Raw genomic sequence first — 57671 nt, forward strand, 5'->3', positions numbered from 1 at the left:
AAAGTTTCTTCGTCAAGTTTCCTATTTTCACTTTGACTTTTGACGCCCTAGTATCTTATAACTGAATCCGGACGGAGGACTGTGAAAAAAAGATAGATTTCCTTGTGTTCATCGAACACAGCGTCAATCTCCTATTTTTTCTTTGTCCTCTACGTCCTTGATATCTTAGATTAGAGCACGGGTTAAAAGCTCGGAAAAAAGATAAATCTCCTTGACTTCATCGAAGTCTGCGTTGATTTCCTATTTTTCGGTCGCTTTTAAACGCCCTTTGCATCATAAAATTGAACTCGGGCTAAAGTCTGGGTGAAAAAGATAAACTTTCCTAGAAACTAAAGTTTCTTCGTCAAGTTTCCTATTTTCACTGAGACTTTTGACGCCCTTAGTATCTTATAATAGAATAGGAGAGGTCATGGCTGATGATAAGCTAAGAGCGACTCCTGCGGCTAGAAAATTAGCGGATGATCTAGGGATCAACCTCTATGATGTTTCTGGTTCAGGCGCAAACGGTCGTGTCCACAAAGAAGACGTGGAAACCTATAAAGACACAAATGTGGTTCGCATTTCACCACTTGCAAAACGAATTGCTTTAGAACACAATATTGCTTGGCAAGAGATTCAAGGAACTGGTCATCGTGGCAAGATCATGAAGAAGGACGTCCTTGCTTTCCTTCCTGAAAATATTGAGAATGAGACCATTAAGTCACCTGCTGAAATCGAGAAGGTGGAGGAAGCTCCAGATAATGTGACACCTTATGGTGAGATCGAGCGGATTCCGATGACACCAATGCGCAAGGTGATCGCTCAACGGATGGTGGAATCTTACTTGACAGCACCAACCTTTACTTTGAACTATGACGTTGATATGTCTCAAATGTTGGCCCTTCGTAAGAAGGTATTGGATCCAATCATGGAAGCCACTGGCAAGAAAGTCACTGTAACAGATTTGCTTTCTCTAGCAGTGGTTAAGACCTTGATGAAACACCCATACATCAATGCGTCATTGACAGAAGATGGCAAAACCATCATCACTCACAACTATGTCAACTTGGCGATGGCAGTTGGGATGGATAATGGGCTGATGACACCGGTTGTCTATAACGCAGAAAAGATGACTTTATCAGAGTTGGTGGTAGCCTTCAAGGACGTTATCGGACGTACCTTGGATGGTAAGCTTGCTCCAAGTGAATTGCAAAACTCAACCTTTACCATTAGTAACTTAGGAATGTTTGGCGTTCAATCATTTGGACCGATTATCAACCAACCAAACTCTGCCATCCTTGGAGTTAGTGCAACGGTTGAAAAACCAGTTGTTTTAAATGGTGAAATTGTCATTCGTCCAATCATGAGCTTGGGCTTGACCGTTGACCACCGCGTTGTCGATGGTATGGCTGGTGCCAAATTCATGAAAGACTTGAAAGCCTTGATTGAAGACCCGATTTCAATGTTGGTCTAATCAACGAGAGAGAATAGAAACAAGAAAAAGAGGGAAATAAAATGGCCTTAGAAGTAATTATGCCAAAAGCCGGCGTAGATATGACCGAAGGACAAATCGTCCAGTGGAATAAAAAAGTCGGCGAATTTGTAAAAGAAGGAGAAGTGCTCCTTGAAATCATGACAGACAAAGTCAGCATGGAGTTGGAAGCGGAAGAAGACGGTTACTTGATTGCTATCCTGAAAGGGGATGGAGAAACTGTTCCTGTAACAGAAGTAATCGGTTATCTTGGTGAAGAAGGGGAAAACATCCCAACCGCTGGAGCAGCAGCACCAGAAACGAGTCCAGCACCAACTGCAGCAAGTGCTTCAAACGATGACAATAAGAGCGATGACGCTTATGATATCGTAGTAATCGGTGGTGGTCCTGCTGGTTACGTATCTGCTATTAAGGCAGCTCAATTAGGTGGTAAGGTTGCTCTTGTTGAGAAATCTGAACTTGGTGGAACATGCTTGAACCGCGGATGTATCCCAACTAAGACTTACCTCCACAACGCTGAAATCATTGAAAATATTGGTCATGCGGCAAACCGTGGTATTATCATTGAAAATCCAAGTTTCTCAGTAGATATGGATAAGGTTCTTGAAACCAAGAACAAGGTCGTAAATACCTTGGTTGGTGGTGTTGCTGGACTTCTTCGTAGCTACGGAGTGGATGTTCATAAGGGTATCGGTACCATTACGAAAGATAAGAATGTCTTGGTAAATGGCTCAGAATTGCTTGAAACGAAGAAAATCATCCTTGCTGGTGGTTCTAAAGTCAGCAAGATTAACGTTCCAGGTATGGAATCTTCACTTGTGATGACTAGTGATGACATTCTTGAAATGAACGAAGTACCAGAAAGCCTTGTTATCATTGGTGGTGGGGTTGTCGGTATCGAACTTGGACAAGCCTTCATGACCTTCGGTTCAAAAGTTACTGTTATCGAAATGATGGACCGCATTGTTCCAGCTATGGATGTGGAAGTATCTAAGAACCTTCGCTTGATCCTTGAACGTAAGGGTATGACCATCTTGACGGATACGAAATTGCAAGAAATCATTGAAGAAGATGGCAAACTTCGCATCAAGGTTGAAGGAAAAGACGATATTATCGCCAACAAAGCTCTTCTATCAATCGGACGTGTTCCAGACCTTGAAGGTATCGGAGATGTTGAATTTGAATTGGATCGTGGACGGATCAAGGTCAATGAATACATGGAAACATCTGTTCCAGGTATCTATGCGCCAGGTGACATCAACGGTACTAAGATGTTGGCCCACGCTGCCTTCCGTATGGGTGAAGTTGCCGCTGAAAATGCCCTTAAGGGAAATCATGCTGTTGCCAAATTGAATTTGACACCTGCAGCTATCTACACCCTTCCAGAAGTTGCGGCTGTTGGTTTGACCGAAGAACAAGCTCGTGAGAAATACGATGTTCAAATCGGTAAGTTTAACTTTGCGGCTAATGGTCGTGCCATTGCATCAGATGCGGCTCAAGGATTCGTTAAAGTCATTGCAGACAAGAAATACGGTGAAGTTCTTGGAGTGCATATCATTGGTCCAGCTGCTGCTGAATTGATCAACGAAGCTTCTACTATCATTGAGATGGAAATCACTGTGGAAGAAATGCTCAAGACTATTCATGGTCACCCAACCTTCTCAGAAGTGATGTACGAAGCCTTTGCGGATGTACTCGGCTTGGCTGTTCACTCACCTAAGAAGAAATAATATTTGAAATGATAGAATGGCTGGACAGCAAATGCTGGACCAGTCTCTATCGTATATAAAGGAATCTTATGAAATACATTATTAATTATTCAAATGATACTGCTTTTAATATTGCTTTAGAAGAGTATGCTTTTAAGCATCTGTTAGATGAGGATCAAATCTTCCTTCTTTGGATTAACAAACCTTCGATTATCGTTGGTCGTCACCAAAATACCATCGAAGAAATCAACCGTGACTATGTTCGGGAGCATGGGATTGAAGTGGTTCGCCGGATCAGTGGTGGTGGGGCTGTTTATCATGATTTGAACAACCTCAACTACACCATCATTTCAAAAGAAGATGAAAACAAAGCCTTTGACTTCAAGAGTTTTTCTACTCCTGTGATCAACACCTTGGCTCAGCTTGGAGTGAAGGCTGAATTCACGGGTCGTAACGATTTGGAAATTGATGGTAAGAAATTCTGTGGAAATGCCCAAGCTTACATTAATGGTCGGATCATGCACCATGGTTGTCTTCTTTTTGATGTTGATTTGTCTGTCCTTGCCAACGCTCTCAAGGTATCAAAAGACAAGTTTGAGTCTAAAGGGGTTAAATCGGTTCGTGCTCGTGTCACTAATATCATCGATGAATTGCCAGAAAAAATCACGGTTGAAGAGTTCCGTGACTTGCTTTTGGACTACATGAAGAAAGAATACCCTGAGATGACAGAATATGTCTTCTCGGATGAAGAATTGGCTGAAATCAATCGTATCAAGGAAACCAAGTTCGGTACCTGGGATTGGAACTATGGAAAGTCTCCTGAATACAATGTCCGTCGTGGCACCAAATTCCCAAGCGGTAAGGTTGAAATCTTCGCTAACGTCATTGAATCAAAAATTCAAGATATCAAGATTTACGGTGACTTCTTTGGTATCGAAGATGTTGCAGCAGTAGAAGACGTTCTTCGTGGTGTCAAATACGAACGTGAAGACGTCCTCAAAGCCCTTCAAACCATTAACCTAGGTCGTTACTTCGCAGGTATCACTGCAGAAGAAATTGCTGAAGCAGTGGTGGAATAAAGTAAAAGATATCCATTTAACATGGATATCTTTTATCTTAAACTTGATATTTAAATACTATGAGAGTACAATATAGAGGAAATCTGAACACAAAAGGGGATTATATTCGATGATGAAAATTCCAGTTGAAAATCTTGGTCTATTTGAACAGTTAGATCGTATAGTAGTGGCTTTTTTTAGCAAACAACAATCTTCAAGTCCTTATGATTTGTATGTCAGTATTACACAAGAACATGTTGACCAGAAAAAACAGGAGCTAGAACCATTAGGCTATCAAGCTGTCCAACTACCATTAGGAATGGCTTTAGATAACGTCATCCAGCAACCTCATTATGAAAACTTAATCATTGGAGGTCTTGCTCCTGAGGAAATAATCGTTAGCAAAGAAGAATTAATGCATTTGAAAGATATCGTGGACAGCTTTTGTATTATGTACGCTGCAGCGAATAACAGATTGGAAAATAGTAAAGCTTATGAATTAATGAAAGATAAGACGGTTTATTTTATTGGTAAACTATTTACAGATTTTCCGAAGGCCGGTGATGAAATTGCTTATTTAGGGATTGATCGAATAGCGAGCGATGGTACGCCATATGAAGCTGTTAAATGCTTTTTAACAGAAGAGAGTGCAGAGAAGTACAATGGTGAAAAAAGACCGGTCACCCCTGCAAATCTGGCCTATCTAAAATCATTTTGGGGAAAACCAGTCATTATTGAGCCACACCGTAATTATTGGATCGAATTTTTATAGAAAGTATAAAAGAGCGGTAGACATTCAAAAAATCTATCGCTCTTTTTAAAACTAATATATTACATAATTTACGTTATGTAGTTTTATAAACTATCCAAGGCATTTTTTTGCTCATCATTAACGATATGCGTATATAAGTCTGTAACTTGGGTGCTAGCATGTCCCAGCTGGTGGCTGACCAAAACCTGTGATTTGGTAGCATCATAGAGACGAGTTGCTAATGTATGGCGAAGCTTGTGGGGTGTCACGCGGACTTTGAAGTCTTCTGAATACTTGGCGACCATCTTTTCAACGCTAGAAGCATCGATCCGGTTTGGAACACCTCGATACAAAGTTAAGAATAGAGCTGTATCAGTCTTTTCTGTCTTGTAACGTTTGTCTCGAATAGCGAGATATTGTTCTAGATAAGGCTTAGCAAAGGCAGCAACATTAACAGAGTCTCGTTTTCCACCTTTTCGAGTGACGTCAATGACCATCATCTTAAGATTGAGGTCACGAAGGTCCAAGTTGACTGCCTCAGATAAACGGACACCAGAGGCAAGAAGAAGTGCTATAATGGCTAAATCTCGCTCTTTATTCTTATTAAAGGAGGATAAGGCGCGATTAGAGAGTGTTTGAGGGTACTCCTGGTCGATATAGTTAAGAAAACCTTCTGTTTCATCCCCTAAAAAGAGTTTTTGCTTGATATTTTCAGCTCGAGCCGCCAGGGTTTCTTTCTTTTTCTTGGTAGCAACCTTCTTCATGACATTGCGGTAGAAATACGGTTCCCCTTGCTCGTTTTCAACTTCCTCAGTCAAATACTTATAGAGACTAGACAGTGCAGAAAGGGTGCGGTTAATGGTTGTTTGGGAAACTCCGTTTTTTGTCGTATTGGCATTGAGCAGAGGACGTTCACGTAAGTAAAGAATAAAGGATTCCATGTCTTTCTTGGTCATGTGCTCCAGAACGTCTAAAGGGATCTCGGCCATGGTGTCAGCATCCGATATACCAGATTCCAAAACCCAGGTGAAAAATCGATCGTATTCCTTTAAGTATTCGTACAAGGTCGTAAAACTGTAGGGAACGGCCAATTTTGATTGATAATATTCCAATACATACCAGGGCATGACTTGTTTGAGTTTATCAATCCGTTCTAATAAGATCTCGCGTTTCATATTTTTCTCCAAATCTTTCTATACTAGTAGTATAGCATAGCCAGATATATTTTTCAAGAAAATTATAGTTTTTCGGAAAGATGTTATAGGGTTTATATAGGACTGTTTTGTATCTCTTTCTATATATAATATAACCAAAAAAATTTTTTAAGCCAATTATACTCAATTATGTACTTTATTTAAGTGAACACTGGAAATTTTTAAAGCTGCTCATCATCTGTAAAATGTACTTTATTTGAGTGAAAACTAAAAATTTTTCAAATGTACATTTTGGCAATAAAAAACACTCCAATATCAATTTAATGATCTTTAGAGTTGTTTTTATCTTGTTTGATTTTAATATTTTCTATTACATCTTTAATCTAACAAAATGCTCCTGTTTTCTTCTCAAACCTTTGCAAATTGGGCAGCTTATGAATGAGCGCTTTTCATACTTAATTTTTTCATTAATTTTAAGTTTATACCGATGATTTGAGTTTTCTTTACATATCCACCATACAGTTTGACTACATTTTTCATTGATTTCAGTTGGATCTGCTAAAAGAATATTATTAAGATAGTCCCATTCGTTCATTAAATGTTTATGAGTTGTCTCTAGGTCGTTAAATCCTTTTAATACCTCATTGTTTTGACAATATGGACAAGATTCTTTCATCAGAATCTTTTTCTTAACAGTTTGTTGATATTCTCCTTTACAAACTGAGCATTTCCACCATGCTTTATAACCTGAATTACTCATTAGAGAACTAAAGTCCATATCATTTGAAGTTGACCATTCATTAATCAACCAAGGGTGTGTGGTTGCTAGATCGTTAAGCCCCTTTAACACCTTATGATTTGTGCAATAAGGGCATGGTTTTTTTATTATGACCTTACTTTGTACTTCTTGTTGATATTCTCCTTTACATACTGGACATTTCCACCATGCTCTATAATTTGAATTGCACATAACTGAGCATGATTCCCTATCATTTAAAGCTGACCATTCCTTAATCACCAATGGGTGTGTAGTCGCAAGATCGTTATATCCAACTGCTAATTCTCTCTTAGAACAATAAGGACAACAATTATCGTTTTCCTTTCTTTCAGAGATTCTTGCTTTAAAATTCCTATGGCATCTTCTGCACACCCATTCAACTGTATCACTTGAATTACAAAAGATTTTATTGATATCACCATTAAGATTTTCTAGCCATTCAGATCTCAAAAATGATTTTTGCCCTCCCAATGATTCACTAGGTTTTGGAATTTTTTCAGTACAGTAAGGACAAACTCTAATAAGTTCCTTACCTTGAATTATTGAGAATTTATCTATTATAACCTCTAGTTTTTCTTCAAATTCTAAATTACAACAACTACAAATCCATAAGAATTTATTATTTTTTGCTCCAGATATTGTCATTTGGGTTGGATCTTGTGAGTTGTTTTTACTCCAAAAATCAGAAAACTCAGGATAATCATCAAATAATGTATTAAACCCCTTTAGAGGTAGTTCATCATTACAGTATGGACACGTATTTTTTACCTCTCTCCTAATTGGGATAGAACAGAGATAATCCTGCTTACAAGAAGAACAATGCCACCAATATTTCTTCGTTTCGATGTGACTTAATGCCAAATGTACAGGTATACCGTTTTTAGAACTCCATTCCTCGCGTAATTTCGGTGAATCGTGTAGGATATCATTATTAAAAACTAATGTATCCCAATCACAATTATTGGGACACGTTTCAAAGTTACTATTTTCTATGTTAGTTCTAGAAATCATTTCAATAGGACTACATTGAAAATGAATTCCACAACAAGGGCAACTCCAATTAATAGCCTCAGTGGACTTAGACCAGTAATCAGAAAGTTTTGTGGAGTTTCCTTCATCCCAAAATTTTTCGAGATAGGAATGTGTTTCCTGCAAGGTATTAAAACCTTTTAACATTTGTTTGTTACTACAATATGGGCAACCTTCTTGGTGTCTTTTAACTACTGAACAGTCATATTTGCCACTGCATTTTGAACATTTCCAAGTTGCTACTATATTTGATAAACTATCAATCATATTCTTTTTAATATGCTTTGAAACTAATTCATCTACTAGATTGCTGTCTGTATAACCCAAGGGGGAATTTTTTGCCTGTATTGGCGTATCAAATGTTGCTTTACATTCTGTACAGTAATATCCATCTCTCTTAATTCTAGAAATTAACCTATCGAGGGACATCTTGAATGAGTGTCCGCATTTATCACATCTCCATTTTTTAGGAAGTGTTACATTTTCATCAAGTCGTAGTTTTTCAAATTCAACTTTATTTTCACCCCCTGCAAGATAAATCCTTCCGAGGTTTGGATATGCTTTAGTATAAGGGACAAAATGATTGTATTTATTACAATCTGTATGGACGATTGTATTTTTACTTTTTTTCATTAACCTAGAAGAGTCTGCGACATCTATCCAACTAGTGAAACATGTTGGACATTTAAAGTGAAACAACCTCTTTGAAGAAAAAGATAAATTCAAAATTTCTTCTCGGATAGTTTCAAAATTTTCGTGATGAAAATTGATGTATTTGATAAAATTAGGAAATCTTTTATAAATTGAATTCCTCTCTTTCACAAGGACATCACCTAGATCACACACAGGGCATATTCTTGACATATTTTTGAATTGCTTATAAGCTTTTGAAACACTTGCCCGCCATTCATAAGAACAAGATGGACATTTCCAATTGATAATATTCTTACTGGTAACAGTTAAAGTTTCAATGTTTAGTTTACTGTTTTTGTTGTAATCCCAATAATTTATTAAATCGGGAAGTTCAGTGATTAGTTCAGTCATAGAATTCTCCTAGTAATTCGTTTTACTATCGAGTAAGTTTTTAATATTCAATATCTTACTTTTAGAAGGTTTGTTCTCATTTTGTTCTGTTGTTTTGTTTTTGATAAATGAAATTTCAGAATCTGCAGTAATTACCTGTTCTTTTAAGTATTGTTCAGTAACTGTCTGATGGTCAAATTCCAATAATCCCTCTTCTTTTAGTAATTCATTAGCTATTTCAGGATATAAACTTGTTTTAAGAAGATTTCTTAATTTTTTATTTTCCTCTGCCAACTCTTTATTCTTTCTCGCTTGCTCATTAAATGCGTATTTGCCTTCTTTTAGCTGCGCTATTTCACTTTTTAATTCCTCCATTCTCTTTTTAAGACTTTCAACTTCATCCTTATAGGCTATTGCAGCATCAACAATTCTTTTATAATGGCCATTAAGCTCAACCAATGCTGATCTGATTGCTTTTGGGGTTCTATTGGTCATTAAGAAACGTTCCACATCTAGAGTTTTATACGTTATTACTGTTTGATAAGTATCGTCCTCAAAAAGTTCCAATTTATCATTAAGGGCTTGTCTAAATTGTCTAAATTCTTTATTTCTTCTAATTGTTGTATCTGCAACCTGCGGAAATCCGTTGTTTCTTAGGTAACTCCCAAATTGTGGGATTTTGAATGTTTTAGGATCATTTGAACATTGTTCTTGTAAATATTGCTCAAATAACAACACCAATTCTTCATCATCGATGTACTTCTTTCTCGCCATTTGGAAACTCCTGTAACACTAGTTGTTTTTCAGTTAGGTATTCTTGATAAGAATGAGTAATAGTTTTAAGTTTTAAAAGTGCCTCACCAATATCTTCCATATTTCCCTTACCTGCTCGTACTCGTTTAATAGCTTCATCTACAATCAAAGCCTCTTCGTTAATTGATTTCTTAAAGGTTTTATCCATAGAAAAATAATCTTTCCCATCTTTTCTATAAAAGGGACAGCTAGTGCAAGCGCCTAATTCTGCATGAGAACTGATAACTTTTAGACAATCTGAATAATCGCCTTTAGCAAAGCGTAGTGAATAACATCTGCCTTTATTATCTAGAGAAACGTAGTCTTTGTTAACAGTGTATTTGTTCTGAGTTTTGCTGATAGCATAAGATGTTTGGGAGTTCGTTAATTTGCGATAAAGCTGATAGCTTCTACATTCAATAAACTGACTTAGATTTGAAAAATAATGTGAGGATGTTGTGACACTATCATGTCCAGCTAAAAGCATTGCTGTTACAGGGCTGGCCCCTTCTGCTATCAGATTGATCATTGCAATGTGTCTCGTATCTCCAATATGAATGAAATTAATCTCATGGTCGTCTAATTTCTCTGGAAAATTGATATGATGGACAAAATACCCATACTGTTGAGATACAATCTCATTAAAGAAATATTTTAAAATTGTATTTAAGTTACGATATGTTAAAAAACGATTTTTAGCACCAGTAACACGTTTCCATTTTCGATAATGGGAGTCTGTCACAAATAGAGTATCCAGTTGAGTAGATGACAAATCTTTTGTTAGATCTAAGTAATTTAAAATCTCACTAGCAAGCTTAAATGGTACTTCGTAAGTGGTTAAATAATAATCATCCGAAATTTTATGTGATACACTCTTATCTTTCCCTTTTAAATTATTACGTCTAAGAGTTAAGTAATATTTTCCGTCTTTTTCAGTGAGGCAATTTCTCTGAGTGAGCAAAAATTCCCTTGCCCTCAGTGGTACTACTGCTGTTATTTGCCACCATAAGTAAAGAGGGTAATAAAACAGTCTCTCTTCATCTGATAAAGACTTAGCCCAGTAATCGCTTAAAATATCATTAAAAAGAAAATAGGACTGAAATTGGGCTAACTTTCGTTGTTTTTTTGTGTTCAGTTGATAACTGGCATTCAAAAGTTCATCCATCTGCTCTATCAATTGACTTAATTCCTTATTTTCTAAACATGGTAGTGTAGAAAGAAAATCAATACACGTTGCTGGATTATTAATCTTAATATTTTCCATATTGAAATCTATGTCCCAGCTTACTTCTTTGATCAAGCGTTTTATGTCTCTTAAAAATATTTGGAGTGAAATCAAAACATGATGCTCCATAGATAACACTATAAAACTTTTTAGATAAACAATAAATTCATCATATGATAATAGAAATGCTGGTTCATAAAACCTTTTATAGCGGAATTTATTCAAGTTAAAAAAGAAGCTAACATTAGAATACTCATCAGTTGTTGCCCATTTATCTTCTTCAAATTTTTCTGTTAGAATTATTCCTTTTTCAACATAATCTTTAAAACATTCTTTTGCAGTTTCGATCATAGCTTCATCAAACAAGATAACTTCATTTACCTTGCGGAAAAGTTTAGACTGACTATTCAATTGACTAACTCCTTGATAATATCTTCATAATCTGATAAAACATCTTCACCATATTGTTCTGATAAAGCTTGCAGCATTTCAGTAAGACATGGCTTAATCTGTTTTTCTAAAATTGCTCTAACTTTACCTCTCTCAAGGTCATTTTTTAGTTTAGAGTATTGCTTGTTAAGTCGATTAAACTCACCAATTAACAAAAGTAAAGTAGATTTTGTTTGTAATTCAAACTGACAGCCAACACAGTGTTGACGGTCATCATAGGGACATAGTTTCCCTAACGCAGATAAGAGACACATACTTTCTCCTTGTTTTGAAAAAGCTTCACCGTTGCCAATTCGATGACATACAGTTAATAATTGGTCGGCTCCAACATTATTTTCAATTAATGTTTTTAATGCTTGTTGGGAACGTAAATCTGCACGAATACTCAACTCTAGTGTCTTTTCAATTTCTGCTGGCGTTAAATCTAAACTCTTAATCATCTGGGTTTGTTGGTTTGGACTTAATTCTTTATATTTCCCTCTAGTTACAATGGTCAAAAGCATAGATGGAATCATGGATAATACACCTCGTTCAAATAATTCTTTTGCTACCATCTCAGGTTTTAATTGCCCAAGTTGGGCATCTTTTAGATAAGTCGTTGTAGTTTGCGCAAATTCATTAAAATCACCTTTATGACTACGTGCTAATGCAGCTAAAAAATATCCCTTTATGTTTAGTTCTGATTTTTCTTCCAGAATATCATCTGCTAACATCGCTACCGATTGGAGATAAGATTTATTTGCGGAGCGGCTACTAAAGTTGCGTTCTAAAAAGAGATTCCCGATTTCATCTCCCATGTAATTTGAGATTTGTTCATAGGTGCTGATTCTACGGATCAATGCACTTGAAGTTTTTGAACTGTATGGTGAACTAATTTGATAATGCGCTTCACAGATAGCTAACAACGTTCCAATCAATACTTGACAGCTTTCAGGAACTTGAAATTTTAATTGAGTAACGTTTGAAGCTCTACTGGTTTTATTAGGAGTGATATTTAAATAAGTTAATCTTGTGGTAATACTTAATAGTGTTCTTCTAGCCTCACTGCTACTCCAACTCCCACTAGCTACTGCTTCTAGCACTTCTTTAGGTTTCCTATTCAATTTAGGATGACCCAATCTCATTAAATCAGTGGTTCTAAGAGCGCAAATAAAATGCAAAGCAAGATATAGCCATGCATCCGCATAGTTTTTCGAATCTGCTGCTTTGGAGTACATATTGTTTCTTGTTATGTATTCTTCATTGAATAGATAATACATCAATTGCAGATACTCATCTAATTCATACGCCCCATTTGTACTCTCAATCGTGTAACGTTTTGTCATTTCAAAACTTACTCTGTAACGAGTGACCCCTTTATCAAGCAACCATTTAATAAACTGAATGAGATTATCACCTAGATATTTTGTGAGAACTTCTGTCGCTACTTCTACTAGTTTCTCCACTTCAGCATTGCTATATAGGAATAAATCTTTTGTTAAGTAATATGCTAGAAAATCAAGTAGATAAAAACGATTTGTTTTTGTTAGTTTTTGTTCTTTAGAAAACTGGATAAACAAGTCGCTTGTAGAAGGGAACTTTTTAGCAAAGATTGCTCCCATGCTCTCAACTCCTGGTGGTGTCATAAAATAGTCTTTAATGTGATTTTTAAGAACCTTTGCGTCTTCATCTGTGGTAGTATAATTTTCAAGATTTATTGAAACCCCAAACCAATCATTGTCTAGTAAAAATCCACTGACTTTCTCACGGTTCTTTAGTGTATCGACACCTAGCTCAATTAGAATTTTTTCAAGGTAACTTTTTAAATCTACTACCAACAGCTTCTCCTTCTAATGTTCTCCAAATAATTTTTCTGCTTGCCAATTCATATAATCAAAAACGCCATTGTTAACTTGACCATATTGTTTTGCAATTTCACCTTTATTTTGCAGGTAAACCCAAGCACTCTCAGGCGATTTATCACCTCTCGCAGACATGAGTTCGCTAATCTCAGAAACCCCAGATAAGACTAACTGTGTCGTGTACCAGTGTCTGAAAATATGTGGGGAAATATTATGTTCCTGTAAAAGTTGACCGAAGAAAACAACCTCTGCATCGTCAGCATTGAGATAAAGAGGAATCATCTCTTCACGAATGATTTTACGGAATCGTTGGTAGTACACGTCATAGGTTAACGCCTTGCCTTGTTTATTCAGATTGAGTGGCCCATAGTCCTTCTCATACTTCTTACCTTCCAGATAACTCATATAGTCATTGTAGGTGTCTAAAAAGACCTCTAAGAAGATATAAGGTACTGCTTGAAGTCTTTCCTTTTTAATCCGTCCAGTCGGCTTTAAATCGCTTCTTAAAGGTATTTCTTTTCGTAAGTCAATTTCAATCTTAAATACTTGACCATCACTTTGGTGGAATAAAATACCTGGTCCTAGAGGACTATCTTCACGTCTTACGTTACATACTTCTGATGGTCTTAAGCCTACAAAGGCTCCCAAAGCCACAACCATGAGTAAATCCTTATGATAGTGTGCAATGTGAGAAAACAACATCTCAAAAGCACTATTTGGCATATCACGAAAAATAGCTTTCTCAGTGTTGCTATCATCCACGTAGATTTCAAAATTTGGTTCTTTACGTTTTATAACCCGTCCTCTACTATTCGTAAAGGTTGTCGTAGAATATAATTCTTCTGCTTTTAACTTAGCCTTCTCCTTTCGCTCACTTAAATAAAGAGTCAAGAAGTCAAGAACTGCATTTACGCATTTTTCAACGGTACTTTTCTTTCTTTTTCCGTTATCCCCTGGTAACTGAGATAATCCATAAAGCGTAAAAAACTCTCTGACCATTTCAAATGTAAGTTGATCTACACTTTTAAGTCCAAGAGTACCAAATATAAAATTAAGAAACTTAACAACGTAAGAAAAGCGCTTATTCCCATCATCTGAGATCGACTTGATTCTTGAAGTAGATTTAACATAACGATGAAAATCAGTAAATTGTAAATTGCCGTCATCGTGCTTCAGAACGATAAATTGCTTTGTCACGATGTTGTTATCACCTAAAACCAGCGAATGTTTATAAACTACAAATTTCATTGCTTCTCCATTTGTTAAGTATATAATTAACTATTTGACATTATTATAACTTTTTGATAGAATATTTGTAAAGCGAAAACTTAACAAATAAGAAAAAATAAAAAAAGTTAATTAACAAAAGTAAAGGAAAATAAGTCATACATGTTTTCAGGTCAACGTTTAAAATCTCTTCGGAAAGAGAAAAAAATGAGCCAAGAAAAACTCGGCTCTCTGTTAAATATTTCTAAGGTTGCTGTCTCTAACTGGGAGAACGCAAAATCATTTCCTACTATGGATAATTTAAATGAACTTGCGAAAGTTCTTGAGGTTGAACCTCATTATTTCGAGGAGCATAGCGAAGTGATCAGCATCTATCGTCAATTAAATAAAGCTAACAAAAATAAAGTTGTCGTCTATTCCTCAGAATTACTTGAAGAACAAGAAAAATTCGATAACAAAGTTGTTGATCTATTCAGTTATAGAACCTATGAAGGCCTTTCTGCAGGGACGGGCTACTCCTACTTTGGTGATGGCGACTATACCCTTACTTATTCAACTGAGAATATTCCTCATGATTTTGCCTCATGGGTTGTAGGTGACTCAATGGAACCAGAACTTCCTGATGGTGATGTAGTATTGATTAAGCAATCAACAAATATCGAGGACGGACAAATTTATGCGATTGAGTTTAACAACCAAACTTATGTAAAAAAAGTATATCGCCACAAAACCTATCTTCGACTTGCTTCAATAAACGATAAGTATGATGATATATATGCTCCATACGAAGAAAACCCTCGTATTATTGGAAAGATTGTCGGTCACTTCACACCAATAAACAATTCATAAGCAAATAAGAAATTAATTATGTGAGTCTCAATGAAATCAAGAAATAATGAATCATCACTTCAAGAGCTTATTCACGAACTTTCAGTTTGGACACTTAAAAAATGATTCGAATTAGTGATGAATTAGGAAAACAATCTTAGAACAAACAATATAAAGACAATACTAAATAAAAAATACAATTCAAAAAGTTAAAAAGAATGCATAGAATATTCTTTTATATATGTTTTTGATTTTAAAGGATATTAAATTATGAGATATATAGGCGCAAAAAAACTATTGCTACCTGAAATTAAGAAAATGGTAGATAAGCATGTTAATGGCAATGAAGAAGTTTTCTTAGACTTGTTTTCAGGTACAAATGTAGTTGCTAATTATTTTAAAGAATTTTACACAGTTTATTCCAACGATTTATTGTATTTTAGTTATGCAAATGCTAAAGCTGTTATTGAAAACAATAACAAGCCTAATTTCCATTCACTTTCCAAAATTGGGATTAATGAACCGTTAAATTATTTACAAAAACTAGAAGGTGATATTGAAAAAGTAGGATATTACGAAAAAGCTTATTCTCCTACTGGCGGTGCTAACTATTTAACAGTTAATAATGCCAAAAAGATTGATGCAATACGTAGTAAAATTGAAGAATGGAAAGATCAACAGTTAGTCTCTGATCATGAATACTTTTATTTAATCTCTTCTTTAATCGAAGCTATCCCTTTTGTTAGCAACATAACTGGTACCTACGGGGCTTTTCTAAAACATTGGGATAAAAGAGCTTTAAATGATTTAGAATTGAAAGATTTCCATGTTTTTGATAATGGAAAATGTAATAAAGCATTTAATGAAGATGCCAATGAATTAGTCAAAAAGATTAACGCTGATATTGTCTACATTGATACACCTTATAATGCAAGGCAGTATGCTTCTAATTATCATTTATTGGAAAATATTGCTAGAAATGAAAAACCAGAACTAAAAGGTGTTACTAGAATCTTTGATTGGCAAAATTTAAAAAGTGACTACGCTACAAAATCTAAAGCTTTAAATGCAATGGATAGGTTGATTAAAGATATTAACTCAACACATATTGTTCTTAGTTACAATAATGAAGGAATTATTTCTGAAGAGGATTTGTATAACATTTTAAAACATCATTCATATAATGGTGAAGTCGATGTCAAACGCATTCCTTATCGGAAATACCAATCTAAGAAAGCTTCTAAAGTTAAAGAAGTATACGAACTTTTGTTTTACATTCAAAAAAAGCCGATTTCTACAAATGATAAAAAATCGGAAAACAATGTCAACACTACTAAAATTGATTCTAAAAAAAAATATATTAAGAGTCCGTTAAATTATATTGGTGGAAAATATAGACTCCTTTCTCAAATACTACCGCTCTTTCCTGAAAATATTGATACATTTGTCGATGTTTTTAGTGGAGGAGTAAATGTCGGAATTAACGTTAATGCAAAAAAATATATTTTTAACGATATGAATTCACGAATCATTGAAATGTTCAAATACTTTCAATCTCATTCTCCAGTAGATTTGGTTAAGGAAGTTGAGCAAAGAATTGAAAAATGGAATCTTAGTAAAACAAACGAACAAGCTTTTTTAAATTTTAGAAAATATTATAACGAAAATCCAAACCCTTTGGATTTGTATGTGTTATCTTCATACAGCTATAACTACCAATTCAGATTCAATAATTCCATGGAATTTAATAATCCATTTGGGAGAAATCGTAGTCATTTCAGTGAGAATATGAAAAATAACTTATTGAAATTTGTTGAAAAACTTCAATCTATTAATGCAGTCTTCAAAGACTCCTTATTTGAAGAACTTGACTTATCTAAACTAACTTCTAAAGATTTCGTCTATCTTGATCCCCCTTATTTGATCACCACTGGAAGTTACAATGATGGTAATCGAGGTTTTACAAATTGGGGCGAAAAACAAGAAAAAGAAATGTATATACTTATGAAAAAATTGAATAAGAAAGGTGTAAAATTTGCACTAAGTAATGTTCTCATTCATAAAGGTAAACAAAATGATTTATTAATACATTTCATTAAAGAAGAGAATTTATATGTACATAATTTAGATTACAGTTATAAAAATTCTTCATATAACACTACAAATCAAGCGAGTTCTGAAGTTTTAATTACAAATTACAAAAAATAGAGAGTTAATAATACTCTCTATTTTTCTTTTAAAAACTTTCTTAAATAGGATAAACTATTTCATCATTTTTGAATTCTGAATAAAAATCTGATTGTTTAATTTTTCCAGATTTTATATCTTCAGAAATATACAACAGGCTCTCGACATTTATAGCAGCGCCACGAGTTCCATTTGTTGCATTAGAAATGTACTCTATCTGATTTTTGAACGAACCTTTTAAAAATGATGTTACAAAAAGAAATGTATAGTTTGAAACGGAAGAATCAAAATTCTTCCACCACTCATTAGGATTTAATTGTGTTGTTCTTTGATTATTTTCATTTATATAACGAATCATCTGGTCTGAAGTCACTCTAGGAATGTTAAATCCATCTTTATATGATTTATTATCAATAATCGTACCGTTTGCACCAAATGAAATAAGAACATCAGGTTTATTGGACTCACCTAACCTTATACCATTAAATCCTAATTCTTTTGTGAATAATTCAGCAGTCTGAATCTCAAAGTCTCTAGCATCACTATTTTTCTTTGTTCGTTCAGTTTCGTCACTATATGCAAGAGAGATTAAAATTAAATATTTGTGGTCGATATTTTTTAATTTGACTCTGACCCTATCAACAATGTCATTTACCTCATCTTTGACACATGACGATCTTGGAGGCAGGTCTAATTTCTCAATCTTGTCTTCTAGTTTATATTTATCTTTATGATTGGTTATATTAATACCAATACTAACTAAGCCCTGAATGTTATCAATAATAGTATCTTCATCTATATCTAATTGATAGCCCTTTAAAGCTTCTTTTATTTGACCTAATGACTTAGGAGACGGCTCTAAAACTTTAATTATTGACGCGCGTAAATATCTTAAATAATCTGCTCCACTAGTTTTATTAGATGCAAGCATTTGAAATAAAACGTTTTTAGGAACTTTGGGGTTGCTTGAATTTCCTTTAGCTTTAATTAAAGCTTTCTCTCCTAGCCTTGTAATAGAAAAAGTTTGCAAATTAGCGGAATACTGCTTCTTTCGATAACTTCCAGTTACTTTTTTTCTAGAAGATTCAACCCATTTCATTTGAGAACACCAACTAGCTATTCCTCTAGCATATTTATCGGAGTCACCCTCTAAATCACTCCTTACTTTGCTTTTTTCACCAGGAAGAGCTTCACAATAGTCACAAAGATAAACTTCTTGAGGTATAGAGGTAAAACCTAATTCACCTTTAAAGCCTAATTGGCTTCCTAACTCAAATTTTGTTTGTTCATCTTTTTCCTTAAGTAATGACAAAATTCTACAAACTGGTGGATAAGATAATAAAGCAATAGATAAGGCATCGTATTCTTCTTTAGATCCATCGGTTGAAAGTGCTAATGTTTTTCCTAAATCTGAAATGTAGCATGATTCTGATTTTTCATCATACTCTAATAACCCGCAAGAAATAGCCCACCTTAGATATCCGTCAGCAGACCAATCATCAATAAATGGTTTTTTAAAAGTAGCTGATTTTCCTTTATCGTCTTTATAGGTTCGTTTCTGTTGTCCATCAATGATAGCCTGAATTATTCCAGTACATATAGAATCGCGACGTGTTCCTCCTTTAGCTACGCCTTTTCCTTTTAAAATTTTATTAGGAATAGCTATATTTTGAGAAGATAAATATCCTATAAAAATATTGTAGTCACCATCACTTATTAAACTATACTTCAATAAGAATGGCAGCTTCTCATTTCTGAGCCATTTATTCTCTTTGGAATCATATAAAAACACACTTACAACTTTTTTTAACTTGCTTAAATCTCCAGGATTTTGCACCCAGCCAAATGTTTTTTTATTATCCATAGTTCCTCCTCTTATAATTAACCTTTTACGTTAACATTAAGTATATCATGAAAAAATATTTTCTTCCTTGGTAACGGATAATACTCGCATAATCATATCATCATCCCAACTAGAAATATCAATGTTCACATTTTTATCTTTACACATTGCTTTAATCAATCTTAATAAGGTTTTATTACTATTGTCAGTAAAAAGATTGTCGTAACACTCAATCACTTTTTTATTATCTGAAAAAATAATAGGGATTTTCCCCAATGTTTTATTTAACTCAGTAGTATCCCCTTTATGGTCATCTTTCAACATAAATCTACAACTAAAAAATTCGATAACAAAATCCCTCTTCATTTTCTTAACCAAGGTTTTTCGTTGATAATACTCTGAAATAAAGACACCAATAATCCCTGATGTGATGACTGAGGTAATTATAGTATTGATAATATTCAATTTAAAACTTCCTTTCGCAACTTATTAATTACATTATATCATTAATTAATGATATCTTATTAAAGTGGATATTCAAATTTATGATAAAATAGTGTTATAAATATGAAATAGAGGTTAGTGCGATGAAAAATCCTTGGATTGGAGTAGTTTCAAGAGACTACAATGGTAACAAAATAATAGTTGCTGAAGATGACTGGGAATACATTAAACAGTTTATCGAAAGAAAATCTTATCCATCAAAAGGAGACCCTAAATACGCTTTAAAACTTGAAGTCTATCCTCAACACTTTGTTGGTGATATACAGCACTCTAGTGTGATTTTTCTAAGCTTGAATCCTGGATACGATCAATTTTATGAAAATGACTATAAATCAGTTCCAGAATACGCAAATAAAATAAAAAACAATCTTGAATTAAACTCAACGAATTTTCACGCTCTAGAATTTTCAACTATTAGTAAGTTAGGATATTGGGGAGAAAAGCTGCAAGATTGGATAATAGACAAAGATTTAAAAGATAAAAATGAAATTCTGACTTCATTAAAAACAATTACTAAAAATATTGCTCTTGCAGAGTTCTTTCCTTATCATTCTATCTCTTATGATGATCGTTGTGATAAGCTAGCAGGAAAAGACTATCTTCCGACTCAAAAATTTCTTTTTGACATTATTAAAAATCGCATCAAACAAAATGATGTAAAAATAATCTTAACTCGTTCTTTCAAAAGATGGTACGAAGCAATCCCTGAATTGAAAAATTACGAAAATTGTTTTGAAGTAAACAACCCTAATAAACCTTCTCTAAAACCAAAAAACATCTTAAAAGTAACAAGAGTATCAGTTGAATCAGAAATTAACACTTTATTAAATGAACTTAATAAAGAAGTTCAAACACAAGAACAGTAGCTATCAAAAAAATAGCTACTTTATTTTTTAAAATGTACAATTGAACCACCACTTCTTCTGCTGTTATTTGAGTAAAAAATGTACAAATCAATTTCATAGATTAGAGTATGTGATGTACTAGAAAACATACAAAATACCACTCCAGAATAATGTACAAAACAAAAATAAAGTACACTTTTTAAAGAATGTACTTTATGCTCCTAATTCAGTTGTATCAATGGTTTAGCTCTAATTTAGTCAATTGTACATAAACTTTTAGTTTTCTAGATCCATCCTAAACAGAATAAAATCAGCAAATCACAGGGATCTACTGATTATTTTATTCTCTAACTTATTTTTCTACATATCGAAATGGAATCTTGCTACCACAGAGCCAATTATAGACTCGATCATTGACTTGAACGTTCATAGCTTCATGAGCATATTCTGGCATGATTAAATGCTCTTTTGGACATTCTAATCGATTATAAATAGCAAACTGCGTTTCAGGATGACAGACATCATCATCTAGCCCGGTAATCATGTGAACTTGTCCTTTGATGCGATGGGCAAAATTTTTCACATCAATATAGGCCAAAGTCTGCATCAAACGATCTTCGGTTTCGTGGAATGGATCATGGAACTTGAAATAACGGAAAAGCTCGTCATAGGCCTCACTGGTATTTCCAATTTCTAATACTCGTCTGAAATCTGATAAGAATGGATAAATGGCTACTGTTCGTTGGAGTCGGGGATTCAATCCGGCAGCTACCAGGGCCAAGGCACCACCTTGAGAGGCTCCATAGCTGGCGAGTTTGCTGTTGTCAACTTGAGGAAAGCTAGCAACAATTTCTATTAACTGGTAAAGATCCAAGTAGACATCCTTATAAAATAGCTCATCTGGACCTTCCACAGCTCCGCGGATAATCTGTCCTTTAACCGTATTTCCAAGTGGTGACCGATCTCCGTCTGTTGAATAGCCTGATTGACCTCTTACGTCCATAGACACAACTCCATAGCCAGCTACTGTATAAGCTAGCATGTCTGTCCAATCCCAACAACGGCCCATATAACCATGAAAATGAAAAATAACTGGAATCTTTTGATCTGTTTTTGGGAAAATAACCCGCGCATAAACAAGACCATCTCGAGTCCTTTTAAAGGTTAATTCATAACAAACAACATTTGGAATGCTGAAAATTTGTTCTTCAAGCTTGTATTCAGGAAGTTCAGCAATCTTTGCTAGGGTTTGATCCCAAAAAGTATCAAAGTCTGCGGGAACTTCATCCCGTCCCCTGTAATCTTTCATTAATTCTAGTAATTTAGGATCTTTCATAAAATCCTCCTTGGGTATATGTAATCGCTATCAAAAATGTACCATATTTACTTAAGGATTGCAAGAGACAAATAAAAATTACATAACCGAAATTATGTAATTTACTTATAGATTTAAAAATAAACTTAATTGTTTCACTAGATCTGGATTAGTGGGTAAAGATGAATGATGAGCCTTGCGTCCTTTTAAATTTACTTCTGTATAGGCTTGTTTCTCAAAAATAGATTGTGCTGCTTGTGCACTAGAAAGAGGGACGATGCCGTCTGATTTCCCAGCAAAATTACCGACAAAATTAAGGACCTCTACTTCTTTTCCTAAGCGATGCCTCCATGTTTGAAGATCATCATACATCTCTTGATTGAATTGGTATGGACTTCCAATAATAACCAACTTGCTTACGATTACCTTCTTTTTCTCTAAAAAGCCACTTTCCAATAAACCAGTCAAAACTAGACCACCATTGGAGTGCCCGACTGCCTTGAAGTCTGTAAAATAATAGTGATCAAGAAGATAGGTCAGAGCGATCTTAAGGGATTCGATTTGCTGCTTGATATTGCTGTAACCGTCTCGATTGTTCTCAAATCCGATCACAATCATTGGATTCGGCACTTTTGTATTCAGTCTTCCCTCCATCTCTATAGACTCATCTTTATTTACTTTTATCTTTAAGAGACTCTGCTTTTTTCTAGAATAGCGATGGAGCATACGGATGGTTCCATTGAAACGCTGAATACTGGCTGAACTACCAGGTACAAAGATGATCGGTCTGATCGGTGGTTTCTTCGACCCTTTTGGGAATTCAAAGGGCTTGCTATGCGAAGAAAAGAGTCTTCCAAAGAAACGAATGACTTGTTGAAATAGTTTTTTTAACATGTTTCCTCTAGTACTATTTTCTAAAAGAACCCAGAACAGTGTGTTCCAGGCCCTTGCTAGAAATAATTATTTCCGTTTTTTCTTATTCTTGCGCATTTGTTTGGCCATCTTGTTCATCGCCCGCTTCATCATGAATTCACCGGCTTTTCCTTTGAGACCACCACCGAACATTTGGCTCATGTCAGGCATCCCAGCGCCTCCGCCAAGAGCTGACAAGTCAGGCATCCCGCCTTGTCCCATCATGCCTTCGAGGGCAGACATATCAGGCATGCCACCAGGCATATTCTTCGGCATATTATTTGGATTAAGCCCCATTTGTTTCATCATCTTGTTCATATCACCAGAGAGGACACCTTGCATCATCTGTTTAGCTTGGTTAAAGTCCTTGATGAATTTGTTGACTTCGACAAAGCTGTTTCCTGAACCAGCAGCAATCCGACGACGACGGCTAGGGTTCAAGAGATCTGGATTCTCCCGTTCAGCTGGGGTCATAGAAGATACAATCGCGCGTTTGCGAGCAATTTCTCGTTCATCGACCTTGAGGTTCTTCATGGCTGGGTTGTTGGCCATACCTGGAAGCATCTTGAGCAGATCTTCCATTGGTCCCATGTTTTGAACTTGATCTAACTGATCGATGAAGTCGTTGAAATCAAAGGTGTTTTCCCGCATCTTTTCAGCGAGTTCAAGGGAGCGTTTCTCATCGTATTCTTGAGAAGCCTTCTCGATCAGCGTCAGCATATCCCCCATACCGAGGATCCGACCAGACATGCGGTCAGGGTGGAAGGTTTCGATATCAGTGATTTTTTCACCAGTACCAGTGAATTTGATTGGCTTCCCAGTAATCTGACGAACAGAAAGGGCTGCACCACCACGGGTATCCCCATCAATCTTGGTCAAGATGACCCCGGTCACTTCGAGTTGTTCGTTAAACTCACGCGCCACATTAGCCGCTTCTTGACCGATCATGGCATCCACAACTAAGAGGATTTCATTCGGCTCAGCAAGGGCTTTGACATCACGCAACTCGCCCATGAGTTTCTCATCGATTTGCAGACGACCAGCCGTATCGATCAAGACATAGTCATTGTGATTGGCTCTTGCCTGCTCCAAACCTTGACGAACGATCTCTACTGCAGGCACTTCTGTACCAAGTGAGAAGACAGGGACATTGATTTGCTGACCAAGAGTCTTCAACTGGTCAATGGCTGCTGGACGATAGATATCGGCCGCAATCATCAAAGGACGTGCGTTTTCTTCCTTGACCAATTTGTTGGCCAATTTACCCGCAAAAGTTGTTTTACCAGCCCCTTGAAGACCGACCATCATGATAATGGTTGGAATCTTTGGAAATTTGATAATTTCTGCTGTTTCTGAACCCAAAATCGCTGTCAATTCTTCATCAACAATCTTCACGATTTGTTGGGCAGGGTTCAAGGTTTCGATGACTTCATGACCTACAGCCCGTTCGCGGACCCGTTTGATGAAGTCTTTTACAACAGGAAGGGCAACGTCGGCCTCTAAGAGGGCTAGACGAATCTCTTTGGTTGCCTCTTGGACATCCGCTTCAGAGATTTTCCCTTTCTTACGAAGATTTTTAAAGACGTTTTGTAAACGTTCGGTTAAACTTTCAAATGCCATTATTTTCTCCTATTTTTTCAATTCAGTGGAAATCGTCCGAAATGTTGCAAACATTCTAGTTCTTCGGGTGTGACTTCCTTCATGATTTCATTTGGATATCCCCAACAGCTAAAACCTATTTGCATAGCTTTGGAGATATCATTGGGCGAGATAATCTGTAGTCGAGTAGGAAATACTTCCTCTGCGACTAATAGTTTGCAAGGTATTCCTTGATAAATGACGAGACTGCCCATAATCACTCCCGATTGTCAATGCTTGATAAAATTTCAACCTGCTCTTGTAGAAAAGTATCTTCCGGATAGCGTTCTAAAATCTGATCAAAAATCTGGCTGCGTACAATGTAATCGGAATACATATGGAGTTTCATTTCGTAGTCTTCCAAAATCTTTTCTGTACGTTTAATATTGTCATAGACCGCTTGACGGCTCACTCCAAACTCTTCTGCAATCTCAGCCAAGCTGTAGTCATCTGCGTAGTAGAGCTCGATGTAGTTCATCTGCTTGTCCGTCAAGAGCGCTGCATAAAACTCAAAGAGCGCATTCATTCGGTTGGTTTTCTCAATTTCCATACCTTTCATTATATCAAAAAAGCCCGCTAAAGACTAGCGGGACTTGATGCTTTTTGAGCTTGAAATAAGAGGATTCACCATTAAAGTTTCAGTGCCAACATATTGACCGTCATCCCTGCTGCAGTTCCCATCAAGAAGATGGTATCTCCTTCCTTCACATAGCCATGATCCAGTGCATAGGCTAGGCCGAAAGGCACGGCTACCGAAACCATATTTCCATAATCACTGACAATATTGAGGTACTTGTCTTTGCCAACGCCCAATTTGTCCATGACAAGTGGTAAGGCACGGCTTGCTTGGTGAGGAATAATATAGTCTACAGCATCTTTAGAAATGCCTGATTTCTCTTGGAATTCTTGGAACATTTCTGGAATAACACGGGCAGAAAGCAAAAGAATCTTCTTCCCTTTCATATCAAACATGAAATCAGTCTTGGTTGCTTCAGAGTACAATTTCGGATGATAAGCTGTCAAACCACCACGAATTTCAGTATCATGGGCTCCCTCAGACCAGGTACGTTGCATACTGGCAATGATTCCTTTATCTTCCTTTGTTGCTTCAAAAATAAAGGCTGCAGCTCCATCACTAAACAACTCAAAGCTTTCTTTTTGTTTGGGATTAAGCCCTAGGCTTCCTACTTCACTAGATACAATCAGAACCCGACAGTATTCTCCACCTTCAATCAGATAAGAAACAGTGCTTAAAGCTGATACAAAACTGGTACAGGTGGTGTTGATATCCATAGCAGGAATCGTCAGTCCCTTGGCCACGCGCTCATGGATAAGAGCTGCTGTACAAGGAATGGGCTGAACACCAACTGCACTAGCCGAAACGAGGCAGTCGATGTCTGCCATTTCAAGCCCCGCATAGTTTAAAGCCGCTTCAATCGCACGCGCTGCTAGATCAATCTGTGTTTCTTCTCCTTCTTTCACGCGGTAACGAGTCTGGTCTTTGAAAGTTACGGTATGAGCTGGGAGCGCTGTTCCATAGCCTTTAATTTGCAAATGTCTTTTTACAGTATTCATAGGATTCTCCTTTTATTGAAGTCGTTGAACACGTTTTAATTTACGTGTTGGGTTCCATTTGTAATCGATAAATTGAATACTTGGTAGAATGAATTGTTTTTGCTGAGCTAAGAGTTCAAATTGAGCAAAAATCGCTTGCTCCATAGACTCTGTCCGGTGACTCAAGGCAATGGTAATGGATCCATCTGCCAACTGAGTTACTTGATAGTCCTGAATATTTTCGACAAAGAGAATGCACCGTCGAATAAAATCCGGATAGATCATCTGGCTACTGCCATCTTCTTTTTTGAAATAGAAGATATCGTCCGATCGTCCTTCGATCTTTGCGATTCGAGTAAAGACAGAACCACAAGGGCAAGGAGACTTTTCTTCCACCAAAATATCATTGAGGCGGTAGCGATAGATGGGTTGACTGGTTCGTTTGAAATCCGTAATAATCGGATAAAAGCGGCTATCATCTAGATACTCTTTTTCGACAGACAAAATATCTTCGTTGAGATGTAGATTGCCCTCTGAACAGGTACAAGCTATAAATCCCTCTGTCGCTTGGTAAACCTGATCAACATTGTCTAGTTGAAAGGCCTTGGCGATGGTCTGTGCATCTCGATCTTCTAGGATCTCTGCGACAGAAACAACCTTGACAGGTTGGATCGCAAGTTGCTGATTGCTGACATAGTTAGCCAACTCAATCAAGGTTGAAGCTGGTGCGACCACAATGGTTGGTTGATAGTCTTTGAGACGCTCTAAATGCTCCTTGCTATCCTTGAAAATATCAAAATATTCCAAGCGAATCAGGCCTGAATTAATGGTTTGATAGAGTTCATTGTCCGCTCGTAAGAAAAAGGCAATGCGATGACCAAACAGTTTTCCTTTCGGTAGCATCTTGGCTAGAATCGCTGCAGCCCACATACTTCTCTCTTTTTCTGTGGTGACAAAGACTCCTCGGTGGCCGGAAGTTCCAGAAGATAAGCCTACTGCTACTTCTCCATTCATATCAGTAAAATCTCGCGTCTGTTCTCCGCGAATCGCCATCTCTAAAGCCTGATCACGATCCACCCCTAGAGTATTGAGCTCATTGAAATGTGTCATCATGAAGGTTTTATCCATCGTTCCAAAGGATTCGGGAGAATGGGTTTGAAAATAGGGGGACTGAGAAGTGATAAAAGCATGGTAGCGTGCCAATTGCTTATCTTGGTATCGCTTCAAGGCCTCTTTTGAACGGAATCGGTGACACCATCTGGTTTCAATAAAGGTTTTCAGAAAGACTGTTTTTTTCATTTAAAATCCTTTCAATCCGATCTTGCGGGTCGTGGCTGACCACAACTTGAATGCCATCTTGCAAGAGTGTTTCCAGCAAATCAGCTCCTTTTAAATAAGCCTTCTTATCATCCTGAATCAAGGAAGGAATGAGACGCATTTGCCCTGTGTAAGGCAAGAGGTCTACTCCCCAAGAAAGATCTGCTCCAATAAAGAGTTTGAACTCATCCAGATAAAGACAACCTTGCCCTCTCGCATGCCCATCGATGGACGAAACAAGAATGCTCCCATCCTCAAATAGATCAGCAGTCGGGCGGTAAGAAAAGGCAGGATGTATTCGATCTGCTTTGAGACAAGTCACCCGATCTTTGAAATCAGCTGGCAAAAACTCTTTAAAAATCAGATCTTTAAACTTCGGTTTTTGGTACACCTCATAGACTTCCTGGGTAACAAAGAAATGAGCATTTGGAAAAAGTGCTGCTCCGCCGAGATGGTCAGGGTGCAGATGCGAAAGAATGACATAGGAAATGGCTGCTGGATTAATTCCACGCTCTCGCAATAAATAATCGATCTGGTCTTCTTTTTTCATCTGCATTGGGGTGGCTAGACGGTACCAGAAATACCGAGCTTTTTTCTTAATCTCGTAGTGATAGCCGGTATCGTACAAAATATAACCTTTTTCACGGTGCTGAATCAAAAAGACACCTGCTGGAAATTGCATTTTTTCATTCGGAATCCCTTTAAATAAGAGACCAGAATGACTGCTACAATAGCCTGCTGGAAAATAATCAATGCGCTTGATCATGTTGGACATAGTTGTCAATCCCTTCTTCAATGCTCATTTTTGGATAGTAGCCAAGTTCGGTTTGGGCCTTTTGGATATCAAGAGTTTGGCTATATCGAAGGAGATAATAGGTATAGCGAGTCAATGGGGGTTCGGCTTTCAGATGAAAGAATCGATATACTTCTTCCAGGCTATAAGCCGCACCTGCTACTAGACCTGCTGGAAGTTTCCGATAGCGAATCGGCTCTCCCAATCCCTTTAGTGTGGTTTCAATCAAATACTTAAAGGTCTTTGGTTCCCCATTTGTAATATTATATACTTGTCCGTGTGCGTCTTTGGCTTCCAGAGCCAAGCGAATGGCTAGGGCAACATTTTCCACACAGGTCATATCCATGAGCTGCTCTCCTCCTCGAATCAAAGGAATTCCAATTTTTCGACTGAGGCGTAAGACACGAGGCAAAATACTGGTATCCCCCACACCAAATAATCCTCTTGGACGCAAGATGATACTTGGCACATCTGGATAGTCAGAAAAAAGTTTTTCAGACGCCAATTTACTTCGGATGTAATTGTTCAGGCGATTTTCTGTTGGAGCATCACTTTCCTTGATGTTTAATTGATCTTTTCCAGCTGCGTAAATACTAGGAGAAGAAACGTAAACCAAGCGTTTTACCGCATATTCACGGCACAAGTCAAGGACATTTTGAGTGCCAACTACATTAGCCTGATAGAAGGCTTTCCAAGGTCCCCAGGCAGTGGATAAAGCTCCTGCATGAACTACAGCATCAACAGACTGAAAGGCTTGTCTTAATTCCTCAATAGTGCTCAAATCCCCTTTAATAAATTGAACGCGCTCACCTTCCAGAGCCTTCCCAATTTTTTCGTTTCGGCCAAAGGCTACAATGGTATAATCGTGAGCCAACAACTCATCGATCACATATTTTCCAAGGAAGCCAGTCGCACCTGTTACAAGAATTTTCATAGTTTCCCATCCGTTCCACGTCTTAATAATCGTTGAATTTCAAACTCCAAGGTATCCAACGGCTTGTAGGTTTTTGAAAGTTTGTTTAGTCTTTCTAACTTTTCCCAAGATTCTTTTTTTAATAGGGCATTGAAACCTGCTTGAATCTCTTCGGTGCGATTGCGATGAGCCTGAAAGGCAATTCCTGCTTCTACTCCTCGAATCGCATAGTCAAATTGGTCATAATCATGTGGCAAGATCAAGGCTGGTTTCTTAAATTCGATACACTGATAAAAGATTCCAGCTCCTCCATGGTGAATAACATAGTCCATCTGTGGAATGTATTCCTTGTAGGGCAGATAAGAGACGACCGTCACATTTGGTGCTACTTCTTCTTCAGAGAATTCCTTTGCCCCATCTCCTAGAGTGACAAAAAAGTGACATTCTGGATGCTCTTTGGCCAACTGCTTAGTTTGCTTTAGCAAGTTCTCTTTTGCCCAAGGCAACTGGGTTCCACAAGTCACGAGGACCTTCGTCTTGTCCTCGTAAGGACTGAGATCTACTGGATAATCTTCAGCTTTCTCAAGAGAGGTTCCTAAAGGGCCCATCCAAGCATATTGATGAGGGAAATGTGTCTTCAACTCTAGCTCCATCATACCAATTCCAAAGATGGCATAAGGAGAGTAGATGGTCTCCACTCCATTTTGATTGTACAACTTGAAATTGTAACGTTTTAAGCGTTTGCGTAAGAGGAAAGCCCCACAGTATTTTCCAATGCGCGTGAGTTTACGGCATAGTGCTTGGATCTTCTCTTCCTTCTTCGTACGCGCGACTCCCATCCCTCCGAAGAAGCAAGGAGGACCATAAGGAGTTTCGATTGCAAATTGGGTTGCCATGGTGGTAATCCAAGGAATTTCCAATTCTTCTGCCACAAAGCCTGCTGATAGAGTGATAAAGTCAGCAATGACAATATCTGGACGGTTGACACGCCACTCCTCTAGCAATTGATCCGATACATGATTAATCAAATCAAGACTCCTAGACAATTGCCGATAAGCTGAAAAGAGATTGTGTTTTTTATCGTTATTAGCCACACGTTCAAATTCTTCTACTTTGTCCTCTAGAATCGGAACGACCGTGAAGCCGAGACTTTCTGCGACGGCTTTTTTCTGAGGACCCGTGAAAACTCGGATTTCCATAGTTGGATCATCTAATAAGGGTTTAACGAGATTTAAAGTTGGGTACAGATGCCCACTCAAGGGAACAGCTACCACATCGATTTTAATTTTTTTCATTTTTTCCTGCCTTATATCTTTTTTTAGATCTAAAACTAGCTTCTATCTATTAATTCGTAAAAAAAAATAAAAAATTGAAGAAAAAATAAAATTTTTTTAAATCTTTTATTTTTGACCGTACTATCACTATTTAGAAAGAATGACTTCAACCTAAAAAAGCTCCCAAATGCCAAAGAGAGTGAGCCTCTCACACATTTGAAGAGTTTTCTATTTTTACGATTTGCGAGCTTAGTTATTTTCCAAATAAAATTCGAACCGCTCGCCGACATACTGACTTTTTACATACTCAAAAGCCGTCCCATCTTCAAAATAGGAAACCTGTGTCAGACCTAAAATAGCCTGCCCTTTTGAAATCTGTAAGTACTCCGCAATCTTATCCTTGGCCAATCGTGCATAGATGGTCTGATGCGACTTTCCAATCTTATAACCATGACGCTCCAAGGTTTGGAAGAAGTGGCTGGTAACCTCTTCGCGATTGAAATTCTTAATAAATTTCTCTGGAATAGAGGCCACTTCATAAACAACAGGGATTCCATCAGCATACCGGACCCGTTCCATCCGAATGATGGTCTCTGTCTTATCAATACCCAATTTATCCACTTCTTGGAGGCTAGGAATGGTTTTCCGGTAAGAAATCACTTGGCTAGAAGGTTCCTTGCCTTGCGATTTCATAATTTCTGTAAAACTGGTTGTGCCTCGCATTTTTTCTTGGACGCGCGTGCTGGTGATAAAGGTACCACTTCCTACCCGTCTTTCAAGCACTCCTTCTTCAACCAGAAGGGTAATAGCCTGCCTAAGCGTCATCCGACTCACTTGAAATTTCTCAGCTAGATCGCGTTCGCTGGGAAGACGCTCCCCGATTTTCCATATTTTTTGATCAATCTCAGACTTAATCTGATCATGAATTTGAATGTAAGCTGGAATCATAACCTTGCTCTTTCTCTGTGTTATCTTTATTGTAGCGTAAAATTCCTAATTCTTCAATTAGAGATTGGTAAAGACAAGGCTTTTGTGTTAGAATAGAGGAAAGTAAATTTCTTTAAGAAGGGGATAAGATGACAAACCTATCAACTGATTTGCATGATGTTGAAAAAATCATTGTGCTTGACTACGGTAGCCAATATAATCAGCTTATTTCACGGCGTATTCGTGAAATTGGTGTCTTCTCAGAGTTGAAGAGCCATAAGATTTCTGCTGATGAAGTTCGTGCAATCAATCCAGTTGGGATCGTTCTTTCAGGCGGACCAAACTCTGTATACGAGGAAGGTTCTTTTGATATCGATCCTGAAATTTTCGAACTCGGTATTCCAATCCTTGGAATCTGTTACGGAATGCAATTGTTGACCCATAAATTGGGCGGGAAGGTCGTTCCTGCAGGTGATGCTGGTAACCGCGAATATGGTCAATCTGAACTAACTTTGACAGAATCTTCAGCTCTTTTTGCTGGTACACCAGACAAACAATTGGTCTTGATGAGCCACGGAGATGCTGTTACAGAAATTCCGGCTGACTTTATCCGCACTGGTACTTCTGCTGACTGTCCATTTGCATCGATTGAAAATCCAGACAAGAAAATCTACGGAATCCAATTCCACCCTGAGGTTCGTCACTCTGTTCACGGTTATGACATCTTGCGTAACTTCGCCTTGAACATCTGTGGGGCTAAAGGTGACTGGACTATGGACAACTTCATTGACATGCAGATCAAAAAAATCCGTGAAACTGTCGGAGACAAACGTGTCCTTCTTGGTCTTTCAGGTGGTGTTGACTCTTCTGTTGTTGGGGTTCTCCTTCAAAAAGCCATCGGCGATCAATTGATCTGTATCTTTGTAGACCACGGTCTTCTTCGTAAAGGAGAAGCTGACCAAGTGATGGATATGCTTGGTGGCAAGTTTGGTTTGAACATTGTCAAAGCAGACGCTGCAAAACGTTTCCTTGATAAGTTAGCTGGTGTATCTGATCCTGAGAAAAAACGGAAGATCATCGGTAACGAGTTTGTTTATGTCTTTGATGACGAAGCAAGTAAACTCAAAGATGTGAAATTCCTAGCACAAGGAACTCTCTACACTGACGTGATCGAGTCTGGTACGGATACTGCTCAAACCATCAAGTCTCACCACAATGTGGGTGGCCTTCCAGAAGATATGCAGTTTGAACTGATCGAGCCACTGAACACTCTTTATAAAGATGAAGTTCGTGCGCTTGGTACTGAGCTTGGTATGCCAGACCACATCGTATGGCGCCAACCATTCCCAGGACCAGGTCTTGCCATCCGTGTTATGGGAGAAATCACTGAAGAAAAACTTGAAACCGTTCGTGAATCAGACGCTATCCTCCGTGAAGAAATCGCTAAGGCTGGACTTGACCGCGATATCTGGCAATACTTCACGGTTAACACAGGCGTTCGTTCCGTAGGTGTTATGGGTGACGGCCGTACCTATGACTACACAATCGCCATCCGTGCTATCACTTCTATCGATGGAATGACAGCAGACTTTGCGAAGATTCCATGGGAAGTCCTCCAAAAAATCTCAGTTCGTATCGTAAATGAAGTTGACCACGTTAACCGCATCGTCTACGATATCACAAGTAAACCACCTGCAACTGTAGAGTGGGAATGATTTATAAACATGATTTGAAGTGAAATGGTTGTTTTAACAGCACTTTAGGTTATTATAAAAGGTTAAAAATCAGTCAAAATTGATTGGTTCCCCACCAAAAGCCCCACCAGAATTTTTTTTGGTGAGGCTTTTTTATATTATGTGACTTTCAGTCCGTCTCGCTCCGTTAGGTGCGAGACGGACTAATAGTCACATAAATAAAAACGGGAGAACTGACGCATCAGTCCTCCTAGACATAAACAAGTACGCCCCATTTACAGAAGATATTAGATCATCATGCTACGCAACAAAATGTTGCCTGAAAATTCTTGAAATTTTATTTTATACGAGTATAATAATAACCAAATTAACATAAGGGAGACATACGCCTATGATTGGTGACTTTTTAAAACAGCGTAGATTATCAATGGGGTTTACTCAAGAATTTGTAGCAAATCAATTAAAACTAAGCCGACAGGCTATCTCAAACTGGGAAAATGGCTCTCGTGATATCAATGTTAAAGACTTAATAGCTTATGCAAAACTACTAGAAATATCCTTCGAAGATTTAGAAGTTAGTTTAAATCAACCAAGTTCTTTGACTAAAGAAAGCTTCTCTAAAACAGCAGATGACATTTTACCTAAGCACTTTAATATGAAATTGCAAAAGAAAAGTCAGGGTAAAAATTCTACCACTCTAAAAAATCACATCAAGATTGAAGGTGATAAAGTTATTGGTGTTCATATTCTATTGTCTAGCTTATTTCTGAATAAGCATAAATTAGTTATTAGAAATTGTCCCACTGCTTTTGACTTTTTAAATATTTTGTATGAACTAGGGAATAATCATTGGTCTGACTCATATACCTGTGAAGACACCATTGAAATCCAATCTACAAATACACCTAAAGACATCATCTCTCTTAATAAAATTAGTCGAGCCAGCATCGGTATTATCTCAGCTTTGACCTATCGCTATCATCGTCTGTTGTTCACATTCCCTGGAGGAGATGACTTTTGCTTTAGACCTATTGACTTACACCTTGACATTCTCTCCACCGTAGCGAACTACACCTATAACGAAGAGAATAAAATCTTTTATTCTGAGAAAAATGACTTACTAAATAAAAATATCACATTGAATTGTTACGCTGATGGGAGTAAAAGTGTTGGTGCTTTCTTCAATGCTATTAGTTTGGCATATGTTTATCCAAATGAAATTAGAATCAACGGACTTTCACCAGACCCTACTGTGTGCTACCTCATTACATTACTAGAATCAGCTACTAATCGAACTGTAGAATATTTAACATCTGATAAAATTTTAATCCCTAAAGTAGATTCTATTGATATAGTCAATACTGAAATAACCTTACCTCCTGATATGTCTATGCTTATATCCTATGTTTTACTATTCTGGGATGAGCTAGAAAATATCATTTTCGATAATATACTTATCAAAGATATTCCCCAAAGTTACATTGAACTTTTTACAAAATTAGGATTAAAAATTATTGAAGATAAACACACAATTCAATTCAAAAAAGTATTTCAAATAGAAACCGAGTATTTTGAATTTCTAAGATTAGGTGCTGCACCATTTATCACCACTGATTTAGGTCCCATTGTATCAGAATTTCTAGCATCTCATAATATATCTTCCATTCTATTTGATGAAGTTTTTATTCATAGAGCCAGTCATGTGGCTGAATTAGAGAAGCTAGGTATACGAATTAAAGTATTAGATAATGGTGCTTTAAAAACACTAGACAAATTATCACTCACGAATTATCAATCCAACACATACAATCTCAAAGATATACGCGCTGGAATGGCGATATTGATGGGAATAGTACAATTAAATATTGAATCCGCTGTGCTATTAAACTTTGACCAAGTTATGCGTGGCTTCGGTAATATTCAAACCATATTAAATATTCTAGGATATGATGGTGAACTATATGGATAGCTTACATTTTTACTCATCAAATGAATCTAAATATTTTCTAACTTATCGTCCTGAAAAAATATGCTTCTTAGGAGCATGTACAGCACGAAATTTATCACTCGGTATTGACTATTTTTCCAACAGTCAAATTAAAACTTTTTCTCCTTACGAGACCATTTTTAATGCTCCTTCCTTGCTAAAGGATTTAGAAGTTATTGCACTTGAATTGGATCATCATATTTTAATAGATTCCAAACAAAAGGTGTTCTATGATGAAATTCGTTTTTGGAATAAGTCGGAAAGTTACGAAGCTGTTCTACATCAAAATTTAAACATTGACAATTATGTCAAAACAGCACTAACTGAGTCAGATTTATTAATACTATCTCTAGGTTCTGTTGAAATGTGGTCTAAAGTCAACCATATTATGAATAGACTTCCAAAGAATCAATTTCTCAATCCTGAAATTAAGAATGTCTATCTATCGTCCGACGATATACTTAATTTTGCTAAACAAATTATGCGAGTTGTACAACTTATTAACCCTAAAATTAAGATTCAATTTTCAATTCCCTATGTACTTCTTAAAGCTTCTGAAAAGTTTCATAATCTGCATTTGGCTACGACTGAAAATTATCGTATTATCAAAGAAGCCATTATGGAATTAGGGGACGACTATTACTTTCCTGAATATGAACTATTCAAATACTATGTCGAAAAAAATAATCATCCTTTCCAAGAAGATGGAAGACATCCCTCTGTCAAGCTAATTGCAGATATATCTAAACACATTGTAAAAGAAATTAACAAGGATTATCTATTAGATATACCCAACAAACCATTTGCAATCAACAAAGTCGATAGCCGAGGTAAAATCAATGGCAAAGAATACTTATAGTGACGATTTACAACGTATCTTTAAAGCTCAGACTCTCCCATCATCGCCTTTGATAAGAGAAGAAAAGAACTTATTTACTTTTTCACCCATTCAAGATGAGCTAGAGTATTTTAAAGAAAAGAAAGATGGTTTATATGTAAAAGAACAAGTTTGTTTCCGAAATGTCTACCCTGCTAACTTAGTAAACCCTATCTCTACCCCATGCCAAACTTTAATTAGTTTATTTTCCTTCCATGAAGAGAAATATGGACAAATTATTGAAACCTTTATCACAAAATTTTTAAATAAATGGATTCCTTTCGATAACATTTATATTATATGTCCAAAAATGACTGATATCCTTGGTCAACTGTACAACGTTACTAATCACATTATCGAAATTGATAAAAATCGACTTCAGTGTCATGTTCCTTTATCAGGGAATCATTACTACATTAAAATTTGTAGTAATTACCACGATGGTTTGGTAACATTAGCAAATTTTGTTCTAATCAATTTTCAAGGAGGATTTCAGTCTCAATTAGACAGTGTCTTCTTTCCTTTACGATTAGATATGATTCGTGAACAGGCTAAGTCTATTTACGAGTCACAAACTTTTCTGGCTACCTACAATAGGTTATATAGACTTTCTAATAGCCATGAACTAGCACATTTTTTCATCAGTCAACTAGAAGCATTAAACTTTTTATTCCCAGAAATTGGAAAATTTGGCAATCATAGACACAGCTATGCCCTAAAAAAGGTAGCTAGGGAAATTTTTTTAGAGTGTGATATTCACAACATCTCAGTAGAACTTATTTTTAATGAGTTTCCATCGATTAAAATCGAATTACTAAAACAATACAAGGAATACTCTCGAAATATCAATAAAGCGTTAAAGAAAGTCAAAAAGAATAGGGATACAATGGGGGCAGACTATGCCTATCAAACATTAGGGATCCCTTATAAACTCTACAAAAGTCAGATTGATCCCACTTACAAACTACCTGAATTGCCGAGCAACTTTGCTTATTATAGAGATTCGCATAAAAACCTCTATCAAAATCCAATAGAAAGTTATAAATAATCATGGCAAAATTACTTATCTTACACCCCTATCGTGAAACTTACACCGATATTTACTCTTGTCTTTCCAAAAATCATCACTATACACTCCTGATTGATGATAGCAAAGTAGAATCATTTGAAACGAATAAACCAACCAATGTCACTCTAGTTACTACCCAACATTATCCTGAAAAGAGAAAAGAAACCTCACAAGGAATCCTACAACGATCTCATTTCGATGCGATTGTTGCTTTAGATGAGTTTGATATGGTATTGGCTGCAGAATTACGAGAACAATTTCATATTAAAGGACAATCAGTCAGTCAAGCTAAAACTTTCCGTGATAAGAGTAAAATGACACAGAAAGTTAATGAACTAGGTTTTAAAATCCCCCATTCCCGGAAAATCTCATCTTATGAGGAATTGAAAAACTTTTTCAAAGAACATGAAGATATTATTCTAAAACCTTTGGATGGAGCTGGTTCTGTTGATACTTTTCATTTAAAGAGAGAGACTGATTTGGTTTCCTTTCATTCTGATCATTTTTGGAAAGATAAGACTGTCCTTGTTCAAGAATACATCTATGCAGATGTCTATCACATAGATGGCTTTGTTTATCAGGGGAATATCATCTACTGTGAACCTTCCCAATATATCTACAATCCCTTGCTCATTAAAAAAGGTATCTCAGCTGCAGCGGTTTCCTTAGACCATACTTCAGAACAGTTCAATAAGCTTGTTGACTATGCTTCTACACTAAGCCATGGACTTTATCCCAATGGAACATTTCTTTTTCACTTAGAGGTGTTTTACGATGGACACGAAATCATTTTTTTGGAAATTGCTTCACGCATTGGTGGTGCACGGATTCGTCAAAATCTACAATATAAACTGACCTACAATCCTCTTGAGCTTCTCTTGACAGCCATCTGTAGTGACACCTTACCCATACTTCCAACCGTATTTCCAGTTACTGGCTGGCTCCTAACTGCCAAAATGGAAGGAGTCATCCAACAACTCCCAGAACTAACGGAAACGATAAAAGAACAGTATTCTATCTTTGACTATATTACTTACACGCAAATTGGTAAACAGTTGCATTCTGCTTTTCACAGTGCAGATGCTGTTGTCGGTTTTTCTTGTCATGGTTCAACATTCCGAGAAACAAAAAACAATCTCTTAGGAGCTGAGACTTGGGTGTTAGAAAACACGAGGTATAAAAAATGAAATATTTTATTTATCGCTTTTCTCCTGCAAGTATTGGTATTAAAGCAAACGAAAATTTAGGTATTATCTGTCCTAGCAGACAAGAAAAAAATTATCTTTCAGTTGGATTTTTAAAGAACCAAATTTTTTGTATAGATGATTTTAGTCAAATTAATCTACTCTTTTTTTTCAAAGATATACAGAACATAGAGGATATTTTCACACTAGATGAAGGACTCATGCATATTGTCGGTATCTTAAAATCGCTTTTTACCTCCGATGAAGAGGCTTGGAAAATCGCTTATACTTATAAAGACAAGAAAATCATGCGCACTCAGCTGAGTGAACAAATCAGTCAGCCTCAACTATTGAACCCAAATGATATTCTTCCTAATACCTTTCTGATTAAACCTAGATGTGAAGCTTCTGGCAAAGATATTCATATTATCTCTCAAATACCAGAGTATTATACAGCTGAGAATTTTCTTTTAGAAAGTCAGGAACAATTTGATACCATGTTTACTTGTGATGGTATAGCTATTAATGGAAAAATCCAATACTTTTTTACACATGAATATATAGGAAATATCCTAGATATTAAAACAACCTTCATCAATATCGTCCGTACAAACTCTCACTATAATAATCCCCTCTTCATTCAACGATTAAAAACTGAGACCCAAAAAGTATTGGACAGTTTAGGAACTGAGAAAATACATCCTTTCCATGCAGAGTTCTTTTATAACTCCACTACTGATGAGGTAAGCTTTTGTGAAATTGGAAAGCGGTTTGGTGGAGGAAATATTCCTTTGCTTATCAAATGTGCATTTCAAATTGATATCCTAGATACTTACTGGAACCTTATAAATAGTGTTTCTATACCAGCAGAGATTCCAACATCGCCCAGTAAAATTGCACTGACTTTAGCTATTTTTCAGAATGGCCATCATCAAGCTCCTCCAAAGCTCCCTATCCCTATCGAATTTTTTAGAGAATATCCTGAAAAGATAAACTGCCCTGCTCATTCACTAGATGATTTACGCTATCTCATCACTACTAGTGTAAAGAATGAGAAGGAATTTACACTCATAAACGAGCTACTTGAGGAATATAAGTATGAACAAAGAGAATAAAAATATCCTACTACTGATTATCAGGGGACAAACAACAAACTTGGGTAATATTATTTTTGATTATGCCAATAAATTATTAATCGCAAACCTTACCGTTCAATCCTCATTCTTTATGATGCTTTATCAGTCTAGCGAATCCATTGTTCGCTTACTATTTAATCTATTTGCAGGATATGTTGCTGATTTTAGCGATAGAAAACGCATGCTCATTCTAACAGATGTGATTGCTGCAATTGCAACTTTCTTACTATTTTTATTTTATAATCCGCAAAATATCTGGATATTGGTTGTTGTCAATATATTACTGGCTATTTTATTTAGTTTTAACGGCCCAGCTTATAAGGCTATTATAAAAGACCTTCTTTCCAGCGATGGAATCTTTACCTATAACTCTATTTCTAAAATAGTGGCTGAGATTGTTGGAGTTGGAGCACCGCTAGCTTCCGTCTTTGTTATCCATCAATTTGGATTTAGATATGGTATGCTGATTAACTCTTTCTCTTTTATTATTTCAGCTTTGTGTGAATATCGTTTTCACATTTTACATCACCATAATACTATCCAATCAAAATTTTTTACTGGATTAAAAGAAGGTTTTACCTACCTCTATGAAGACAAAACACTCCTAACCATTTTAATTTCTTCCGCTTTTCTAAACTTCTTAGATGCGATCTATTCCTTCTATCTTCCATTCACAGCAACGTTTTCTCAATTTCATCAAATTTTTGCCTATATTCTCGTTTCTCAATCTATCGGAAGTATCATAGGAGCTCTTATCATCAGTCTAAACAAGAAAAAAATTGAACCGAGATACTTTCTTCATTTCTTATTGCCAGGTGCAGTCTCCTTAATACTTATTAATCTTTTTCAGTCCTCGCAAATTATCTTATTGATTTTATTTTCTCTGTTCTCTACAACTGTTTCAATGTTCAATGTGAATTTAATGTCACATCTCCAAGTTTCTATAGATTCCAATTTCTTAGGACGCATTTTTAGCATCATATTCACTATTAGTGGTATCTTTGCTCCTTTCGGAACTATGTTTGCATCATGGATTGATTTTAAAAATTGGCAAATATTTCAATATATAGGTATTGTTCAACTGTTGATTTATATAATCAGTTTACTAGCACTTAATAAGAGTTACCAAAAAAGTTAAATCATCCAGCTACGCAGCACAAAATTAGGAAGATTATTCAATTCCAAATTGAAAATCTTTTTGAAATAAGCTATAATAAATTTAAGTAGTGATAGGAGATAGGATAGTGCCTACAATCAGTTTAACACGTGATATAAAGCTAACAAATGAAGATTCTTTAAAGATTTTCAACAATCAACCATCTGAAAAATTATAAGAATTATTGAAATCTATTTAATCATAAGATACTACCACTCTAACGGAAAATAAACTCATTTCAAAATATTTATAACTCATCGCTCTTATAATCATGACCACCCGTCTAACGGGTGGTTTGTCCCAGAGCTATAAGCCCAAATTACCAGCCAGCGCCTAAAGTCGCTGGCTTTCACGTTGTTCAAGCCTTATTGCTCTTGACTCGTCACTTGCCTCTCAAAGAGGCGGCTTTAGTATTACTTACCACTATCCCTAAAGGGATCCTCATATTCTTTTACACTTAATTTATCTAGTGCTATATCATGCTTTTCCTGTTCTTGAATATATTTCTTAATTGTGGCTTCATTAAGCCCTACTGTACTCACATAATAACCTTCCGCCCAGAAATGCCGATTCCCAAACTTGTACTTGAGGTTGGTATGCCTGTCCAACATCCTAAGTGTACTTTTACCTTTTAAATAACCCATGAAACTCGAAACACTTATCCTCGGTGGAATACTTCCTAACATTGGCTTGAACACCTTTATTGTATCGAGTTCGGAGTTTTTTTGGCATAACATTCGACGCGCACTCGCATAGCGAGTGATTTTTTTTGTCTCGCACCTAGCGGAGCGAGTCGGACTAATAGTCACATAATAAAACGCATAATTTCAAGTTTTTCAACACCTGAGACTATGCGTTTTTTAGTTCTAAAAAATTTTCGCCCACCTTGAACAACTAACAAAAGTTATAAGTAGACTATATTTTTAAACTCAAGATCTAACAACCATTTCGATTAGTTAAATCTTTCAATCTTTCTTCTCCAGTTTTAAGCATCTCTTTCTCTACCTGACTCCACTCCCCAAACAGTAACTCTTGAAGAACATCTGCTGCTGAAGTTGTATTTTCTCCTGAATCATATACACAACTTCTATCTCGTTGATAAATTTGAATTCTTTCAACGATAGCCAGTTCTTCCAATTGTCGTGTATTATCAACTAGATGATTTACAATGAAATCATGATGTTCTTTTGGAGTTGCGCGTGCTTGATTTGGATTGGTAGCGTACAGTTCTTCGTATCGGATAAGGGTGCTCAGATAGAACAATTCGGGCTTTGTCGCAATTATTGCTAATTGTACTTCATATCCCCTACTTTTCAAGAGTTGTGCTGTTTTCTTTGGAACGTCAATCGTTCGTAAAGTTCCCTCTATCAAAAGATTGTATCCCAAATGACTCAATTCTGTTACTAAAGACTCTACCATTTTACCTGCAAAATATTTGGTGTATTCTACACTATCTTTGCCATATTCTTGCTGAAGTTCTAAATAGTGTGGATGCTGAGAACGAAAACTATCGCCATCTGTGATAACAATATTTCCTTGAAATTCTTTCTGTTTAATACGATGAATTGTAGTCTTGCTAGCACCACTTTGCCCTCCAAGCAAAATCGCTATAGGGGTTGCTTACTGGACTTTTTTCCTCTTGTTAGAGAACGAAGATTCCGTGCTAAAGCGTGTTTGAATTCACTATCAGTATAATCTTGAATTTCCATTAGGCTACCATCCGTTTTTCAGATATCTCTAACATACGTTCAATTCCATCGAAATAGTCGCTATACCTCTCTATTTCATCAAAATTTTCTACTAAATAGATATTCGTATGAATCAAGTCAGATAGATCATCACTCATTAAAATCCAAGGATTAGATTCATCATCAATGCTAATCCCCTGACTATCTTGATAACGATAGAGTCGAGATAATAGATTAACACCTCTTTCTTTCACAATTTCAATTTTTAAAGTCAATTCATAATCTTCAACAGGATTTAGCATTTTATCTTCTCTACAATATCTACATAAGATACATTAAACTTTTGACAAATGATGTCTATATTAGCTCCGTAGAGACTGAATTAGTTCCATTTTCATAACGACTCAAGCTATTTCGAGAAATTCCTATAATTCGAGCAAATTCGGGTTGTGTTAAGTCATGAGTTTTACGTAAGGACTTTATGTTCTTTCCAATCATGGCAAACTCCTTTATTTTTAAACTTTCATTATAGCATAAAAAAGCAGAACGCACCAATTTTGGTGCGTTGTTTCTTGTTTTTCTAGCCTAAACTTTACTTCTAAAAAAGCCACCTTAAAGAGTAATTCCTTTTGCGGTGGCTTTTCAAAATACTATACATTAAAATACTCTTGTTTAATTTTTGTAAGCAGATTGTTAGCAACCGAAGTTACACCAACATGCATCAGTTCAGGATCAGAATAATCTAGTTTACGAGCATAGCCTTCTGCAACAATCTGAGCAATACGCTCATCCAATTTATAATTAGAGGCTTTTAATAGTGCTTGAAATAATTCTGAACTATATAGTTTAATATTATTTTCCAATGATACTACTGCCATTTTTGTAACTCCTCTCCTGTTTTTGATTGATAAACCTTCTCTATTTTCATTATATCACAAAAAGATTGGTTGTGGATGGATAATTGTTTAAAAGAATATGGTTTTCTAAATTCAGCAAGCATTTCTTCTTTTGTAATTTCATTCTGACGAAAACGAGCTAAAGCTTGGGTTGGATTGTCATCAGTCTGAACACCATAGATAAAATCAAAATGGTGTTGTAATGAATCTGGATTTTCCCGATTTTGAAAGACAAATTCCGCAAAATCTAAATCTGACTCTGACTTTTTATGTTTTGCAAAATAGTGACAATGATAGTCAGGGTTCTTAAAAATTTCTATAAAATTTGAAATACGAAATTCTACTATAATTCCTACTTCTTCTTCTGAGTCAAAAATATTATTATTAGAGGTGCTTCGATTTAATACTTCAACTTGCTTGTTAATAAATTTTCTAGCTTGTTCAAAGTCAGGCGTGATATAGAAACCAGGACCAAAATCTAGCTCACTCCCTAAGTTAAATTGAACATTGATACCTTTTTTTAAGGATTCTAAATGTCTCAATAATGTAGCATGAAACCACTGCGTCTGACCTAGTTGCTTTTCCTGCTTGGTAGTCAACTCCAAAATATTTACTTCCTTCTCTAGTCTATACTAAAAGTATAACACAAGACTTTATTCAAGTAAAAGAAAATTTTATGAAACTATTCACTTTCTTCCATCTTTCCTAAACCTCTCTAAATTCTTCTCCAATTGTTCCTTATAAAGTTGATTCTTATCTTCCTTTAATGTGTCGTCCAAAGTTTCTTCTCTATAAGTTGATTCTGTTTTTATCTGTTCTGATCCTTGATCTGGAGTAAAAATGATATCTAGCAGTCGGTCTATTTTTTCAAGATCTTGGACAGACATATCAGATAGTCTATGAATCAGCTTTTTAAATACATCACTATTGTCGTGATTTTTCTTAAAAAATGTTGTAAACATCTATAACCTCTCAAAAAAAAGCAGCCTATCAGGACTGCTTAGTGTAATTCGGAAATCGCATCATAAATTGACTGCAATTTCTTATTGTCTTTATTCTTTGTGTCAATCAACGTATGTAGCTCTTCAATTTTCTTTTGACTGCTTTGAATATCGCTATTGTTATCCGCAATAAGTCTTTTAAGATGTTGCTGATAACTTGTAGTGATATCTGTCTCTTTTCCTGTTCTAACCTCTGTAACTTTGGGTTTAGAACTAGAATTTGATTTCGTCATAGGTGCTTGTTTGCGCTTTTGAAAAGCTGCTTCATAATTTACATTATTACCTCCTTGATGATTTCCAAATAAGGCCGCAATTTTATCTGGATCTTCTTGATTTTCTGATTTACTTTCTAATGGTTGATTAAAATTCCAATCTTTTGTCATTCACTCATTTCATCCTTTCTAAATTCAGAATGATCGAATTGTCTTTCTCTACCGAAGGCATGGTCAAGAGCTTCTTCAAAACTCATGTGACTAATGCTTTGACGCCTTTTGAACGTCGCAAACATCGCTGTCTCCAGTTGCTCTTTGTAAGCAGCGAGTTTTTCTGTCTCTCTTGCTACCTTGCTTTCTTGCCTAGTGACCTTTTCTTCTAAGCGTTCAATAATGGTTATATACGATCCTCCTTCATTCTAATATTAGCTAAAACATCTTGATTTTGTTATCACAATTCTAAACATTGAGAGGTTAGTCTTACTGATTGATTCCTCAATGTCTCTTTTGCATTCTCGATCATCAATTGTAAATCTGATTTCTTTTCTCTAAGGACATCATTCCAGTCTACTTTTTCTTTCCCAGATTCATTATCAGGGAAATCCAGGAAAACAGGAAATCCTGATTGATATAACTTATCAGAAAAATCTTTTCCTGCATCATCACAATCTACCGCAAGTGTCAATAAATTTGGATGATTATCAAAATAGCTGGTGGTATCACGAATTGTATTGATCAAAGGCAATAACTTTGAAGGTATTACTGTATCTAAAAATTCCAACTTCTGATTTTCTTCAGCTATCAGTCGTAAAGTTTGATAAGCAACAACAGACCTTTTTAATCCCTCCATAGATACCAAACGAACATCAGATAGATTTTGTTGATGAAGTTCGTAATAGCTCATCAAGTCGATGAACGATTCACAAAAGACCAGTCTATTTGGTTTACCAATGTCAAAGGATATTCCAACATGTCCATGGCTTCCTTTTAAAATCGTTTTTAACCTTTCTCTAGGAAGAGAGTGATTCTTATAAATCCCTTGTAAGCTTGCTGCCTGCAGTTTGTGACGATGATCAAAACTTTTAAAAACAATAACAGGTTCAACAGTTTCATTTGTTTTCCAACTGGCTTGTGCTATCAAACCTTGTTGAATCATCTTTTGTACGATTTCTTCTGAGATTCCTCTACATTCTGTTAAATAATATCTAGCCAGACTACAGCTAGAATCTTCTATTCTCTTTAAAGGAAAATAAAATGGTCTATCTCTATTTTCTTGAACAGCTTCTTTTTGAAAAGGTTCTTCAGAAAGAAAAGTTAGAGCTTCTTTAAAGGAAGTTCCCTTAACAAGTCGAACAAAATCAATGACATCACCTTGAATATCTCTTGAAAACCATTTAAAAGTATTGGTATTCGAAAAAATTCGGAATGAATCGTGTTCAGGATGTTCATAGACACTGCTCGAAACTTGTTTAAAGGAGATACCTAAACGATTGGCTACATCAAGAATTGAAATTTGCTTACATTCTTCTATTTCCATGCAATATCATCATTTTGTTGTAGTATTTGGCAGTGATGGAACAGATGAGGATTCTTCTAAAGTTTTGGGAGTGGCCTTATCCAAATCATCTAACCCAGATTTCCAAACATGCACTTGATTGACCAATAACTTACCTGGTAGTTTAGAATAGGATAACTTAACTGTTCTTGTTTCTGTCTGATTAGTCTTTAATTGGTTGGCATTCTTTAAATCAGATACATAGGTTACATTATAAGAGACCATGGCAATAGCTTGATTCGTAGTCTGATTGACAAGATATCTGCTTTTTCAAAATGATAATCCAAAATATAATCCTTATACACTTGGTTCATGGCATCATTTTGACTTGACAATTCTTGAAAATAAGCCGATTCAGTCATATAAGGTTGAATGCGTGTATTATTTTCTCCGAGCTTTTCTTTCGTATAGTACTGAGTCAAAAATTCTTTTACAGTATCCGATGACAAAATTCTGGCTTTATCTTCTGCTTGTTTGTCCTCTACAAGTTTAGCTGCAGTCAATTCGATTTCTTTGCGACTTTGTTTAGCAGTGGAATGTTGACCAACAGTATATCCCATCATGAGAATAAAGCTAGTTGCGGCTACTGCTCCAACACTAATTAAGGCTTTAGTTTTGACTTTATTTAACATCTTAGACCTTCTTTCTATAAAAACTAGGTCAAGCATACCAGATAAATCTTGAAAAAGTATCACAATAGAAAAAGGACTCTACATTGAAAAAAGATCCTTAATTTTTTATAATACTATCAAATAATTGTCTCAAATTCACCGAGCTTACCACGGGAAAAACGAGGCCTGAGTAAAACAAGCGCACGGTATTTATACCCCCAAAAAAACCGAAATGTGTTGAAAGCGTATGATCAGTTTTATCATGACTAGATAATAGATGATGAAAATCAGGAATAGCCAAAATCTTATTCTTATGAAAACTCTTTTGAACTTGTGAAAAACTTATGTTAGTCATGTTTTAGAACTCTTTTCACGACAACCAACTCCCTATCCTTGATTTCCCAAATCTGATCAAAGCGTGATAGCATCTTTTCTTGACGGTGAAGTGTAAGGACGACAGCACTTGATAAGCTAAGTACCTTGTCTAATTCCTTTTGAAATTGGCTGGCATCCAAAGCAGAAAAAGGCTCATCCATGATAATTAGCGGACTATGACGATTTTTCTCCCGATTGAGATACATGTGCTGTTGCTGACCACCTGACAGGGACTGGGGTGGTATCTTTTCAAACTTTTCATCCCTAAAATTAGCCTCAAAAGTCTTGAAAATAGTGACATTATTTTCATAAGATGAGATAAAGGTGTGCTCCTGTTGCAAAATCATACCAAATTTTCCCCAGAGTTGATGAACAGGGAGATGATCAAGTGAGATTTCACCTTGAAAATCTCGGTCAGTCCCGTTTAAAATATTGAGCAGACTACTCTTTCCAGAACCATTTTCGCCGATGAGGGCAATCTTGTCCCCCTTGCGAATTTCAACGTGGGGAATAGTCAAGCTAGACTCCCCCAGTCGCTTGGTGATATGGTTTAGCATCAGGGTCTCGAAAGACATCTGAGGTGCCTGAACAGCGGACGGACGGCTGACAATTGCTTGAAAACTTTGCACCACAGGTTTGACCGACTCCAGCATTTGCAAGTCGTATAGGATTTCCTGAATTGGCTCCGAAAAAGCAGTGATATAGCCAAAGCCATGTTTTCAGCTATCGAACAACTTTGTAGGCTATTTCCAAAAGAGGCTCTTAAAACCTTCACTTCAGACAGGGGAAAAGAGTTTGCCTGCTATCCTCTGGTGGAGAACTTAGGAATTTCCTTTTTCTTTGCGGACGCCTATTCATCCTGGCAGAGAGGAAGCAATGAAAACGCAAATGGCTTACCAAGAGAATATTTCCCAAAGAAAACAGATTTAGCCACTATCTCTGATGAGGCTTTGAACAAGGCCTTATATGATATCAATCACCGACCACGAAAATGTTTAGCTTACATAACTGCTTGTGAAGCTCTAGAGGATGAGTTCAAGTATATGTTGCACTTATTCTTGCAATTTATCATTTATAAAAATATGTACTTTTCATTTATTAATCTACTATATTTTATCACAAAAACACACTGAGATACTCATCCCAGTGTGTTTATTTCATTTTAGGATAACTTCATCAGTAAACTTAAAGATTGATCATTTGTGAGTTCTGAAAGTAATAAAATTAATCTTTCATATCCAAGTTCTTTCTTCTGCTTGATTAAAGAATTCATAATCGCCACCAAATCCTCTGGCGTAAAACTTCTTAAGTAAAGTGTAACGTAACTTCTTTTTTTATTAGAATACAAGCTAACATGAATTGCATTATGTTCTTTTTGTCTAATTTTCATTTCTCCTGCAGACTCCCTAATATAGAACTCATACACTGTCTTTTTAGGATAGCAATCAAATGTGTTTTCGAATTCTCGACGATTTTTATAGAGAATATGACTAATGATGGTATAATTTTTAAGAAACATAGTTGTTTCCTCCTTAAATGTTATTATAATTAGAGTATGCCATTTTTTTATAATAATAAAAATAAAAGTTTTAAAAAAGATAAATGTATTGTTTTGCTTATTGAATCTTTTGTAGACTTATTTCTTTCTCACATTCCCCATTTTTTTGTGCTTCTAATTATCTGTGTGTTTAGCGTTGACAGAAACGTATGTGTAAGTCACGCTAAACACTCAGTCCGAAATAAAACCGTATAACACAAAAAAGAAAAAATTTGTTTTTTAGAAGTATCAATTTATGGCATACTATAGATATCTAAAGATTGATTAAGTAGAGACGTAACTAAATAGCTACGTTTTTTTTAATATTTAAAAGGAGGTAGCTATCGTGGAAATAGCAGGTTTAAGCTGAGTTAAGAAAGAACCAATTTTTGTATTTCACTAACTAAAAAAATAAATGTATAGATAATAAAAGTAATGTCAATAGCAGTAAAAAAATTTTTTGATCATAACAAAGGAAAGTATAAAAGTATAAGAACGAAAGTAAATAATAAAAGTCTAAAAATAGAATACAAAAAACTAGCTTAACTCAGTTGCTAAATTCAAAGCATTTAAACCTGAAAAAGAGTAAAAAGAAAAAACAACAGATTTTTATCTGTAAGGTGGAACTCTACATTTTATTTGAATTGAGTCAACTTGTCATGTTGTAAAATGGCCTGGTTATCTTCTTAGCCATAAATTAAGAAGCGCCCTCAGCACAGGGAAGATACTACATCAGTGAATATAAGCTTAAGTCACTGCACTACTTCAACTTGAATTAAAAAAGACCTTAAGAATTTTCTTAAGACCTTCTTTAAAAGCACATTATCTATAATAGAAAGGAAAGAACTATGGCAAAGAAGAGACGTAGTCGTGCTGATCGACGAAAAGCCAAAGAGAAAGCTAAGAAACAACAGATGGGTTCTCTAACTACTTTCGAAGGCCGTAAACAATTCGTCCAATCAAAAGGACTAACTAATCTAGTCACGCGCTTTAAAAAAGGAAAGGGTATCAAGCGAAATGAATCCAAAAAAACGGGAGAGGACATTCATTTAATCCATACCGACCGAACTCTTCATAACTACGCTGGTTCCTGGAGCCGATTTGCTTCCTTTGTTGCTACAACAGCTACTGCCGAAGAGTTAGAAGCTCTTGATAAATCTAACGATAAAGAGGGATGGATTGACTTGGTAAATCAATATTTAGAACATTGTAAAAAATCAGGGCTTTCTGCTCCTACTCAGTCAACCTATAAAGCAGCATTGGCGAAAGTTTTAGGAATATCTTCTACTGCTTTTATTGCAACAGATATTCGATATCGAGCCAACAAAAAAAATAATCGCTTAAAATCTAATGACGATAGAATGTCTGAAGAAACGAATAATCGATGGTTTTCAATCGTATCTGCCACTGGACTACGAAAAAATGAGCTAAAAGCAATTACTGGTGACTCACTCTACCAACGTGAGGATGGCCGATATTATCTTAAAATCATTGGTAAAAAGCATAAAACAAAAGGAGCTAGAGATCGTTGGGTTCCGATTATCACACGAGACAAAGAAGAATTAGAGAGGCTTGTTGAGGAGTTTAAGCTAGCTGGTAAAAAGCGTGTGTTTCAAGTTCCATCTGCTTTAAAACCTCATAAATATCGTGCTGAATACGCAAAACGTCTTTATCTTCTTGTCGCGAGAGATCCCAAAGATATCAAAGATAAAAAAGAAAAAATTTTTCTAAGAGGAGAATTAAGGGGAGTCGTCCTGGATCGAAAGGCCAGCTTAATTGTATCGCGTGCTCTCGGACACAATCGACCAGAAGAATTTCAAAAATCGTATGCATATAAGTTAATCGCACAAGCAAACTAATAAACTTACTTTGTAATGTTTTAAGTGTATCAAATCTAAAATCATTTTTTTCACATCTTTATTCTTAATCTAAATGAAAAATAAAGTAGATAAGAACCTACTTCTTTCTTCAAACCATTATCACTACGCGTTTTTCAAACAATCAAACATTAAGTTCTTTTGTTTTAAAAAAATTTTTTTCATTTTTTCATTATTTTTTTTGAAAAAAAAAGGGTTTTTGAACAAGTTCCTGGCATACTAAAGAATAGGGGGTATAAAAAGAAAAAATTTTTAATCTTACCCCAAACAACATACTTTATCAAAATACTATGTGAAAGGAATTTAATCGAATGGCTAGAAGAAAATTAACACAGGAAGAAGAACAAAAACGTTTAGAAGTAAAAATTGAGAATGAAAAAAAGATACTAGAGGCTTTCTCATCAATGCCTTGTTTTGCTGGAATAGATAAATGTAAATTATCCCTACAGGATTTTTCTTTAGAGTGTAAAGAAATAAAGAATTTAAAATATGATAGTACTTGTAACTTAAAGACATCTATAGATGGAAAGTTGCTTAGTTTAGATATTAAATCAGAATTTTTCGGGAAAATCACTATTTCTTTTGATGAATCAAATTTTAAAACATCGTACTGTTACATTGAATTAATTCATGGGGGGTTAAATATCGAAACGGCTGGTATTGAGGGGATTAAAAGTAGATTAGCAAACGCAATCGATTTTATTAAAAATAATTACGGTATTTTGATTACTTACTCGACTGCCCTCTTTCTCGAAATGGAACTTGCTTATACAATTGCCTTTGATAAAACTCCAAACTTACAGCTCAGAAGTTTTCTACACAAATGTCTTTCATCAGGATACCCTCCAAATTTTGGAAATGAGAAAAGTAAAAAGAACAACTATGACTATCCAATTTTGAGTTGTAAGATTAGTAATGAAGAATTAACCGTTACTTACGATAAAATTGAAAAAGCAAAAAGAAAAGGACAAATCAGAAGAAATGGTTCAAAACTAGATAATATTAATGTCCAAAGATTTGAACTAGTATTAAAGAAAAATAAAATTAAAAAATTTTTGGGAACCAATTCTTTAGATTTACTGAATGATGCACAATTGATAGAATATTTGGAAACAAAACTTCATTCAACAATAAATGTGTACATAAAGTTAATTGAAGAATCAAGTGCAAAAACTAAAAAAGTGATTCAAGATGTTTATAACAAATACGGTCCTAAAAGTTATATTAAAGAACTTTTAAATCAAGTAAATAATCATTCTCTTAGATTTTTGTCTCCTTTGGTGTTAGACGAAGAAATTATAGCATTGTCGAATATTGCTCCTTTCAAAAATAAAGGTAGAACCAAAAGAACAATAATAGACTCCTTCCAAAATAGTGAAAAAAAATATTTTGAAAAAAACGAGACCGGATTAATGATTACTTGGCACGTTCGAGATATATTTAAACTATTTTATGAATCACTAGAAGTTGCTAAAGAAAAAGGTTTAGGATGTCATAAAGATGCTAAGTCGACTCATACATTTAAGCATGTTTTAAAAGATTATTCATTAGATTATAGAAATAAAATTTTAAATAAAACTATAAGATCTAATACTCGAAATCAAAAGAATAAAATTAGAAACCATGTTTTAAAAGAATTCCCTGATGTAGATTTAGATATTAATAAAAAATAAAGCAAATTAAATAATAATTTTTTTACATTTATGGCTGTAAACCTTGATACAACAACAAACATGTATTTATATGTACACAGTTTTCGTTTGATTATTTGAGAAAGGAAATAGATATGTGTGAATTTTTTAGAACAAAAAAGAGCTTGTTTCTAAACTTTGGCCGGTATCAGAAACAAACTCAAAAAATAACAGTAATAATATCTATTACCTTTTTCTATTATCGCAATAAAATTTAGAAAATTCAAGAGGATTATTAATTATGAAACAAACAATGAATAAAGAGGATTTGATTAATATGGGTTACAATCCCTATACTGCGGTTTCAATCATTAGACAAGCTAAGCAAATTATGGTACAAAAGGGGTATGCCTTTTATAATAATAGACGTTTAGGGCACGTCCCAATCAGTGCTGTTGAAGAAATTCTGGGTGTTTCACTTCACGAGGAGGGATAATGCCACAATATCAACAGAAAACAAAATTTCCTGGAGTATATTCTGATAAAGACGGAAAATATTTTCTTCAAACCGAATTTGGTCGAGATAGAGTTACTGGGAAACGTGTACGAAAGAAATCTAGGGTAGATCAGCATGGAAAACCATTTAAATCGGCCTCAGATGCTTATAAAGAATTAACTCGCCTGAAACATGAATATCATCAATCTCAAGGTTATTCTAACTACCGTATGAAATATCGGCAATTTATGGAAGACCATTATATTCCATACTATAGAACAACAGTTGAGCACAGTACATTTTCAGTGCGAGAGAAAAATCTTTTACAGCTTTGTGATCGTTTTGGTGACACCATGCTTCGTTCGATAACCCTTGAACAAGTTCAGATGTTTCGCACGTGGTTACTGACTAGTCAAGATGAGGATGGTGCCGGATATTCACAAGGATATGCTAGCCTCATCTTTGGCATGTTTAGGAAATCATTGGACTATGCTTTGCAAATGGGATATGTGGAAAAAAACATTTCTAAGCAATCTAATGCAATTCCTAAAGGAAAAAGTAATGTCCCATATTGGACTAAGAGCGAATTTGAAGCTGTTATTTCGAAAATTTACATTGAAGATGTATATGAACATTTAAACTTCGTGATGATTTGGGTATATTTCATGACTGGCGTACGTGTAAATGAAGGTTGTGCCCTTCAATGGAATGATGTTGACTTTGATAAGCAACGCCTACGAGTTCATCATATGCTTATTGTTAAAAACAAAAAAGAATGGACACGTAATTCCTATTCGAAAACTAAAGACGGAAGAAGGATGATTAGTTTAGATAAAGATACTATTGATGTGTTAAAAAAATGGCGTGAAGCTCAAAAAAAGATTGGACTAGGACACGAGAACGATTTTATCTTTTCATACGATGGCTTACCTATGTTGAAATCTACAATCTCAAGGATTATTAAAAGGTACGCCAAGATTGCTCACGTAAAGCCTATCCAAGCGAAAGGTCTCAGGCACAGCCATGCATCGCTGCTAATTAATGAATTAAATGCTGATGTACTTATTCTATCAAAACGTTTAGGACACTCTTCTCCTGAAATCACCTTGAAACACTACTCGCATCTATGGGATGGCGCTGATGAAGCTATCACTAATGAAATGGTCGGAATTATTAATGTTTCTTTCCCATCTTCTAGCTTAGTACATTTCAACGGGAATCAATCAATTTCAAAATAACATTCCCACCAAAAACCCCACCAAAAAACAATTAACACCTTAAAAAGCCTGTTCTATAAAGCTTTTTGAGGCGACTGCAACCATTGAGTGGGAGTAAAAAAAAGGTCCGGGGGACCTTTTTTTCACGAGCTTAAAATTAGTCAAGCGAGTTTAAAAGTCCGTGGGGGACCTTGATTCACAAGCCAATAATTAGCAAAGCGGGTTTTAAGGTCCAGTGGACCTTTTTTTGTGAGCTTAACATAAAATTTCTAATTAAGTATAAAAATAGGTAACCACACACAAAAAGCACTCTGACTTCTTGTCAGGAGTGCTTTCCTGCTATTTTTAGCCAACTAAACCACTAAAGAATTTGACAATGGCATTCCAGATGGCTCCGAAGAAGCCGGCAATGGCATTCCACGCATTTGTGAAGAAGTTCCCACTGTCTTTTAGAATCGCATTGGTATCAAAATTGAGATTGATATTGTTAAAGGTATCGCCTGCTTTATCTACGATACTATCTTTCAGATCCGACAAGGTTTTAGTAAAGCTTTTGCTACTGATGACACTACTCTTTGAGAGGTTGACTGCGAAATTCACGATCAAATTGATCTGGTTGCCTGTCACAGTTGTATCCAGCTTATAATTTTTCAGGGTTTCTTCGACGATCTTTCGAATATCATCCTTGCTTAAATCCTGATTGTTCTGTTTAGCATTGGCTACTGCTGTTTTAATGTCGGTCAATGCTACGTTTAACTTATCCGCATCGAAGTTTTTCTTACCAGCGTTTTCTTCATTGATCCCGGATAGAGTCTTTAACTCTTCTTGGGCCAGATCTTTGCTTTCTTGAGAAACTTTGGCACCATTTTTCTCAAGCGAGTAATAGATCCCGGCCAAGGCACTTTCACCAGTCACCTGTATAGGAGAAGCTACTGTAATTTGAGCATGCTCTAATCCAAGTGTAACGGCTGCATTACGATACATATCTGCAGTGACCTTGGTAATGTTTTGAGGTGTCACGATATTCACTTCTAGTGGCTTATTTTTGCCTAATTTTTGAATTTTAACAGAGGAATAAAGTTCCAAACTATCATCGTTGGCAACGTTCATAATCGAAGAATAAACCTCTGGTGTCATGGTCTTCCACTCTTCTTTATCTTTTGAACTATCGTAGTTCAAGAGACTCAAGGTTTGTTCGATTTGACTTTGGTCCAGCGAATAGCCCAAAACATAGTCTGGCTTGACATAGGTTTCATCAATAACTTTCTGCACATTGCTATCTGCAGAAACACGTGGGACAGCTGTAAACAAGGCTAAAGTCGTTGTTACAAATAATGCAATCTTCTTTATTTTCATCATTTTCTTCTTTCTAATTCAAATCAACTCCGGGCATCTCTTATTACCTTTCTCACCTCACTAGAGATGAAAAAAGAAGTAAATAAAGAGATTACCCACTTCGACTTTTATTATACAGTCGGTTTCTTAAAACTAGCTTACAGTTTTTTTAAGAATGCATGACATTTTTATTATCCCTCAAAATCGGAGGCAGAACTGATCAGCTTAAAAAAGAGCCAAGCGGCTCTTTGGAAAATGATTAAAACCATGAAAATAACTTCATAATCGTCATATTGGTTTCTACTAAACGGGAATAATAAATATTGCCCCCATTAATGTAGAGTTCCATCCCGTTTAAAAGAGAGATTGGGTGGAGGTAAAGATAAGTTTCACCGGTTACATTGCCAAGACTTGGTGCTACTACATCCCGTGAATAAGCACGGGCCAACTCTAGGGAATTTGTTCCACCGTGTTTTGCGACGTAATCAATGTAGTCTTTCCCAAAATTATAGGCTTGAACTGCAGTCCAGCTATCAACGCCTTTTTTCTTGGCTTCTTTTAACTCATCTGAAAGAGTCTGAATTCCTTGGCGAATACTGGCCTTATTATCACTAATAGTATTGGTCTCACCACTTGCACTCTCACTTGCCTGCATGACATCGTCCTCTCGACCTTTGGTCTCAGTATAGATCATAGCAAGAATGAGGTTTTCATTGGCCGTGGTGTCCTCTTCAGCAAGGACTTCTCTAACCAGGGAGCGATACTGCATGACTTGTTTAACGTCATGATGGATCTGAATTCCCTTGTAGATTCCAAATATTAGTAAGATGAATAAGAAGATCTTCACTATACGTTTAATCATTATTTACTCTGTATATCCTCAATATTTTTGATCAAAATAGAATAGGTTCCGTTCTCGTTTAGAATAAATTCAACAGATTCGGCATCCTCATAGACATTATTCGGAACGATCAGTTCAATTCCATTTGACAATGACAATTTCTGATTTTCGAACTTCTTCAACTGGCGACTTGCATCGATTTCTTCAAAAGTGACAGGCTCTGGTACAGCTTCTTTGACTTGGTCAATAAAACTGAGGCGAGCTGTCAGATTATCATCGAAGAGATCATTCGCTAATTTCTCAGGAGAGAGTTTATTTTCTTCCTCAATATGGTTAAAAATAGCTGATTTAACCTTTGATTGAAATTGAAAATCATCTGTGTTGAAGCTTTCCGCAATCTTCTGGGCTGTTTTTTCTAGTGCCTTGATCGATTTTTTAGGAGAGATCTTGGGTTGCGCCTGCAACAGATTCTCAGAAAAATAGTTCAAGAAAGTCCCGTTGTACTTGATCCGTTTTTCAATCAAGTGGTATTTGCGACTTTGAAGATTGATGACCAAGGCCTCATCAGCACCAGTCCCAAAACCAGGTAGATTATTTTGCGTCAGCTTAATCGGATTATCCACTTCACCACCAAGATGCGTCAGGGTTTCCCGTAAGGCGATCCGAAGAAAGGCAAAATGGTCCACCCCTTCTTTTGAGAATTGAATGAACACCAAATCGTTGGTCTTTTGATTCTCAGAGACGACAAATTCTTCCTTCCAGCGATTCGCTACTGCGACCGAAGTTTCAAGTAGGTCATCTGAGATCATCTCAAGAAAAGGATTGTCCTCTTCGAAAATACCGGTCCTTGCTTCATCAGAATAAACCCGTTCAATCTTCTTACGCAAGTATTCCTCGATTTTAGGCGTGATATTGAGAAATTTATCTGCCAAATAGAGATCGGTATCGTCTGGGCTAAATTGATGAATGATGGCTTTTTTTACGTAAATATCCATAAGATGGTTTAGTCCTCGTAAAGTGGAAAGGCGTCTGTCAAGGCTTTGACTTGGCTACGCACTTCGTCTAATACTTCTTGATTATCCGCATTCTTCAGCGCTTTGATCATGAGTTCAGCAACGGTGCGACTTTCTTTTTCACCAAAACCACGAGCGGTGATGGCTGCTGCACCTATCCGAATCCCACTGGTCTTAAATGGAGACAAGGTTTCATAAGGAATAGAGTTCTTGTTGAGAGTGATATTAACTTCATCCAACAAGTTTTGCGCCACTTTCCCATTTTCAACGACTTTAGTGACGTCGACAAGGAAAAGGTGGTTCTCTGTTCCGCCTGAAATAACGCGGAAATCAGGATCTTGCAAGAAGACATCAGCCATGGCCTGACTGTTCTTAATCACATTAGCTGCATACTCTTTAAAGGCAGGATCCAGCGCTTCTTTGAAAGCTACAGCTTTGGCAGCAATGACATGTTCCAACGGTCCTCCTTGAATACCAGGGAAAATAGCAGAGTTTATTTTCTTAGCTAATTCCTCGTCATTGGTCAAGATCAGACCTCCACGAGGTCCACGAAGGGTCTTGTGAGTGGTCGTAGTCGTGATATGGGCATAAGGAACTGGACTTGGATGAAGACCCGCTGCCACGAGACCAGCAATATGGGCCATGTCAACCATGAGCTTAGCTCCTACTGCATCTGCAATCTCACGGAATTTTGAGAAATCAATGATATGAGAGTAGGCTGAGGCACCAGCAACGATGAGTTTTGGCTTCACTTCTTGGGCTTGTTTTAAGATGGCGTCAAAATCCAAGAGCTCTGTTTCAGAATCTACACTATAGGACACAAAGTTATAGGTTTGACCAGAGAAGCTCACAGAAGCTCCGTGCGTCAAATGCCCACCGGCAGCTAGATCCATCCCCATGACAGTATCACCAGGCTCAATCAAGG

General features: G+C 36.1%; 51 protein-coding genes and 4 pseudogenes (1 of these 55 cut by a window edge). 19 read left to right on the plus strand and 36 right to left on the minus strand.

All coding sequences use genetic code 11. The annotated features are described in order from the left end of the window. Positions 1 to 409: 409 nt before the first annotated feature. From HMPREF2917_RS03515 to HMPREF2917_RS03530, 4 genes are all read left to right on the plus strand, one after another. Complete coding sequence (locus HMPREF2917_RS03515) at positions 410 to 1453, plus strand: dihydrolipoamide acetyltransferase (protein ID WP_070588983.1); 1044 nt, start codon at positions 410 to 412, stop codon at positions 1451 to 1453. 41 nt (positions 1454 to 1494) lie between these two features. Then, positions 1495 to 3201 carry a dihydrolipoyl dehydrogenase gene (lpdA, locus tag HMPREF2917_RS03520; RefSeq protein ID WP_070588984.1) on the plus strand — a complete coding sequence of 569 codons (1707 nt, stop codon included), beginning with the start codon at positions 1495 to 1497 and terminating at the stop codon, positions 3199 to 3201. Positions 3202 to 3269: 68 nt separating this feature from the next. Next, positions 3270 to 4259: a lipoate--protein ligase gene (locus HMPREF2917_RS03525; protein WP_014713327.1), complete on the plus strand. Its 990-nt coding sequence runs from the start codon at positions 3270 to 3272 to the stop codon at positions 4257 to 4259. A 109-nt stretch (positions 4260 to 4368) separates the two neighbouring features. Then, positions 4369 to 5010, plus strand: coding sequence for a hypothetical protein (locus tag HMPREF2917_RS03530; RefSeq protein WP_070588985.1), 642 nt, complete (start codon positions 4369 to 4371; stop codon positions 5008 to 5010). An 83-nt stretch (positions 5011 to 5093) separates the two neighbouring features. Here the strand turns inward: HMPREF2917_RS03530 and xerS are convergent, their stop codons facing one another. The 6 genes from xerS to HMPREF2917_RS03560 all read right to left on the minus strand — a co-directional run bounded on the left by xerS (position 5094) and on the right by HMPREF2917_RS03560 (position 14529). Beyond that, the gene (gene xerS / locus HMPREF2917_RS03535; protein WP_003001539.1) at positions 5094 to 6164 is read right to left on the minus strand and encodes a tyrosine recombinase XerS; all 1071 of its coding nucleotides are present in this window, start codon (positions 6162 to 6164) and stop codon (positions 5094 to 5096) included. Positions 6165 to 6513: 349 nt separating this feature from the next. Next, a complete protein-coding gene (locus HMPREF2917_RS03540; protein WP_070450014.1) occupies positions 6514 to 8994 on the minus strand; it encodes a zinc-ribbon domain-containing protein in 2481 nt (826 codons plus the stop codon). 9 nt (positions 8995 to 9003) lie between these two features. Further along, positions 9004 to 9747: a hypothetical protein gene (locus HMPREF2917_RS03545; protein ID WP_070588986.1), complete on the minus strand. Its 744-nt coding sequence runs from the start codon at positions 9745 to 9747 to the stop codon at positions 9004 to 9006. Beyond that, positions 9722 to 11401, minus strand: coding sequence for a hypothetical protein (locus HMPREF2917_RS03550; RefSeq protein ID WP_070450020.1), 1680 nt, complete (start codon positions 11399 to 11401; stop codon positions 9722 to 9724). Before HMPREF2917_RS03550 ends, HMPREF2917_RS03545 begins: the two co-directional genes overlap by 26 nt. Continuing rightward, positions 11398 to 13257: a hypothetical protein gene (locus HMPREF2917_RS03555; RefSeq protein WP_070450024.1), complete on the minus strand. Its 1860-nt coding sequence runs from the start codon at positions 13255 to 13257 to the stop codon at positions 11398 to 11400. The genes HMPREF2917_RS03550 and HMPREF2917_RS03555 overlap by 4 nt, the downstream gene beginning before the upstream one ends. A gap of 12 nt (positions 13258 to 13269) precedes the next feature. Then, positions 13270 to 14529 (minus strand): site-specific integrase, encoded by a 1260-nt coding sequence (locus HMPREF2917_RS03560; RefSeq protein WP_070588987.1) that lies wholly within the window; start codon positions 14527 to 14529, stop codon positions 13270 to 13272. A 141-nt stretch (positions 14530 to 14670) separates the two neighbouring features. Between HMPREF2917_RS03560 and HMPREF2917_RS03565 the strand changes: the two genes are divergently transcribed. Further along, entirely contained in the window at positions 14671 to 15357 is a 687-nt protein-coding gene (locus HMPREF2917_RS03565) for an XRE family transcriptional regulator (RefSeq protein WP_070588988.1), read from the plus strand. A 249-nt stretch (positions 15358 to 15606) separates the two neighbouring features. Next, entirely contained in the window at positions 15607 to 17544 is a 1938-nt protein-coding gene (locus HMPREF2917_RS03570; RefSeq protein WP_070588989.1) for a Dam family site-specific DNA-(adenine-N6)-methyltransferase, read from the plus strand. A 40-nt stretch (positions 17545 to 17584) separates the two neighbouring features. Here HMPREF2917_RS03570 and HMPREF2917_RS03575 read toward each other — a convergent pair whose 3' ends face one another. Together HMPREF2917_RS03575 and HMPREF2917_RS03580 are read right to left on the minus strand one after the other, a co-directional pair. After that, positions 17585 to 19387 carry a restriction endonuclease FokI recognition domain-containing protein gene (locus HMPREF2917_RS03575; RefSeq protein ID WP_070588990.1) on the minus strand — a complete coding sequence of 601 codons (1803 nt, stop codon included), beginning with the start codon at positions 19385 to 19387 and terminating at the stop codon, positions 17585 to 17587. Between the two features lie 45 nt (positions 19388 to 19432). Then, complete coding sequence (locus HMPREF2917_RS03580; RefSeq protein WP_070588991.1) at positions 19433 to 19831, minus strand: DUF6680 family protein; 399 nt, start codon at positions 19829 to 19831, stop codon at positions 19433 to 19435. Between the two features lie 122 nt (positions 19832 to 19953). Between HMPREF2917_RS03580 and HMPREF2917_RS03585 the strand changes: the two genes are divergently transcribed. Further along, positions 19954 to 20736, plus strand: a complete 783-nt coding sequence (locus HMPREF2917_RS03585; RefSeq protein ID WP_070588992.1) for a hypothetical protein — start codon at positions 19954 to 19956, stop codon at positions 20734 to 20736. 331 nt (positions 20737 to 21067) lie between these two features. On the opposite strand, the gene HMPREF2917_RS03590 is transcribed toward HMPREF2917_RS03585, so the two are convergent. The 11 genes from HMPREF2917_RS03590 to HMPREF2917_RS03640 all read right to left on the minus strand — a co-directional run bounded on the left by HMPREF2917_RS03590 (position 21068) and on the right by HMPREF2917_RS03640 (position 31379). Continuing rightward, entirely contained in the window at positions 21068 to 22051 is a 984-nt protein-coding gene (locus tag HMPREF2917_RS03590; protein WP_070588993.1) for an acetylxylan esterase, read from the minus strand. Between the two features lie 105 nt (positions 22052 to 22156). Further along, complete coding sequence (locus tag HMPREF2917_RS03595; RefSeq protein WP_070588994.1) at positions 22157 to 22924, minus strand: alpha/beta hydrolase; 768 nt, start codon at positions 22922 to 22924, stop codon at positions 22157 to 22159. Positions 22925 to 22990: 66 nt separating this feature from the next. Continuing rightward, positions 22991 to 24562 (minus strand): signal recognition particle protein, encoded by a 1572-nt coding sequence (ffh, locus tag HMPREF2917_RS03600; RefSeq protein ID WP_070588995.1) that lies wholly within the window; start codon positions 24560 to 24562, stop codon positions 22991 to 22993. Positions 24563 to 24579: 17 nt separating this feature from the next. Then, positions 24580 to 24795 (minus strand): hypothetical protein, encoded by a 216-nt coding sequence (locus tag HMPREF2917_RS11665; RefSeq protein ID WP_037606554.1) that lies wholly within the window; start codon positions 24793 to 24795, stop codon positions 24580 to 24582. A gap of 2 nt (positions 24796 to 24797) precedes the next feature. Then, positions 24798 to 25130 (minus strand): putative DNA-binding protein, encoded by a 333-nt coding sequence (locus tag HMPREF2917_RS03610; protein WP_003001435.1) that lies wholly within the window; start codon positions 25128 to 25130, stop codon positions 24798 to 24800. 80 nt (positions 25131 to 25210) lie between these two features. After that, positions 25211 to 26155, minus strand: coding sequence for a 3-oxoacyl-[acyl-carrier-protein] synthase III C-terminal domain-containing protein (locus tag HMPREF2917_RS03615; protein WP_070588996.1), 945 nt, complete (start codon positions 26153 to 26155; stop codon positions 25211 to 25213). Between the two features lie 12 nt (positions 26156 to 26167). Then, positions 26168 to 27433: a F390 synthetase-related protein gene (locus tag HMPREF2917_RS03620; protein ID WP_070588997.1), complete on the minus strand. Its 1266-nt coding sequence runs from the start codon at positions 27431 to 27433 to the stop codon at positions 26168 to 26170. Next, positions 27399 to 28226, minus strand: a complete 828-nt coding sequence (locus tag HMPREF2917_RS03625) for an MBL fold metallo-hydrolase (RefSeq protein ID WP_024056461.1) — start codon at positions 28224 to 28226, stop codon at positions 27399 to 27401. Before HMPREF2917_RS03625 ends, HMPREF2917_RS03620 begins: the two co-directional genes overlap by 35 nt. Continuing rightward, on the minus strand, positions 28201 to 29178 hold the full coding sequence (locus HMPREF2917_RS03630; RefSeq protein ID WP_024056462.1) for an NAD-dependent epimerase/dehydratase family protein: 978 nt from the start codon (positions 29176 to 29178) through the stop codon (positions 28201 to 28203). The genes HMPREF2917_RS03625 and HMPREF2917_RS03630 overlap by 26 nt, the downstream gene beginning before the upstream one ends. Further along, positions 29175 to 30452, minus strand: coding sequence for a glycosyltransferase (locus tag HMPREF2917_RS03635; protein ID WP_070588998.1), 1278 nt, complete (start codon positions 30450 to 30452; stop codon positions 29175 to 29177). The genes HMPREF2917_RS03630 and HMPREF2917_RS03635 overlap by 4 nt, the downstream gene beginning before the upstream one ends. 228 nt (positions 30453 to 30680) lie before the next feature. After that, complete coding sequence (locus HMPREF2917_RS03640; protein ID WP_003007291.1) at positions 30681 to 31379, minus strand: GntR family transcriptional regulator; 699 nt, start codon at positions 31377 to 31379, stop codon at positions 30681 to 30683. A 128-nt stretch (positions 31380 to 31507) separates the two neighbouring features. On the opposite strand from HMPREF2917_RS03640, the gene guaA reads away from it, so the two are divergent. From guaA to HMPREF2917_RS03675, 7 genes are all read left to right on the plus strand, one after another. Continuing rightward, on the plus strand, positions 31508 to 33073 hold the full coding sequence (gene guaA, locus HMPREF2917_RS03645; RefSeq protein ID WP_003012033.1) for a glutamine-hydrolyzing GMP synthase: 1566 nt from the start codon (positions 31508 to 31510) through the stop codon (positions 33071 to 33073). A gap of 370 nt (positions 33074 to 33443) precedes the next feature. Further along, positions 33444 to 35021 carry a helix-turn-helix domain-containing protein gene (locus HMPREF2917_RS03650; protein WP_049473219.1) on the plus strand — a complete coding sequence of 526 codons (1578 nt, stop codon included), beginning with the start codon at positions 33444 to 33446 and terminating at the stop codon, positions 35019 to 35021. Continuing rightward, positions 35014 to 35898, plus strand: coding sequence for a GSCFA domain-containing protein (locus tag HMPREF2917_RS03655; RefSeq protein WP_007521758.1), 885 nt, complete (start codon positions 35014 to 35016; stop codon positions 35896 to 35898). The genes HMPREF2917_RS03650 and HMPREF2917_RS03655 overlap by 8 nt, the downstream gene beginning before the upstream one ends. After that, a complete protein-coding gene (locus HMPREF2917_RS03660; protein ID WP_007521756.1) occupies positions 35879 to 36964 on the plus strand; it encodes a hypothetical protein in 1086 nt (361 codons plus the stop codon). The genes HMPREF2917_RS03655 and HMPREF2917_RS03660 overlap by 20 nt, the downstream gene beginning before the upstream one ends. A 2-nt stretch (positions 36965 to 36966) precedes the next feature. Beyond that, positions 36967 to 38172: an ATP-grasp domain-containing protein gene (locus tag HMPREF2917_RS03665; RefSeq protein WP_007521754.1), complete on the plus strand. Its 1206-nt coding sequence runs from the start codon at positions 36967 to 36969 to the stop codon at positions 38170 to 38172. Further along, positions 38169 to 39284: an ATP-grasp domain-containing protein gene (locus HMPREF2917_RS03670; RefSeq protein WP_007521752.1), complete on the plus strand. Its 1116-nt coding sequence runs from the start codon at positions 38169 to 38171 to the stop codon at positions 39282 to 39284. The genes HMPREF2917_RS03665 and HMPREF2917_RS03670 overlap by 4 nt, the downstream gene beginning before the upstream one ends. After that, a complete protein-coding gene (locus tag HMPREF2917_RS03675; protein WP_007521749.1) occupies positions 39268 to 40443 on the plus strand; it encodes an MFS transporter in 1176 nt (391 codons plus the stop codon). Before HMPREF2917_RS03670 ends, HMPREF2917_RS03675 begins: the two co-directional genes overlap by 17 nt. Positions 40444 to 40874: 431 nt before the next feature. On the opposite strand, the gene tnpA is transcribed toward HMPREF2917_RS03675, so the two are convergent. The 12 genes and pseudogenes from tnpA to HMPREF2917_RS03735 all read right to left on the minus strand — a co-directional run. Next, positions 40875 to 41270: an IS200/IS605 family transposase gene (gene tnpA, locus HMPREF2917_RS03680; protein WP_371106497.1), complete on the minus strand. Its 396-nt coding sequence runs from the start codon at positions 41268 to 41270 to the stop codon at positions 40875 to 40877. 127 nt (positions 41271 to 41397) lie between these two features. Next, a pseudogene (gene pezT, locus HMPREF2917_RS03685) lies at positions 41398 to 42170 on the minus strand (type II toxin-antitoxin system toxin PezT). Then, positions 42170 to 42451, minus strand: a complete 282-nt coding sequence (locus tag HMPREF2917_RS11670; protein ID WP_007521739.1) for a hypothetical protein — start codon at positions 42449 to 42451, stop codon at positions 42170 to 42172. Before HMPREF2917_RS11670 ends, pezT begins: the two are co-directional and overlap by 1 nt. Positions 42452 to 42506: 55 nt before the next feature. Then, positions 42507 to 42647, minus strand: coding sequence for a helix-turn-helix domain-containing protein (locus HMPREF2917_RS11675; protein WP_239667201.1), 141 nt, complete (start codon positions 42645 to 42647; stop codon positions 42507 to 42509). Between the two features lie 152 nt (positions 42648 to 42799). Next, positions 42800 to 43027 carry a hypothetical protein gene (locus HMPREF2917_RS03695; protein WP_007521736.1) on the minus strand — a complete coding sequence of 76 codons (228 nt, stop codon included), beginning with the start codon at positions 43025 to 43027 and terminating at the stop codon, positions 42800 to 42802. Further along, positions 43018 to 43650 carry a DUF3990 domain-containing protein gene (locus tag HMPREF2917_RS03700; RefSeq protein WP_007521733.1) on the minus strand — a complete coding sequence of 211 codons (633 nt, stop codon included), beginning with the start codon at positions 43648 to 43650 and terminating at the stop codon, positions 43018 to 43020. The genes HMPREF2917_RS03695 and HMPREF2917_RS03700 overlap by 10 nt, the downstream gene beginning before the upstream one ends. Positions 43651 to 43731: 81 nt before the next feature. Continuing rightward, a complete protein-coding gene (locus tag HMPREF2917_RS03705) occupies positions 43732 to 44007 on the minus strand; it encodes a hypothetical protein (RefSeq protein WP_007521731.1) in 276 nt (91 codons plus the stop codon). A gap of 38 nt (positions 44008 to 44045) precedes the next feature. Continuing rightward, positions 44046 to 44429, minus strand: a complete 384-nt coding sequence (locus HMPREF2917_RS03710; RefSeq protein ID WP_070588999.1) for a DUF5945 family protein — start codon at positions 44427 to 44429, stop codon at positions 44046 to 44048. Further along, positions 44426 to 44659 (minus strand): DUF5965 family protein, encoded by a 234-nt coding sequence (locus tag HMPREF2917_RS03715; protein ID WP_070589000.1) that lies wholly within the window; start codon positions 44657 to 44659, stop codon positions 44426 to 44428. Before HMPREF2917_RS03715 ends, HMPREF2917_RS03710 begins: the two co-directional genes overlap by 4 nt. A 50-nt stretch (positions 44660 to 44709) precedes the next feature. Continuing rightward, positions 44710 to 45795 carry a toprim domain-containing protein gene (locus HMPREF2917_RS03720; RefSeq protein ID WP_070589001.1) on the minus strand — a complete coding sequence of 362 codons (1086 nt, stop codon included), beginning with the start codon at positions 45793 to 45795 and terminating at the stop codon, positions 44710 to 44712. A 9-nt stretch (positions 45796 to 45804) separates the two neighbouring features. Next, positions 45805 to 46445: pseudogene (locus HMPREF2917_RS03725) on the minus strand (peptidylprolyl isomerase). A 326-nt stretch (positions 46446 to 46771) separates the two neighbouring features. Then, positions 46772 to 47509: pseudogene (locus HMPREF2917_RS03735) on the minus strand (ATP-binding cassette domain-containing protein); the annotation flags it as partial. Here HMPREF2917_RS03735 and HMPREF2917_RS03740 point away from each other — a divergent pair. After that, a pseudogene (locus tag HMPREF2917_RS03740) lies at positions 47504 to 47839 on the plus strand (IS30 family transposase); the annotation flags it as partial. The pseudogenes HMPREF2917_RS03735 and HMPREF2917_RS03740 sit on opposite strands and share 6 nt — an antisense overlap. A gap of 122 nt (positions 47840 to 47961) precedes the next feature. On the opposite strand, the gene HMPREF2917_RS03745 reads toward HMPREF2917_RS03740, so the two are convergent. After that, the gene (locus HMPREF2917_RS03745) at positions 47962 to 48318 is read right to left on the minus strand and encodes a hypothetical protein (RefSeq protein WP_007521713.1); all 357 of its coding nucleotides are present in this window, start codon (positions 48316 to 48318) and stop codon (positions 47962 to 47964) included. 866 nt (positions 48319 to 49184) lie between these two features. On the opposite strand from HMPREF2917_RS03745, the gene HMPREF2917_RS03750 reads away from it, so the two are divergent. The 4 genes from HMPREF2917_RS03750 (at position 49185) to HMPREF2917_RS03765 (ending at position 53578) form a co-directional block, all read left to right on the plus strand. Then, positions 49185 to 50195, plus strand: coding sequence for a site-specific integrase (locus HMPREF2917_RS03750; RefSeq protein ID WP_007521711.1), 1011 nt, complete (start codon positions 49185 to 49187; stop codon positions 50193 to 50195). Between the two features lie 329 nt (positions 50196 to 50524). Continuing rightward, positions 50525 to 51886 carry a hypothetical protein gene (locus HMPREF2917_RS03755; protein ID WP_007521710.1) on the plus strand — a complete coding sequence of 454 codons (1362 nt, stop codon included), beginning with the start codon at positions 50525 to 50527 and terminating at the stop codon, positions 51884 to 51886. Between the two features lie 259 nt (positions 51887 to 52145). Beyond that, entirely contained in the window at positions 52146 to 52340 is a 195-nt protein-coding gene (locus HMPREF2917_RS03760) for a DUF3173 domain-containing protein (protein WP_049473220.1), read from the plus strand. After that, positions 52340 to 53578 carry a tyrosine-type recombinase/integrase gene (locus HMPREF2917_RS03765; protein ID WP_007521706.1) on the plus strand — a complete coding sequence of 413 codons (1239 nt, stop codon included), beginning with the start codon at positions 52340 to 52342 and terminating at the stop codon, positions 53576 to 53578. The genes HMPREF2917_RS03760 and HMPREF2917_RS03765 overlap by 1 nt, the downstream gene beginning before the upstream one ends. Before the next feature lie 324 nt (positions 53579 to 53902). Here HMPREF2917_RS03765 and HMPREF2917_RS03770 read toward each other — a convergent pair whose 3' ends face one another. The 4 genes from HMPREF2917_RS03770 to glyA all read right to left on the minus strand — a co-directional run. Then, positions 53903 to 54913: a DUF1002 domain-containing protein gene (locus HMPREF2917_RS03770; protein ID WP_070589002.1), complete on the minus strand. Its 1011-nt coding sequence runs from the start codon at positions 54911 to 54913 to the stop codon at positions 53903 to 53905. A gap of 238 nt (positions 54914 to 55151) precedes the next feature. Next, entirely contained in the window at positions 55152 to 55754 is a 603-nt protein-coding gene (locus HMPREF2917_RS03775) for a lysozyme family protein (RefSeq protein WP_003007284.1), read from the minus strand. Then, a complete protein-coding gene (locus HMPREF2917_RS03780) occupies positions 55754 to 56728 on the minus strand; it encodes a nucleoid-associated protein (protein ID WP_070589003.1) in 975 nt (324 codons plus the stop codon). Before HMPREF2917_RS03780 ends, HMPREF2917_RS03775 begins: the two co-directional genes overlap by 1 nt. Positions 56729 to 56736: 8 nt before the next feature. Next, a protein-coding gene (glyA, locus tag HMPREF2917_RS03785) for a serine hydroxymethyltransferase (protein ID WP_070589004.1) crosses the window boundary here: on the minus strand, positions 56737 to 57671 show its 3' portion. The gene runs 322 nt beyond the window's last position; only the last 935 of its 1257 coding nucleotides appear in the window; its start codon lies beyond the right edge, outside the window — the gene reads right to left on this strand; it ends in the stop codon at positions 56737 to 56739.

The organism is Streptococcus sp. HMSC061E03, assembly GCF_001813505.1.
Taxonomy (GTDB): domain Bacteria; phylum Bacillota; class Bacilli; order Lactobacillales; family Streptococcaceae; genus Streptococcus.

Bases quoted from the DNA above. Each gene is read 5' to 3' on its own strand.
- HMPREF2917_RS03515 (WP_070588983.1), top strand. From the start codon at position 410: ATGGCTGATGATAAGCTAAGAGCGACTCCTGCGGCTAGAAAATTAGCG.
- lpdA (WP_070588984.1), top strand. From the start codon at position 1,495: ATGGCCTTAGAAGTAATTATGCCAAAAGCCGGCGTAGATATGACCGAA.
- HMPREF2917_RS03525 (WP_014713327.1), top strand. From the start codon at position 3,270: ATGAAATACATTATTAATTATTCAAATGATACTGCTTTTAATATTGCT.
- HMPREF2917_RS03530 (WP_070588985.1), top strand. From the start codon at position 4,369: ATGATGAAAATTCCAGTTGAAAATCTTGGTCTATTTGAACAGTTAGAT.
- xerS (WP_003001539.1), bottom strand. From the start codon at position 6,164: ATGAAACGCGAGATCTTATTAGAACGGATTGATAAACTCAAACAAGTC.
- HMPREF2917_RS03540 (WP_070450014.1), bottom strand. From the start codon at position 8,994: ATGACTGAACTAATCACTGAACTTCCCGATTTAATAAATTATTGGGAT.
- HMPREF2917_RS03545 (WP_070588986.1), bottom strand. From the start codon at position 9,747: ATGGCGAGAAAGAAGTACATCGATGATGAAGAATTGGTGTTGTTATTT.
- HMPREF2917_RS03560 (WP_070588987.1), bottom strand. From the start codon at position 14,529: ATGAAATTTGTAGTTTATAAACATTCGCTGGTTTTAGGTGATAACAAC.
- HMPREF2917_RS03565 (WP_070588988.1), top strand. From the start codon at position 14,671: ATGTTTTCAGGTCAACGTTTAAAATCTCTTCGGAAAGAGAAAAAAATG.
- HMPREF2917_RS03570 (WP_070588989.1), top strand. From the start codon at position 15,607: ATGAGATATATAGGCGCAAAAAAACTATTGCTACCTGAAATTAAGAAA.
- HMPREF2917_RS03575 (WP_070588990.1), bottom strand. From the start codon at position 19,387: ATGGATAATAAAAAAACATTTGGCTGGGTGCAAAATCCTGGAGATTTA.
- HMPREF2917_RS03585 (WP_070588992.1), top strand. From the start codon at position 19,954: ATGAAAAATCCTTGGATTGGAGTAGTTTCAAGAGACTACAATGGTAAC.
- HMPREF2917_RS03590 (WP_070588993.1), bottom strand. From the start codon at position 22,051: ATGAAAGATCCTAAATTACTAGAATTAATGAAAGATTACAGGGGACGG.
- HMPREF2917_RS03595 (WP_070588994.1), bottom strand. From the start codon at position 22,924: ATGTTAAAAAAACTATTTCAACAAGTCATTCGTTTCTTTGGAAGACTC.
- ffh (WP_070588995.1), bottom strand. From the start codon at position 24,562: ATGGCATTTGAAAGTTTAACCGAACGTTTACAAAACGTCTTTAAAAAT.
- HMPREF2917_RS11665 (WP_037606554.1), bottom strand. From the start codon at position 24,795: ATGGGCAGTCTCGTCATTTATCAAGGAATACCTTGCAAACTATTAGTC.
- HMPREF2917_RS03610 (WP_003001435.1), bottom strand. From the start codon at position 25,130: ATGGAAATTGAGAAAACCAACCGAATGAATGCGCTCTTTGAGTTTTAT.
- HMPREF2917_RS03615 (WP_070588996.1), bottom strand. From the start codon at position 26,155: ATGAATACTGTAAAAAGACATTTGCAAATTAAAGGCTATGGAACAGCG.
- HMPREF2917_RS03620 (WP_070588997.1), bottom strand. From the start codon at position 27,433: ATGAAAAAAACAGTCTTTCTGAAAACCTTTATTGAAACCAGATGGTGT.
- HMPREF2917_RS03625 (WP_024056461.1), bottom strand. From the start codon at position 28,226: ATGTCCAACATGATCAAGCGCATTGATTATTTTCCAGCAGGCTATTGT.
- HMPREF2917_RS03630 (WP_024056462.1), bottom strand. From the start codon at position 29,178: ATGAAAATTCTTGTAACAGGTGCGACTGGCTTCCTTGGAAAATATGTG.
- HMPREF2917_RS03635 (WP_070588998.1), bottom strand. From the start codon at position 30,452: ATGAAAAAAATTAAAATCGATGTGGTAGCTGTTCCCTTGAGTGGGCAT.
- HMPREF2917_RS03640 (WP_003007291.1), bottom strand. From the start codon at position 31,379: ATGATTCCAGCTTACATTCAAATTCATGATCAGATTAAGTCTGAGATT.
- guaA (WP_003012033.1), top strand. From the start codon at position 31,508: ATGACAAACCTATCAACTGATTTGCATGATGTTGAAAAAATCATTGTG.
- HMPREF2917_RS03650 (WP_049473219.1), top strand. From the start codon at position 33,444: ATGATTGGTGACTTTTTAAAACAGCGTAGATTATCAATGGGGTTTACT.
- HMPREF2917_RS03655 (WP_007521758.1), top strand. From the start codon at position 35,014: ATGGATAGCTTACATTTTTACTCATCAAATGAATCTAAATATTTTCTA.
- HMPREF2917_RS03660 (WP_007521756.1), top strand. From the start codon at position 35,879: ATGGCAAAGAATACTTATAGTGACGATTTACAACGTATCTTTAAAGCT.
- HMPREF2917_RS03665 (WP_007521754.1), top strand. From the start codon at position 36,967: ATGGCAAAATTACTTATCTTACACCCCTATCGTGAAACTTACACCGAT.
- HMPREF2917_RS03670 (WP_007521752.1), top strand. From the start codon at position 38,169: ATGAAATATTTTATTTATCGCTTTTCTCCTGCAAGTATTGGTATTAAA.
- HMPREF2917_RS03675 (WP_007521749.1), top strand. From the start codon at position 39,268: ATGAACAAAGAGAATAAAAATATCCTACTACTGATTATCAGGGGACAA.
- HMPREF2917_RS11670 (WP_007521739.1), bottom strand. From the start codon at position 42,451: ATGCTAAATCCTGTTGAAGATTATGAATTGACTTTAAAAATTGAAATT.
- HMPREF2917_RS11675 (WP_239667201.1), bottom strand. From the start codon at position 42,647: ATGATTGGAAAGAACATAAAGTCCTTACGTAAAACTCATGACTTAACA.
- HMPREF2917_RS03695 (WP_007521736.1), bottom strand. From the start codon at position 43,027: ATGGCAGTAGTATCATTGGAAAATAATATTAAACTATATAGTTCAGAA.
- HMPREF2917_RS03705 (WP_007521731.1), bottom strand. From the start codon at position 44,007: ATGTTTACAACATTTTTTAAGAAAAATCACGACAATAGTGATGTATTT.
- HMPREF2917_RS03710 (WP_070588999.1), bottom strand. From the start codon at position 44,429: ATGACAAAAGATTGGAATTTTAATCAACCATTAGAAAGTAAATCAGAA.
- HMPREF2917_RS03720 (WP_070589001.1), bottom strand. From the start codon at position 45,795: ATGGAAATAGAAGAATGTAAGCAAATTTCAATTCTTGATGTAGCCAAT.
- HMPREF2917_RS03745 (WP_007521713.1), bottom strand. From the start codon at position 48,318: ATGTTTCTTAAAAATTATACCATCATTAGTCATATTCTCTATAAAAAT.
- HMPREF2917_RS03750 (WP_007521711.1), top strand. From the start codon at position 49,185: ATGGCAAAGAAGAGACGTAGTCGTGCTGATCGACGAAAAGCCAAAGAG.
- HMPREF2917_RS03755 (WP_007521710.1), top strand. From the start codon at position 50,525: ATGGCTAGAAGAAAATTAACACAGGAAGAAGAACAAAAACGTTTAGAA.
- HMPREF2917_RS03760 (WP_049473220.1), top strand. From the start codon at position 52,146: ATGAAACAAACAATGAATAAAGAGGATTTGATTAATATGGGTTACAAT.
- HMPREF2917_RS03765 (WP_007521706.1), top strand. From the start codon at position 52,340: ATGCCACAATATCAACAGAAAACAAAATTTCCTGGAGTATATTCTGAT.
- HMPREF2917_RS03770 (WP_070589002.1), bottom strand. From the start codon at position 54,913: ATGAAAATAAAGAAGATTGCATTATTTGTAACAACGACTTTAGCCTTG.
- HMPREF2917_RS03775 (WP_003007284.1), bottom strand. From the start codon at position 55,754: ATGATTAAACGTATAGTGAAGATCTTCTTATTCATCTTACTAATATTT.
- HMPREF2917_RS03780 (WP_070589003.1), bottom strand. From the start codon at position 56,728: ATGGATATTTACGTAAAAAAAGCCATCATTCATCAATTTAGCCCAGAC.